The following is a 54,734-nucleotide window of genomic DNA, read 5'->3' on the forward strand; positions in this document are numbered from 1 at the left end:
CGGAGGTCTTGTCACCGAAGATATGCACAATTACTGCGGACTCGGGGCGACCGGAAGCGGATCGGCTCCCGACCGTTTTCCGACGGTACTGCTCGGCGTACGCGCGCACATCCAGCATTTGAATGCGTACGGAGATACCGACGAACTCGTCAATCCCGTCGTCGATAAACGCGCCAAATTCGTCTCTCCGCGCGGCAAAGCGCCGACGGTTTTCGAGCTTGCAGGGACGTGGGCGTCCGATAAAAAATACGGCGAAAAGCTCGACGCGCTCCTTTCTCGTATGGAGCGGAAGTAGGATATCGACCGTTTATATGCGCATCGAGCGGCGCGTCGGACGTATCGAGAACGGTATAACGGTATAGCCATAAATTTTTATTGATTTATGTACATATATGATGTACTATAAAGATGTGGAACGGAATACGGATTTTGTCTATCTTGATACTTTTGTATGGGATACGGCAAAGAATGAATACAATAAGGCTAACCACGAAAAATTATCTTTCGAAATGGCAAGTCGTGTATTCAATGATCCGTTACTTTATGAAGATTATGATTTTGTACATTCCAATGATGAGGATAGGGAAAAGTATATCGGACGAATAGAGGGGCTTTACATCACAAGTGTTATTGCAACAGAAAGAGGAGAACTGATAAGGCTTATATCTGCACGGCGGGCAACGCCGAAGGAGATCAAACTGTATGAAGAAAATGCAAAGAGAATACAAGGTTATTGATTTTCCCCCGCTGACAGCAGAGGAAAAAGCAACGCTTGAAGAAATGGCAAGCCGCCCTGCAAGTGAGATAAACTGCGATGACATTCCCGATAGTAAACCGACTGCAAACGGCGGCTTTTATTATATTCAATCTTTGAAAATGCCTAAGACGGACATTCACACAAAAATTGACAATGATAATCTTGCATGGCTAAAACAAGCGGGAAAAGGCTATCAGGCGAGACTGAATAATGTAATACGCTGGGCAAGGCTCAATAATTGCCCTATCTCTCAGATGTAGAAAACTACATGAAGATATTTCTAAAAACTCACCTTTAGCGATCCTTATCCGCAATGCCGAAGTCGATCGACGGAGTTGTAAGCGTTATCGACTTATTCGGTGTATATTATGTACAATGATTTCATTATCGGAGTTTTATTTTGTTTGATTATTTTTGCATTATGTGCGATAATACTTTTTTATGAAAGCGATAGAGCTTGAAAAAGCGTATAACCCGAAAGATTTTGAAGACCGCATATACAAAGCATGGGAAGAGGGCAATTGGTTTAAACCCGCGTCCGATCCCGCCTCTCCCGTTCATGCCGAATACGAAAAACGTATGGCGGGCAAGTCGCCCGACGAGATAAAAGCCGCGACGTTTTCAGTCGTCATTCCGCCTCCGAACGTAACGGGTGTTTTGCACGTCGGACACGGGCTGAACAATACGCTGCAGGACATCGTCGTGCGCTATCACCGTATGAAAGGCGACAACACGCTGTGGGTGACGGGCACCGATCACGCGGGTATCGCGACGCAGAACGTCGTCGAGCGCGCGCTGAAAAAAGAAGGCAAATCGCGGGGCGACATAGGCCGCGAAAAATTTCTCGAGCGCACGTGGGCGGTAAAAGACGACCACCATGCGACGATCGTCAAACAGCAGCGGAAGCTCGGCAACAGCACCGATTGGGATCGCGAGCGCTTTACGATGGACGAAGGACTTTCGCGCGCGGTGCGCGACGTGTTCGTAACGCTCTATGAACGCGGACTCATCTATCGCGGACATTATCTTGTCAACTGGTGTCCCCGCTGCGGTACCGCGCTTGCGGATGACGAAGTCGAACACACGGATACGGCCGGTGCGATGTATCACATCTATTACGAATACGCCGACGGTCCCGCGCCCGACGGTTCGACAAAAATCGAAATAGCGACGACGCGCCCCGAAACGCTGCTCGGAGATACGGCCGTCGCCGTAAATCCCTCCGACGAGCGCTATAAAGGTATCGTCGGAAAAAAATTAAAATTGCCGTGTACCGACCGCGTCATTCCGCTCATCGCCGATGCGTATGTCGATAAAGACTTCGGCACCGGTATGGTAAAGATCACGCCGGCGCACGATCCGAACGACTGGCTGGTCGGAAAGCGAAACGATCTCGACATTATCAATATATTGAATCCCGACGGCACGCTGAACGATAACTGCCCCGAACGCTACCGCGGGCTTTCCTGTGCAAAAGCGCGGACTCTGATCATCGAAGATTTGAAAGCGCAAAATTTATTCAAGGGTGAAGAAAAGATCACGCATGCGGTCGGACATTGCTATCGCTGCAATACCGTCGTCGAACCGTATTTAAGCGATCAGTGGTTTGTCAAAATGCAGCCGCTTGCACAAAAAGCGCTCGGTGCGTGGAAAAACGGCGATATCGAATTTTTCCCGCGTAAATGGGAAAACACGTATAAAGTATGGCTCGAAAATATCCGCGACTGGTGCATCAGCCGTCAGCTGTGGTGGGGGCACCGCATTCCGGTGTGGTACTGCAAAAAATGCGGGGAGACGATCGTTTCGCGCGAAGACGTGCACGTCTGTCCGAAGTGTTCGTCGACCGAACTCGAACAGGATCCCGACGTGCTCGACACGTGGTTTTCTTCATGGCTGTGGCCGTTCAGCACGCTCGGCTGGCCGGAGGAGACCGACGATTCGGCAAAGTTTTATCCGACGAGCGCGCTCGTCACCGCCTACGACATCATCTTCTTTTGGGTGAGCCGCATGATCATGGCGGGCATCGAATTTACGGGCAAAGCGCCGTTTCACGACATCTACATTCACGGACTCGTGCGCGACAGGCAGGGCAGAAAGATGAGCAAGTCGCTCGGCAACGGAATCGATCCGCTTGAGATCGTCGATATGTACGGAAGCGACGCGTTCAAATTTACGCTCGGCTTTATGTGCGCGCAGGGGCAGGACGTTTTAATCGACAGGGAATCGTTTAAGCTCGGAAGCCGTTTTGCGAACAAAGTGTGGAACGCGAGCCGCTATATACTCGGAAATCTCGAAGGGCGGAATCTCGTTCCGGTGCGCGACGAAGATTTAACCGAACTCGACCGGTGGATCTACACGGAGCTCGACAGGTGCGTGCGAGCGGAGCGCGAAGCGCTTGAAAGCTACCGCTACAACGATGCGGCTTCTTCGCTCTACGAATATTTTTGGAACGAATACTGCGACTGGTACGTGGAAGCGACAAAGCTTTCATTTAAAAACGGAAGCGATGCGGAAAAAGACAGAGCGGTTTCGGTTTTGCTCAACGTGCTCGAAGAAAATATCCGCCTCCTCCATCCCTTCCTCCCCTTTGTGACCGAAGAAATCTACGCAAAACTTCCGCTTGCCGAAATTGTTAAAAATAGAAAACTCGCAGGCGCGAATAAAATTCTTTCGACGAGCGACTATAACGGTATGCTCATCGCATCTCCTTTTCCCGAAGCAAGCGACGCGCGCGTCGATGAAAACGTAACGCGGCGTTTCAATGTGCTTCGCGAGCTCATAAAAGGCGTTCGCGCGCTCCGCGCTGAGTGCGGCATCGATCCCGCTTCGAAAATACGCCTTGCGCTTATGATCGAAAAGGGCAGCGCTGCGGAAGTCTGTGCTGAAAAATCCGATATCATCATGCTGCTTGCGGGAATCTCGCACATCGATTTTGTCGATGAAAAGCCCGCCTCTTCGATAGGTACCGTCGTACCGGGCGCCGAAGCCTTTTTGCTCATAGACGAAAGCATCGACAAAACGCAGCTCGCCTCTCGCTTTCAAAAAGAAAAAGCCGAAGCCGAAGCGATCGTCGCCCGTTCGGAAGCCAAGCTTTCGGGCAAATTCGCAGAGCACGCTGCGAAAGAACTCGTCGAAGCGGAAAAGGCGAAGCTCGAAGAAAACAGGCGCCGCATAGAAAAACTTGCGTCGTATATGCAAAGCTTGTAAGAGGCGGGGCCGATGAAACGATTGAAGTACAAAATGCATGTCGATCGCTCGGGTAGAATGGACAACAAATCCATGCTCCAGCTGAAAAACATCTATCTCGCGCCGTATATGCAGCTTGCGACGGTACTCATCGGCAAAGCCCGCCATGCCGGCGGCAATATGTTCCGCCATCAGCTCGACACGATGAGCATACTCATCGACTACGGCTATATCGACGCGGTGCTTTTGAAAGCGTCGTGCATTCACGACGTCATTGAAGACGTGCCCGGCTTCGATCCGAATTTAATAATCGACATAGACGAAGACGGGCGGAAAGTATACAAGCTCGTTCTCGAAGTGACGCGAAAAGAAGGAGAGCCGAAAAGCGATTACCTTCGTACCATCATCCAAAGCGGAAGCCAAAAAGCGAAAATATTAAAATGCGCCGACAGGATCAGCAATATGATAAGTCTCGGCTTCGTCACCGATCCCGCGTTTATCGAGCGGTACTGCGACGAAACCGAATTTTTTATTTTGCCGATCGCGCTCGAAGTCGACTACAATATGTATCAGGAACTCATCGGTCTCATTATCTCCCGCCGCCGCTACCTCGAAGAAAGCGGCTATATCGATCGAAAAAAAGACATGCGGCAGGGATAGCTTTTCCGGGGCTTCAACATGAAAAAGTATTTTTTCTCGATATTGTCAACAATTTGGAATTTTTTCGTTTCCCTCTTGCATCTTTTTTGCAAATACTGTATAACTACAGAACGCGTCGTTTTTGCGCGTAAAAGGGTTCTTTGAGAGTCGATCGGAGCGAGCTCCGGTATCCCCGTAAAGTCAACCGATTTCGGTTTTCAGGCGGATACGGCCCTGAGTGCGGATTCTGTTGCCGTCGGCAGCGGAAGTTTATAATAGAAGCATTTCGGGTTTTTGACCGGTCCTAACGGACTGAGGCTCGAAGATGCCAAACCAGTTGTCAAAGCGAGTTTGATGATGATCGGTGGTGTCGGCCAAGGATGTTCCGAAAATATGGAACATTTCGTATGAATACAAATTCTTGTCCGTCAAATTACGTTCATCATATCATTCTCAAAAATAACAATGTGTATGCGAATGCGGCGTTTTCTGTTGGAAATTGTCCCGTTCTGGCTTAAAGTGCAACACATACCATTATGCAATGTCGGACTAGGAAATCCGGCAAGGAGAAAATCATGGCAAAGGAAAAGTTCGTCAGAACTAAACCCCACATGAACGTTGGAACCATCGGTCACGTAGACCATGGTAAGACTACGCTGTCGGCTGCTATCACCCAATATTGTGCAAGAAAATTCGGTGACCACGCGCTCAAGTATGACGAAATCGACAATGCTCCTGAAGAAAAGGCCCGCGGTATCACAATCAATACCCGTCACCTTGAGTACCAGTCCGATAAGCGCCACTATGCGCACATCGACTGCCCGGGACACGCCGACTATATCAAAAACATGATCACCGGTGCGGCACAGATGGACGGTTCCATCCTCGTCGTTTCCGCTCCGGACGGCTGTATGCCTCAGACGAAAGAGCACTTGCTGCTTGCCCGTCAGGTCGGCGTTCCGAAGATCATCGTTTTCCTCAATAAATGCGATCAGTTCGATGCCGCTGAAGCTGCCGATATGACCGAAATGGCGGTCGAAGATGTCAAAGACACGATTGCAAAATACGGCTTTTCCGCCGATACGCCGATCATCAAAGGTTCGGCATTTAAAGCCTTGAATCAGCCCGAAGATCCCGAAAACACGAAGTGTATCGAAGAGCTGCTCACGGCTATGGATACGTGGTTCGACGATCCCGTTCGCGACGAAGACAAGCCCTTCCTCATGCCGCTCGAAGATATCTTTACGATCACCGGACGCGGTACGGTCGTTACGGGCCGTATCGAACGCGGCGTCGTCAATATGAACGACGAAGTTGAAATCGTCGGTATCCGCCCGACGCAAAAGTCGACAGTCACCGGTATCGAAATGTTCCAAAAGACCCTCGATCAGGGTATGGCCGGCGACAATGTCGGTATCCTCCTCCGCGGTATCGAAAAGAAAGACGTCGAGCGCGGTCAGGTCCTTGCAAAGCCGGGTTCCATCCACCCGCACACGAAATTCGAAGCGCAGATCTACGTCCTTACGGAAGCCGAAGGCGGCCGCAAAAAACCGTTCTTCTCCGGCTATCGCCCGCAGTTCTATTTCCGTACGACGGATATCACCGGAACGATCGAACTCGAAGCGAACGTTCAGATGGTAAAGCCGGGCGACAATGTCAAGATCATCGGCGAACTCATCCACCCGATCGCTATGGATGAAGGTCTGAAGCTTGCTATCCGCGAAGGCGGTCACACGATCGCATCGGGACAGGTTACGAAGATTATCGAGTAGTTTTCGAAACGGGCGGCGCTCTTTGCAGCGCCGTTCGCATCGATTGGAGGAATAATGGCAAGTGGTAAGATTCGCGTCACGCTCCATGCGTACGATGTGGAAGTGATCGATCAGAGTGCAAAAGCCATCGTGCAGACTGTTCAGAAAGCGGGTGCTCAAGTTTCGGGGCCGATTCCGCTTCCGACAAAGATCAATAAGATAACGGTGCTCCGTTCGCCGCACGTGAACAAAAAGTCGCGCGAACAGTTTGAGATGCGCACGCACAAACGTCTTATCGATATATTGAATCCGACTTCGGATGTGATGGATTCCCTTATGAAGTTGGAACTGCCTGCCGGTGTTGAAGTAAAAGTAAAGCAGTGATTTCCATTCGGAAATCCGCTGTGTACGGTACGCTCCCGAGGATCCGGGATGACGGCCTGGCCGAAGCGTCCGCGCTTTCAGGCGAACGTTTTTACGGCAAAGCTTGCACGGAATGCCGCGCAGGTTTTGCAAATTTTACAGGAGTATCAGAATGAAAGGTCTGATTGCAAAAAAAGTGGGGATGACGCAGGTATTCGATGAAAGCGGAAACCTTATTCCGGTAACCGTGATCCGCATCGATCCCAATACCGTCATCGCTACGAGAACAAAAGAGCGCAACGGCTACGATGCCGTCGTCCTCGGGATCGACGATGTAAAAGAATCGAGAGTGACGAAAGCGTATAAAAATCAATTTGCGGAAAACATCGCGCCGAAGCGGACATTGAAAGAATTCCGCGATTTCGAAAAAGAAGTGAAAGTCGGCGATCAAATCGGCATGGAATTGTTCGACGGTACGCGCTTTCTCGACGTTACGTCGACGTCAAAGGGTAAGGGCTTTCAGGGCGTTATGAAACGCTGGGGCTTTCACGGCGGACGCGCTTCGCACGGTTCGAAATTTCACCGCGAAGCCGGCGGCACCGGACAGTCGACGACTCCGGGTCATACGTTCAAAAATATTAAAATGCCCGGCCGCATGGGTTTTAAAAAGGTTACGATCCAAAATTTGCAGATCGTCAAAACCGATGCGGATCTGAAAGTGATTATGGTTCGCGGGGCCGTCCCCGGGAATAAAGACTGCACGCTGATCGTCAAGTCCGCGGTAAAAAAATAACGACGGAAGGTGACTCATTATGGAAAAGAAAGTCTTTTCGGTCGACGGTAAAGAGCTGCGTACGATTTCGCTTGACGACGCCGTATTCGGTCTTCCGGTAAATGAAGACGTCATTTACTATGCCGTCACGAATGAATTGGCAAACAGGCGCGTCGGAACCGCTTGCACAAAAGGTCGTTCCGAGGTACACGGCAGCAATGCGAAGCCGTATAAACAAAAGGGTACGGGACACGCCCGCCGAGGCGATAAAAAATCTCCGCTTCTCGCAGGCGGCGGTACGATTTTCGGACCGAAACCGCGCGACTTCGGCTATGCGATACCGAAAAAAGAAAAACGCCTGGCGATGAAATCGATTTTGAGTATGCAGGCGCAGAGCGACCGCTTTACCGTCGTCGAAGATTTTACGATCGACAGCGGCAAAACGAAAGACCTGGTAAAAATTCTCGACAACTTTACAAAAGGCGAGCGCACGGTGCTTATTCTGAAAGATGACGATGTGAAAATCAAACAGGCCGCACGCAATATCCCGTCGCTGCAGTTTTTGTCGTACAACCGCTTGAGCGCGCACGCGCTGTTTTACGGGCGGAAGATCATCGCCCTCGAAAGCGCGGTAAAAAATCTTTCTTCGTTCTACGCGGCGAAAGAAAAGGAGGCTGAATAATGGATATCACGGATATTCTTATCAGGCCGGTTATTTCGGAAAAGGCGAATATGCTGCGCGAGCAGGATAAATACGTTTTCATCGTTCACAAAGATGCGAGCAAAATACAGATCAAAGACGCCGTTCGAAAGCTCTTTAATGTAAAGGTTATCGGCTGCACGACGATGAATATTGGCGGAAAGATGCGGCGTACTCGGGGCATTCCCGGTATGACCGCTTCGTATAAAAAAGCGATCGTGCGCGTCGCCCCTGGTGAAAAGATCCAGGTGTTTGAAGGCGTGTGAGCTTTTTAAGGATTAAGGGGATTTACAATGGCTCTTAAGATATTTAAGCCGATAACGCCGGGTACGCGCGGACGCGTGGACTTGGTGCGAGATCACTTGACGGCAAAGAAACCCGAAAAAACACTTACGTCAGGTATGGTGTCTCATGCGGGCCGCGGAGGCGGCGGACGGATTTCCGTGCGCCATCAGGGCGGCGGACACAAACGGAAGTATCGAGACATCGATTTTAAACGCAATAAACACGGTATTCCCGGTACGGTAAAGACGATCGAATACGATCCGAATCGCAGCGCAAATATCGCGCTCGTGTATTATGCCGACGGCGATAAGCGTTATATCATTGCACCGAAAGGTTTGCAGGTCGGACAGAAGATCATGGCCGGCGAAAACGCCTCTCCGACGGTCGGCAATGCGCTGCCGCTCGGTCTCATTCCCGTCGGTTTTACGGTACACAACATCGAACTGCAGCTCGGACGCGGCGGACAGCTCGCGCGTTCGGCCGGTACGAGCGCGATGATCGCCGGCAATGAAGGCGAGTACGTCATCATCCGCTTGCCGTCGAGCGAAATGCGCAGGATCAACAGTAAGTGCTATGCGACGATCGGTGTTGTCGGAAACGAAGATCACATGAACGTGCGGCTCGGAAAAGCAGGCCGCAGACGCTGGATGGGCGTCCGTCCGACGGTTCGCGGTATGGCGATGAACCCGGTCGATCACCCGCTCGGCGGCGGTGAAGGCGCCGGAAAGGGACGCAATCCCGTTACTCCGTGGGGACAGCCGTGCAAAGGCTACAAAACCCGCAATAAGCGGAAGACGTCGAGCAAATTTATTATTTCGCGCCGTAAGAAGTAAGTGCGGAGGAGCTGACAGTGTCAAGATCGGTTAAAAAAGGCCCTTTCGTCGAAAAGAGCCTCTATAAAAAAGTGCAGGCGATGAACAAAGAATCGGACAGGAAGATGATAAAGACCTATTCCCGCTGTTCGACGATCATCCCTGAAATGGTCGGGAATACGATTTCCGTGTACAACGGCAAGTCGTGGATCCCCGTGTATATCACGGAAAACCTCGTCGGGCATAAGCTCGGAGAATTTTCTCCTACCCGCGTGTTCCGCGCACACGGCGGATCCGATAAGTCCGCTGCAAAGGCGGCCGCACCGAAGGCGGCTCCCGCAGCCGCTCCGGCCGCTAAATAAAGGTGGAAGTTATGGCTGAAAACAAAGGATATAGAGCTGTATCGAAATTTCTTTTCGCATCGCCGACGAAGGTTCGCCCCGTCGCCCATGTGATAAACCAAAAGCGCTGTTCCGAAGCTGCGGTCATTCTTGAAAATATGCCGCAAAAAGGCGCGCGCCTCATCGGCAAAACGCTTAAGTCTGCCGTGTCGAACGCGCTCAACGCGAACAGCAAGCTCGATGAAGATATGCTGTACGTCAAAGAGATCAAAATCGACGAAGGCCCGCGGCTCAAGCGGATTTGGTTCCGCGCCCGTGGCCGCGCAGATCAGCTTTTAAAGCGCATGTGTCATATTACTGTCGTCGTTGACGAAAAGGCGGGAAAATAAAGTGGGTCAGAAAGTTAATCCTATCGGTTTGCGCCTCGGCGTAAACAAAACATGGCAGTCTCGCTGGTATGCGGATCCCCGCGAATATGCGGGTCTCGTCCTCGAAGATTTGAAAATCCGCAAGATGATCGCAAATCTTCCCGAATGCAAAAATGCCGACATCGCGGAAGTCGAAATCATCCGCCATCCGCAGCGCGTGACGATCGTGATCCACACGGCGCGTCCGGGCGTCATCATCGGCGTCAAGGGCGCGACGATCGAAACGATCAGCGCACAGATCCAAAAGCAGCTTGAACCGAAAAAGGTGCAGATCAAAATCAAAGAGATCAAGCGTGCCGATTTGAACGCGACGCTCATCGCCGAAAACGTCGGCCGTCAGCTTGCAGGTCACGGTTCATATCGCAGGGCTTTAAAGCAGGCGATCAACAACGCGGTACGCGCCGGCGCTCAGGGTATCAAGATTCGTCTCGCCGGTCGTCTCGGAGGTGCGGACATGAAGCGTACCGAAGAGCACAAAGAAGGACGCGTGCCGCTTCACACGCTGAGAGCCGATATCGATTACGGTACGTATGAAGCGCAGACGACGTACGGCAAAATCGGCGTCAAAGTTTGGGTGTACAACGGTATGAATTACGGCGTCGAACAGAACGAAGACGCCGGCCAGCTTGTGCGCAAAGGCCGCCGCGAACGCGCTCCGGCGCAGTCCGAAAAACAGGCAAGGAGTTAAGGTATGCCGCTCAGTCCGAAAAGAGTATTGCACCGTAAAGTGCAGCGCGGTAGAGAAAAAGGAAACGCAACGCGCAACAATCACATAGATTTCGGCGACATAGCGCTCGTCGCGACCGAGCCGACGTGGCTCAAAGCGACGGTTATCGAAGCGTGCCGTGTCGCGATCAACCGCGAACTCAGCCGCAAAGGTAAAGTGTGGATCCGCGTATTCCCCGACAAGCCTATTTCAAAAAAGCCGGCTGAAGTCCGCATGGGTAAGGGAAAAGGGGCGCCCGAATTCTGGGCTGCGGTTATCAAGCCGGGTATGATTTTATTCGAAATCGGCGGTGTCGACGTAAAGCAGGCTCACCGCGCGCTCGAACTTGCGCAGAGTAAATTGCCTATTTTGACGAAAATCGCGTACAAGCCGGTTACGGCGTAACGGGAGGATAAGATGGCCGATAAAAATATCAAAGATAAAGAACTGTCTTATGAAGAACTCGTTGCAAAACGCGACAAGATGAAAAAAGAATACATGGATTTACGTTTTAAGATGGTAATCTCCCATGTAGATAATCCGCTTCAAAAACGTACGATGCGCCGCGAAATCGCCCGCTTAAATACGTTCATCCGGCAAAAGTGCCCCGCGGCGCAAAAATCTGCCGAAGCAAACAAATAGGAGCTGAACCGTGGAAGAGCAGACTGTTCAGGTAAAAAAGCCGAATCACCATTCGTTTGTCGGTCTCGTAACGAGCGATAAAATGGAAAAATCGATCGTCGTTTCCGTTACGACAAGGAAGATGGACAGGCTTTATAAAAAATACGTTAAACGGACAAAGAAGTATATGGCTCACGATGAAAAAAACGACGCTCATATCGGAGACACCGTGCGCATCGTGGAGTGCAGACCGCTCAGCCGGCACAAGCGCTGGCGGCTTGTCGAAATTATCGAACGTGCAAAATAACGCAGGAGCAACAGTATGATTCAAATGCAGTCCATGCTTACCGTTGCGGATAACTCCGGTGCAAAAATGGTTCAGTGTATTAAAGTGCTCGGCGGCACGCATCGTCGCTATGCCGGCATCGGCGACATCATCGTCGTAGCCGTCAAAGACGCGATCCCGACGTCGACGATCAAAAAGGGTGCGGTCGAAAAAGCCGTTATCGTGCGCCAGTCAAAAGAATACCGCCGTCCGGACGGGACCTATATCCGTTTCGACGACAACGCGTGCGTCATCGTCGACGACAATAAAAATCCGAAAGGTAAACGCGTGTTCGGACCGGTTGCCCGCGAACTGCGCGATATGGATTTTATGAAAATCGTTTCGCTTGCGCCGGAAGTATTGTAAGGAGCATTTCGTATGCAGAAGAAATTCAAAATTAAAAAGAACGACAACGTAGAAGTGCTTGCCGGCAAAGATAAGGGAAAACGCGGCTCGGTCGTGCGCATCATTCCGAAAAAAGACAAAGTGATCGTTTCCGGCGTCAATATCGTGAAAAAAGCGATGAAGCGGAGAAGCCAGCAGGATCAGGGCGGCATCGTTGAAGTCGAAGCGCCGCTGCACATTTCGAACGTCGGCGTCGTGTGCAAAAAATGCGGACGCCCGGTAAAGATCGGTTATAAAATTGACGGCGATAAAAAACTTCGTGTCTGCCGTAAATGTGGAGAAACACTGTAATGGACAATTACGTACCTCGGCTTAAGAAAGTCTACAAGGAAACTATCGCTCCCGCTCTCATAAAAGAGTTCGGCTATACGACGCCGATGCAGGTTCCCGCAATCAAAAAGATTGTCGTGAGCATGGGCGTGGGCGAAGCTCTCACCAACAAGAAACTCCTTGATGCCGCTGTCGAAGATCTGGCTCAGATTACGGGACAGCACGCGGTCAAGACAAAGGCTCGCAAAAGCATAGCCAATTTCAAACTTCGTGAGGGCAATGAAGTGGGCGCACGGGTAACGCTGCGCGGAACAATGATGTATGAATTTTTGGACCGCCTCGTCAACGTTGCGCTTCCGCGCGTAAAGGATTTCCGCGGCATCAAATCGACGGGATTTGACGGACACGGGAATTTTTCTCTCGGCATTACGGAACAGATTATTTTTCCGGAAATCGATTTCGATAAAATCGCGCGGATATCCGGCATGAATATCGCGATCGTAACGAGCGCAAAGACGGACAACGAAGCCCGCGCTTTGCTTGCCAAGTTCAATATGCCGTTCCGGAAATAAGTGAGGACCTATGGCTAAAAAATCGATGGTTATTAAAGCTGCCCGCAAGCAAAAATATCCGACACGGGAATACAACCGCTGTCAGATCTGCGGGCGTCCGCGTGGATATTTACGGAAATTTAAAATGTGCCGTTTGTGCTTCCGTAAATTGGCAAGTGAAGGCCTGCTTCCGGGCGTCACGAAATCGAGTTGGTAGCGGCAGGAGTGTAAAATGAGTGCATCAGATCCGGTTGCAGATATGCTCACCAAGGTTCGGAATGCGGTTGCTGTCCGCCACGAAAAAGTCGACGTTCCGACTTCGAAGCTGAAGCTGGAAATCGTCAAGATTTTGAAAACCGAAGGGTATATCAAAAACTTTAAAAAGGTTCAGGAAGACGGAAAAAATATCATCCGCATCTTTTTGAAATACGACGGTCAAAACAATTCGGTCATTCACGGGATGAAAAAGATTTCGACGCCCGGACGCCGCGTGTATTCGGGTTTTAAAGATTTGCCGCGCGTGTACAACGGCTACGGAACGCTCATCGTTTCGACGTCGGCGGGTGTGACGACCGGAAAAAAGGCGACCGAAAAGATGGTCGGCGGCGAATTGATCTGTACGGTATGGTAAGGGGAGAAAGCTATGTCAAAACTCGGTAAACTTCCCGTCGCTGTTCCGGCGGGCGTCACGGTAACGGTAAACCCCGATTCGATTTCCGTAAAGGGGCCGAAAGGCGAACTGCATCAGCACTACGGAAAAAACGTCAAAGTTTCGTTTGAAGACGGAAACATTCACGTTACTCCGAACAACGCTTCGAAGCAGGCGAATGCGGATCACGGTTTGTACCGCAGCCTTATCAAAGATATGGTGATCGGAGTAACGGCCGGTTTTTCGAAATCGCTCATCATCACGGGCGTCGGTTTTCGTGCCGAAGTCAAAGGCAAAGAACTGGTGATGAACCTCGGCTATTCGAACGATTTTATCGCGCTGATCCCCGACGGACTTACGGTTGCGGCCGATGCGAACGGCAAAGTTACGGTATCGGGTATCAGCAAACAACAAGTCGGTCAGTTTTGCGCGGAGATCCGCAGTTTGCGCAAGCCCGAACCCTATAAGGGCAAAGGTATCCGCTATGAAACCGAAGTCATCAGACGCAAAGTCGGCAAAACCGGCGTAAAATAAGGTGAAGTGTTATGATTAAAAAGATGGACGATAAAAACAGACGCCGTCTGCACAGAAAATTTCACATCCGCAAAACGGTATCGGGCACGGCTTCCCGCCCCCGCATGACGGTGACGCGGAGCAATAAAAATCTGTCGGTGCAGATCGTCGACGACGATGCAGGCAAAACGCTCGCATGTATTTCGACGCTCGAAAAGGAATTTGCGAATTTGAAACCGACCGTTGCCGATGCCGCAAAGCTCGGCGAAGCGCTCGGCGCGCGTTTGAAAGATAAACAGATTACGACTGTCGTGTTCGACCGCAACGGTTATCTCTATCACGGCGTCGTCAAAGCACTTGCCGACGGAGCCCGCAAAGCGGGGATCGTATTCTAAGGGAGTATGTATGGCAGAGCAGGAAAATAAAGAAGTAAAAGAAGTTAAAGCTGCACCCGATCCGAAGGATACGCCCCGCGCGGAAGCTTCCAGAGAAAACGCCCGCGAAGGCGGACGAGAGAGGCGGGGCAGGGGCAGAGACCGCGGCGAGCGCAGAAGCGAAGAAGACAAAGAATTCGTCGAAAAGCTCGTCATGCTGAACCGTACGGCAAAAGTCGTAAAGGGCGGCCGCCGCTTTTCGTTTGCGGCGCTCACGGTCGTCGGCGATAAAAAAGGACGCGTCGGCTACGGGTTCGGAAAAGCGAACGACGTGACCGAAGCCATCAAAAAGAGCATCGACCGCGCAAAGCGGAATCTCATCGTCGTGCCGGTAAAAAACGGAACGATCCCGCATGAGATGATCGGCAAATATAAAAGCTCCGAAGTGCTTATCAAACCGGCCTGTCCGGGTACCGGCATCATTGCCGGAGGAGCTGTACGTGCGATTATGGACGCGGCGGGTGCGACGGATATCATTTCAAAATCGCTCGGTGCGAGCGCTTCCGTCAATGTCGTGCGCGCGACGTTCAATGCGATCGAACACTTGTTCAATGCAAAGGCCGTCGCTGCCGGCAGGGGCAAAACGCTCGACGAGTTGTGGGGTTGATCTATGGCAGGTAAACTCAAGATTACGCTTAAAAAAAGCACGATCAGACAGAAGTCGGATGTAAAAGCGACCGTGCGTTCGCTCGGTCTGGGGAAACTCAATTCGTCGGTCGTGCACGACGATAACGCTTCGATTCGCGGGATGATTGCAAGATGTTCTCACCTTCTTGCAGTCGAGGAGGCGAAATAATGTCGGATTACAATCCCGTACTTCACGCGCCCGAAGGCGCAAATAAAAAACCCAAGCGCGTCGGCCGCGGTTCCTCATCGGGACTGGGAACGACGGCGGGAAAAGGCAATAAAGGTCAGCAATCGCGTTCGGGCGGCGGCAACCCCTACGTCGGATTCGAAGGCGGTCAGATGCCGCTTTTCCGCCGCGTCGCGCAGCGCGGATTTTCGAACGCGCGTTTTAAAGAAGACGTGCTCTATTTCAACGTTTCGGATCTCGAAGCGAAGTTCGCAGACGGAGAAAACGTCGACCGCGCTTCCCTCGTTGCGAAGGGACTCATTCCGTCGAAGCGCAATGCGAAGATCAAAATTCTCGGCGACGGCGACGTAACGAAAAAGCTTTCGGTAACGGTCGATAAGATTTCCGCGTCCGCAAAAGAGAAGATCGAAAAGGCGGGCGGGACAGTTCAGGCAGCCGTCGGACAAAACAGAAAAGAGCGGAATGCGGCGTACGCGAAAGCGCGAGATGCGAAAAAAGAGGCGGCGGCAAAACCTGCCGGCGACAAGAAAAAATAACGCGGAGTTTACGTCATGGCAGGTAATTCTATCGTGAATATGTTTAAAATCAAAGAGCTCCGCAGCCGTCTGCTCTTTACCCTGTTGATTTTGGCCGTTTTCCGTATGGGAAGCGTCCTGACGATACCGGGTATCGACGCGAACGTGCTCCTGTCCTACTTTGACGAGCTCGCACGCCAAAACAAAAACGCGTTTGCGAGTTATATGGACTTTTTCGTCGGCGGTGCTTTTTCGAATTTTTCTATTTTCATGCTCGGCGTTATGCCGTACATTTCGACGCAGATCATCATGCAGCTTGCGGTGATCATCTTTCCGTCGTTGAAGCGCGTCGCCGAAGAAGACGGCGGTCAGCGTAAAATCGCGATGTGGACGCGGGTCGGCACGATTTTCGTGTGTCTGCTCCAGTCCTATGCGGTGACGGTTTACGCGTCGAGCATTCCGAATTCAATCGTTATTGAAAACAGGATCGCGTTCCGTATGCTTGCGATGATAACCGTTACAACCGGCTCCATGGTGACGATTTGGCTCGGAGACCAAATTACGTCGCGCGGTATCGGCAACGGCATTTCGATGATGATCTTTGCGGGTATCGTTGCGCGTCTTCCGAGCGCGGTCGTGGAACTCGGCCGGAAAATCGTTGCAGGCGACGTACAGTTTGTGTTTGCGATCATCGTGCTTGTCATGTTTATCGGTATCATCGCGCTCGTCGTATACGAAGAATCGGGCGAACGGAAAATACCCGTACACTATGCCAAGCGCGTCGTCGGACGGAAAATGTACGGCGGACAAAACACGTATATCCCGTTTAAGATCAATCCGTCGAACGTCATCCCGCTCATCTTTGCGTCTTCGCTTTTGACGTTCCCGATCCAGCTTATTCAAATGTTCGGAAGCAATCGGAATTCCGCACGGTGGGTGGCGCGCCTCGCGTCGTTTCTCACGCCGAACGGAGTATGGTATAATATTCTTCTCGTCATCCTCATCGTCTTTTTTGCATACTTCTACACTCAGGTAACGCTGAACCCCACGGAAATTGCAAAAAACATCAGGGAAAACGGAGGCTCCATTCCCGGCGTGCGGACGGATAAAACGGAAGAATACCTGCAGCGGATATTGAATCGGCTCATATTGCCCGGCGCGATATTTTTGTGCGTTATCGCGATATTGCCGACCTTTATTCAAACGATTTTCAGGTTTCCGCAGTCCATCGCGATGTTGATGGGCGGAACGTCGTTGATTATTATGGTCGGTGTCGATTTGGATACGATGAGTCAGGTTGAAGCCCTTCTCAAAATGCACCATCACGACGGATTGACGACGAAGGGCAGAATCAGGTCGCGGAGCCTCTAGGCTTTGCGGATAGCGGAAACATTGCATGGGAGAACAGTATGAAAGTACGAACCAGCGTAAAACCGATCTGTGCAAATTGCAAGGTCATCAAACGGGGCGGCATCATCCGCATCATTTGCACGAACCCGAAGCATAAGCAGAGACAGGGCTAAGGAGAAACTGTATGGCTCGAATTGAGGGTGTGGACATCCCGAACAAACACATAAGCATTGCGTTGACGTATATTTACGGTATCGGCCGCCCCGCGGCGCGCGATATTTGCGAAAAAGCTAAAGTCGATCCGCAAAAATCGGCAAACGATCTTACGGAAGAAGAGCTTGCCCGCGTGCGCGAAGCGATCGACAAAAATTATAAAGTCGAAGGTCGCCTCCGCACGGAAATCGGTCTGAACTTAAAGCGCCTTATGGATATCGGCTGTTACCGCGGACTGCGCCACAGACGCGGTCTTCCGGTACGCGGACAGCGCACGCGCACGAATGCGCGCACGCGCAAAGGCAAAAAGAAGACGGTCGCCAACAAGAAAAAGGCGTAAGCGGTTTTGTGCATACCCGCTCCGGCCGTGCGTTTGCGGCGTAAAAGGTGCGGATGCGTTTTGCGGCAAAAGATACGGCGCCGTCCGATGCGGCGTTTTTGGGAGATACAATGGCTACGGTTAAAAAGCGAAAAGAAAAAAAGAGCGTATACGAAGGCAACGTATACATTCAAGCTACATTCAATAATACGATCGTTACGATTACCGACTTGCAGGGCAATACGATTGCATGGGCGTCTTCCGGCGGGCTCGGCTTCCGCGGAGCGAAAAAATCGACTCCGTTTGCCGCGCAGACGGTTGCGGAATCCGCCATTCAAAAAGCCGCGAGCTACGGCTTGCGCGAAGTCCACGTGTACGTTAAGGGACCGGGAATGGGACGCGAAAATGCGATCCGGTCAATCGGCAGCATGGGACTGAAAGTAAAATCGATTTCCGACGTTACGCCGATTCCCCATAACGGATGCCGCCCGCGTAAAACACGCAGCATGTAAGGAGTTCAGATGGCTCGCAAAAATCTGCTTAAAGGTTTTAAAAAACCGAAAGGCATTACTTACACCCCGCTCGAAACGAATCCGAATTACGGAAAGTTTACGGCGTACCCGTTTGAAACGGGATTCGGGACGACGATCGGCAATACGCTCCGGCGCGTCCTGCTCTCTTCGATTCAGGGCTATGCGGTCACTTCCGTCAGGATTACGTCGTACGATGCCGAAGGTGTTCCGCATGTCATTTCAAGCGAATTCGAAGCGATTCCGAATATCGCGGAAGACACGTTGGAAGTTATCAACAGCTTAAAACAGATGCGTTTGCGATTGCCCGGCGATACGGAGCAAGAGACGATTTTGTATGAGTTCAAAGGACCCGGCACGGTCAAAAGCGACGACTTTGCCAAAGAGGGCGAACTTGAAATCATGACGAAAGACGCGCTCATCTTTACGATGACGGACGGCGCGCGAGTCGATATCGAGATCCAAGTCGATTTGGGCAGAGGCTATGTTCCTGCCGAAGTAAACGAACATTATATCGAAATCGTCGGTACGATCCCGATGGATGCGATCTTTACGCCGATCGTCAAAGTAAAATATGCGATCGAACCGTGCCGCGTCGGACAGAGAAACGATTACGACAAGCTCGTGCTCGAAATCTGGACGGACGGAACGATTTCTCCCGAAGACGCGCTCGCCGAAGCGGCTAAAATCGCCGAAGAGCATTTCAGAATTTTTATCAACTTTGACGATACTGCGCTTTCCGGAGGGGATGACGGCGATGAGGGCGATAAGCGGATCCGCGAAATCCTCAACACTCCCGTCGACGAGCTTGAGCTTTCGGTGCGTTCGTCGAACTGCTTGAAAAATGCGAATATCCGCACGATCGGCGAGCTGACGAAAAAGACGGAAGACGATATTACGAAGACGCGCAACTTCGGCAAAAAGAGTCTCACGGAAATTGTAGAAAAGCTTCAGGAATGGGGTTTGTCGCTCGGCATGACCGATTACAGTCATCTGAAGAATTTGAATATCACAAAGAAGGAAGAAACAGATGAATCATAAGATGGGATTTAATCCGCTTTCACGAACGCCTGCACACCGCAGAGCTATGTCGCGGAATATGGTAACGTCTCTTTTTCGATTCGAACGCATTACGACGACGCAGTCGAAAGCGAAAGAAGTGCGCAGATCTGCGGAAAAACTGATCACGCGCGCAAAAGAGGATTCCGTGCACAATCGCCGAGAGGCGGCAAAGTTTATTTCCGATGAAAAAATCTTGAATAAGCTTTTTACGGAGATCGGACCGCGCATGAAAGAACGCGCCGGCGGTTATACGCGTATTTTAAAACTCGGTTTCCGCTGCGGCGATGCCGCCGATGTCGTCATACTCGAACTCGTCGATTATAAACTCGATACGTCGAGCGAAGAGGAAAAAGCCGAAAAAAAAGCGGCGAAGTCGGCGGAGAAAAAGAACGCGGGCGAAAAAAAGAGCACGGAAAAGAAATCGGACGGCACAAAAAAATCGGCAAAAACCGATAAAGCCGACTCGAAAAAATAATATCGATAAAAACGGGGACTGTCTTAAAAGCCGCTTACTTTTCGGACAGTGCCTTAAAGCGTTTATGAAAACCGACGTTTTCCGTAAACGTTATGGGAGATGATACGAAACGCCGTCTAAAATATCGCCGTTGTTTCGTATTTCGAGTTTGCGTTGCAAACTCGACTATTCGATATGTGCGCCGCTCGAAACTTCGCGCATACGCGCTCGTTGCGAGGCGCGCGCACGACTAAAAACTTTTTCGGATGTTGAAACATCCTGCAAAAGTTTTTATGGGAGTATGTATGTCTAAAAATCATCGAGGAACGGGTTTGCGCTCTTTGCCGTCGCGCGGCAGAGACGAGTGCCCCGTCTGTCATAAAACCGGTATCAAAGTTCTGTACGAAGTTGAAATCGACGGACAAAAAGTGAAAGTGTGCAAATTCTGCAATGCGGCGATGAAAAACAAAGCGCGCAGAGAAGCTCCGGCAAAAGAGCCGGTTGCAGCCGCTCCTGCAGCGGAAGCTGCTCCTGCAGAAACGCCTGCGGAAAGTTGAAAGTAAAAGCACCGCACAGATGGCGCGGTGCTTTTAACTTCGAGTTTTCAAAAGAAAACTCGCGGATGTACGTGTGCGCTTTGCCCGAAACTCCGCTCCGCCGCGCCCGCTACGAGTGCATAGCACGCTTAGGATATTCTTTTTACAAAATGACCGCTCCGAGGGGGCGGTTTTTTTTGTGCGTCGTATTCGGCTGTGGTTCGTAAAAGGACAAAGTCTGAATGAAAACGGCAAGAGCGTTCTGCCGAAAAAGCGCATAAAAAAGGCTGTCCTTTGTGATGTTCGGTATCACGCCGGGACAGCCTTTTTCTATAATCGATTATAACTTCGGAGAGAGGCGCTTACTTCCACTCGACGTCGAAAGAGAGTTCCATGTCGCCCCAACCGACTTTACTGGGTAGCCAAGAATCCCATACAACATCGGATATATATGCGGAAAGGTCTATTTTCATGGTAGATTTTTTCCCGCGTTTCAGTTCATCCATAGTTACTGATGTTACTTTCCATTCTCCGTCTTTATCCTTATAGGATTGAATTGAATTTCCCGTTAACTTCCACGAATCGTTTGCCGTATCGTACGTGAGTGTAAACAGCGGTTTTTCGTGTTTTATAATAACATCGTCCGAATTTCCTGCCAAAGGATCGACTTCCCAAATGTCGACGCTTACGATAATCGAATGGCTGCCTTCCTCCGGTTTTGCTATTTCGTGTACATAAGCCCCCGGTAGTTTTTGATGGCTTCCTGTATCTATAGATAATTTTCCGCCTTTATTTGATGAAAAAGGAGGATCCCATTCTTCATTATTGTATCGGGCTTTAAGCTCATATTTGAATTCGGCTTGGTTATAACCGCCGCCGATCGGATAATCACCGCCGACATCCCTTAATGAAATATTTTTAAGCACAATATTGGATATGTTAATCGCAGGTTTTCTTGCGTCACCCACAAAACCAATATACGGAGACTTTCCGGTAAAAGTCGGATCATAGTTGCCGCTTGCCTGGTTTCCTTTATATGTATCGTTTAAATAAAAAGAGCCGTCTTCCTTTACATAGCCGATCGGATCGTATTGATAAAAGCGGTATGTTTTTCCTCCCGGTCCGGCGGAGTGGGTATCTACTGCAGCCCATTTTGTCGGTACTTGATTGCCGAGTACGCTTTTAAATTCAATAGGTTTTGCAAACGCAAATACCAATTTTGTATACGTGTCGACGGCAACAAGATAATTATCCAAACCGACAACTCCGCCGCCTTTGCCCGTAAAACGGTAAAATATAAAGCGTTTCATAAGCGTTTCTTTTTGACCGGTCGGTTTGCCGTTTTCCCCGTATACGTCGTATGTTTCGGACGTATACAGATTGAACGGATTTTTGCCGCAATAGCGGTAATATGTCATGGTACTTATAGAATTGCTGCCGGCCGAAGCGCTTTCGTTGCCGCCGTATTTTTCACGTTCGGGGTTTTTGTTTTCGGGGGCGCTTTCCCATGTTACGGTACCGCCGTATTTCGGTTCAGGCACATTGCTTCCCGAAAAATTACTGCTGAATTTCCAGTCGTCGAATTTTGCTGTGGGAAACAGCGCAAACGGAAAACCGTCTGCGGTGTTTAACTTTCCGGCTAATTGATCATGAACGGTAGAATCGTTTTTCGGTTCGGCAAGTTTACCGTCGGGCAGGATAACCGAAAACATACTGATTGTCCCCGGCTCGAGAGGCTCCGGCTCCGAAGGAATAGGTGTATCGCCGTTTCCCGGATCTTCCTGTTCGTTTCCGTCTTTTGCAGCTCGGTTTTGCTGTTGTATATAGTAGCTTGACGAAAACGGCGAGGGGCAGGATGTAAGCATCAAACAGGCAAGTACGAGTGCTCCACACAGTTTATGTATATTTGCGGATTTCATAATCTTCCTCCGAAAAGCTTATAGTTTAAATGCAAAGCCCAAATTCACGCCGAAATCTAGCGAATTGAGCCAATAATCCGGAAAGGGCTGCGTGATATCGCCTCCGTTGGCGGCTGCAATGTCGGCGAGCTTTTTCGGCGCCGTTAAATATTTCGGCTGATAAAGATTGAATCGCGTATACCAGCCGAGTATGATATCGGTCGTTTTGATGAGCGAAATATTGTATTCGACCGTGCCTTTCATGGAAAACATAAACGGGTTCATTTTTTTCATCATATCTTCAGTGACGATGATCTGCCCGACTTCAGTGGGGACGGCAATGGGATCCGTCGAATATACCAAATAGTCCGGACTCATGTCGGCTATCATGCGGCCGCCGAGTCCTGCTCCGAGCGCGAGACGATTTTTGAAAAAGTACGCTTTGGCGCTTAATCCGAAATCGATGACGGGCGTGAAATCGACGACCATAAAAGTATCTAATGCGGTTCCTGAAACATCTGCCGACACTTTTTGCGACGTGTTGCCCTGTCCTACGCCGATATATGCAAAGACGCCGAGTGCGCTGAACGGATGCCCCTGCCGCAGTCCGAAAAAGCGATTCGAATCGAAAATATAGCCGCCTTCGAGTTCGCCGCTTATGAGAAGCCCGCTCAGCATACCGGTCATCTTTACGGCGTCTTTATTGAATTGTTTTAAGCTGTCATCGGAAATGCTCGGAAGCGACAAAGTACCGCCGAAATCGGCTCGCAGATACAGGTGCGGCCCGCCTTCAAGCGCCGTAAGCGGGAAAACTGCGAAACCGAGTAAGAGCAGATATAGCAGTTTGCTATTTTTCATAATTAGATATGATACATTATAATGGAAATATCTGCAAGATTGTTTCAGACGTGTCTTTCAGACGCGTTCAAAGACGCTTATCGGTACCGTTTTTTTTATGTGAGAAAATGTGAGGCGTGTTCGTACATTCCCGATTGCAAATTTCCGCGCTTACCGAATAACGCCGAACACGCCGAAGCTTACGAGCGCCATGATGAGTCCCGCTATGAGTACACCGAGCGTAACGGCGAGTACGGTTTCTTTAAAATCCATATCGAGGACGCTCGCAGCGAGCGTACCCGTCCATGCGCCGGTGCCGGGAAGCGGTATGCCGACGAAGAGCATGAGCGCGACAAAAAGTCCCCGACCCGCTTTTGCCTCAAGCTTTTTACCCGCCTTTTCTCCTTTTATAAGAAAAAACGTACAGATATTTCCGATGATTTTTTTGTCCGCACCCCACTCGAGAAATTTCCTCGCAAAGAGATAGATGACAGGCACGGGGAGCATATTGCCTGCGATACAGACGATGTAGGACTGCAAAAGCGGCAAGGGCGGCGTAAATGCCTGCGAAACGGGGATCGCGCCGCGCAGTTCGATGAGCGGTACCATTGCAATAAAAAAAATCCACAGGTAATGCGAAACCATAGGCGTAAGTATAGCGTATTTTGTCGGTCGATTAAAGCGGCGGCCGTCGCTTTAAGAATTTTTCCGCACAGAGTTTTGCGATTTCATCCCGCGTGAAAAAAAGGAGGGCGACGCCGACGGCGGCGAAGAGGAGCGCGGAAACGGCGACGACGCTTCCGTCGGAAATGATGCGGCCGTGTCCTGCAAAAAAAGATACGAGGCGCGGACGCACGATATAGACGGGAAGAGCGGCGGCGAGTGAGAAAATTATTATTTTCAATTCATACAGTACCGACGATTTAATAATCTTTTTGGTGTCGACGGAACGCAGGCGCGGAAGAGCGGCGCATAAAAAAACGGTATTCGCAAAGCTTGCGATCGAAAGGGCGAGCGCGATGCCCGCTCCTTTCATGCGTCCGACGAAAAGAGAAGCGAGCGCGATATTGACGGCGAAGTTGAAAATGCCTGCAAGCGTCGGAAGTACGGTATTTTTTTGTGCGTAAAACGACGGAGACAAAACGCGGTTTTGCGCGATAAAGACGAGACCTATCATGTGAAAGCGGAACACAGAAAGCGTCATCGCTACCGATTCGTCGGTAAAGTTTTTCGTTTTATAGACGAGCGAAATGATTTCCTTTCCGCAGATAAGCGAATAAAACGTAACCGGAAGCGCTATCAGCGTGATGATTTTTAGGGCGCGGATGAGCAGCGCCGTAAAATCGTCCCAGCGTTTTTTTTGCGCAAGCGCCGACATGTCCGGCAAAATAACCGAACCGATCGACACGGCGAATATGCCTAAAATCAATTCCTGCAGCCGAAGCGAATATTGCAGACTCGCGTATATGCCGATGCCCGCGCGTTTTGCGAGCGTACTCGATACGACGTCGTTTATCTGGTATGCGGCCATACCGACGACGGTTGGAAGCACGAGGAGCATGACGCGTCTCGTACCGGGATTCGTAAACGCGCTTTTAAGCGACGCGAACGAAACGCGCCACTTCGTTCGCAGTACGAAGGGCAGCTGAAAGAGCATTTGCGAAAAGCCGCCTGCGATGACGCCTGCCGCCATAGCGCGCGCGGGGTTCGCCGTATATGGGGCTAGCATGTACGTGAGCGCGATGACGACGGCGTTGAACAAAACGGGAGCGAAGCCCGAGGGAGTGAAAACGCCGACGCCGTTTAAGATTCCCTGAAAGAGGGCGGCGACCGAAACGACGGCGAGATAGGGAAACATGATACGCGTGAGAAGCACCGCTTCCGGCATTGTCGCCGCATCCGTGCTGCCGTAAAATACTTTAATGATCGCGGGCGTAAAGACGATACCCAAAGCGGTGACGGCTCCCGTCAAAAAAGTGACGAGGGTGAGCGTCGATGAGATGAAATCCTGCGTCTTTGTTTTGTCGGCATCCGACGAAATGTCTTCGACGTATGCGCGGAAGGTCGGAATGAAGGCGACGGAAACGCTGTTTTCCGCGAAGAGCCTTCGAAAGAGATTCGGCAGTTGAAATGCGATACCGAATGCGTCCGCTATCGCTCCGGTTCCGAGAAAAGCCGCCTTTGTCATTTCGCGCACGAGGCCGAGTATGCGCGATAAAAGCGTGACGACCGAAAGGCGGATGCCGGAGCGTACCAGTGAATGCGATTTTGTTTCCGTCATTCGCTAAGCATAGCGCAAGAAGCGCCGCTTGTGCAACGTGCCGCCGATTGTCCCGGTAACGCTTTCAGTACACGGACGGCGATTTTTTCACTATATTTATTATATACTTACGATCGATATAAAATCGAAAGCGAAGCTGTAAGGAGCAGAACTATGAGTGTCGTCAACGCGAGAAAAATAGGCGTTATCGGATGCGGATTTGTCGGCGCATCGTCGGCGTTCGCATTGATGGAAAGCGGTCTGTATTCGGAAATGGTTTTAATCGATGCGGATCAAAATAAAGCCGAAGGCGAAGCGCTCGATATAAGCCACGGGCTTCCCTTTGCCGGTCCGATGAAGATATATGCGGGCTCATACGACGACATACGAGATGCGTCGATCGTCGTCGTGACGGCGGGCGCGGGGCAAAAGCCGGGAGAGACGCGGCTCGATCTTGTAAAAAAGAACGTTGCGATTTTCAAATCGATTATTCCGGAAATCGCAAAGCGGGATTTTCAGGGCGTACTGCTCATCGTTGCAAATCCCGTCGACATTTTAACGTATACGGCGGTAAAGCTTTCGGGGTTGCCGGAAAACCGCGTGTTCGGTTCGGGTACCGTTCTCGATACGGCGCGGCTGAAATATCTTTTGGGCGAACACTTGAGCGTCGACAGCAGAAGCGTCCACGCCTTTATCATCGGCGAACACGGGGACAGCGAAATCGCCGCGTGGAGCTGTGCGAACGTTTCGGGCATCAAGCTCAACCGCTTTTGCGATATGCGCGGTTTTCACGAACACGAAGATTCCATGCGCAGGATTGCCGAAGAAGTTAAAAACAGCGCGTACGAAATCATCGAAAAAAAGAAAGCGACGTATTACGGGGTAGCGATGGCGGTCAGGCGCATTTGTCAGGCGATCAGCCGCGACGAAAAATCGATTTTGCCGGTATCGACGATACAGCACGGCACTTTCGGGATCGAAGGTGTTGCACTGAGCATGCCCGCTGTCGTCGGAAAGGACGGAGTGGAAACGCAGGTGCCGCTCGAACTCGACGACAAAGAAAGGGAAGCGCTTTTGCATTCGGCGGAGACGCTCAAAAAAGTTATCGACGAATCGGTGTGTCTGTGATTAAAAGGCGAATTACATTTTCGATTTTACGCATTCGATAAAGCGCATGATGTTTTCGACCGTGAGTGCAAGATCGCTTTTTGCGCGGGGCTTTGCGCGGGTGTAATCGACTGCGACGCGGTTTATGCTGAAGACTGCCGATACGCCCGTGTCGTACGCCGCTTCGATGTCGTCTCCGATATCGCCGACGACCGCGATGAGCGGTACTCCCGCTTTTTTCGTGCGGCGCGCGATGCCGATGACGACTTTTCCGCGCAGGCTCTGCGTGTCGATTTTTCCTTCGCCCGAAAAAACGCAGTCCGCGTCTTTGACGAGTTCGTCGAACTTCACCGTATCGAGCACCGTTTCGATGCCCATCTGCAGCTTTGAACCGAAAAAGACGTTCATGCCGTAGCCCATGCCGCCGGCAGCTCCCGCGCCGGGCATGAGAGAAGCGTCTTTGTGCAGATCCCGTTCGACGATTCGGGCGAGGCGGCGGAGTCCCGAATCGAGCCTTTTTACCGCTTTTTCGTCGGCGCCCTTTTGCGGACCGAAAACGTATGCCGCGCCCGTCTCTCCGTAGAGCGGATTGTCGATGTCGCACATCGTAACGATTTCGATGCCCTTGAGCGAGGGATGCAAACCGGACGAGTCGATATGTTCGATGTCGCAGAGCGTGCCGCCCGTCGGGATGAATTCTTTTCCCGTTTTATCGATAAACTTTACGCCGCATGCCGCAGCCGCTCCGCAGCCTCCGTCGTTCGTCGCGCTTCCTCCGAGCCCCATGATGAGTTTCGTGCAGCCGTCTTCGATCGCGCGAAGAATGAGAGCACCCACTCCGAACGTCGTCGTCTTTTCGGGATCGCGCCTGTCTTCGACGAGGGGAAGCCCCGCGCAGGCAGCCATTTCTATGACGCCCGTTTTTCCGTCGGAAAGTTTTCCGTAAAATGCGTCCATTTTATTAAAGTAGGGATCGTCGGCGGATACGGTGATTTTTTTTCCGCCGACTGCGGTGAGAAAGGCGTCTACGCTGCCTTCTCCTCCGTCTGCAACGGGAATGCGTATGATGTCCGTTTCGGGATAAAATTTTTTTATCGCTTTTTCCATGATGCCGCATATCTCTGCGGAACTCATCGTGCCTTTAAATGAATCGGGGATCAGTACGATTTTTTTCATTGCAGTAACTCCTGTTGCGGACGCGATCTGTCGGCGCGAATGCGATGCCGCCCTCGCACCGCCGCGCACACATCCGCATGCGATACCCTTCGCGCGCTTTTGCATACAGTGCCCTATGAGTATCGCCGCATACGATGCCGTACGCCACGGCGGACATCATTTTTTCGGAAACGCTTTTTCGAACTCGTTTAATAATTGTGCCGTTTGAATCGCACCGTCTATGTCGGTAAGCTTTCCTCTCGTGCGGTAAAAATCGATAAGCGGTTCGGTCTGCTCGCGGTATACGTCCATGCGGTGCAAAATCGATTCCTGCTTGTCGTCGTCCCGCTGATAGAGCTCACCGCCGCAGTTGTCGCAGACGCCTTCCTTTTTCGGCGGCAGCGTGAGTACGTTGAAATTCGTTCCGCATTTTTTGCAGACGCGCCGCGTCGAAAGGCGCTTGATGACTTCTTCATCTTTGATAACGAAATTGACGACCGTTACGTTGTCGCAGATTTTCGTAAACGCTTCGGCTTGTGCGAGGGTGCGCGGAAAGCCGTCGAGGATAAAACCGCCTTTCGTATCGTCCGCTTCGAGCCGCTCTTTTACCAGCGCGCACGTGATGTCGTCGCTCACCAAGCCGCCCGAGTCGATGATGCTTTTGACTTTTTTCCCGAGTTCCGTTTGATTTTTTATCGCCGCGCGGAAAATATCGCCCGTCGAAATGTGGGGGATTTTGTACTCCTGTGCGACTTTGACGGCGAGAGAGCCTTTGCCCGCTCCCGGAGGCCCTAAAAAGATGAAATTCATACTTACCTCTGTATTTGTTTATACGTTTTATAACAATGTATTTTACCCGCTCGCGGAAAATACGTCTAGGGCATGGGCGGGAATTGCCGGCAGTATGCAACAATCGCGCGCGTCTCCCATAAAAAACGGCTCGATTGTTTTTTATCTTTAATAAGGGAAAAAAGAAAAAATAAAACTTGACAAGTCGGAAATTCGGTTTTACAATATATTTGTAAATACAAATGTTATTCGTATATACGAATAAGAGGTTACGGAATGCATGCTCCCACTTATCGGGTTGTCAATGTCTTAAACACCATTGCATCAAGCGATGGCAATTTTACAATGGCTGATTTAGCGCGCAAGACTCAGATTCCGGTTGGAACATTGTTTCCGATTGTGAAAACTCTCGTAGATGAACAGTTTATTACTTGCGACAATGCGACCGGCAAGTACAGGATAGGAATACGCTTATACTTAAATGGTATTTCATTTTTGAGATCAGGGGATTCATATATTGCTGTTCGCGAGCAGCTTCAAAAATTAACGGACGAAACCGGCGAAGCTTCACACTTCTGTAAACTTAGCGGCGGCAATGTTTTATATCTTATAAAAATAGATTCTCCTCAGCCGATCCGTATGTTCTCTGCAATTGGAAAACAGCTCGGTGCGTATGGAACCGGAGTGGGCAAGGCTCTTTTATGTGAACACTCTCTTCAGCAGCTGAGGGTTCTGTACGGTGACGGGCTTAAAGCGATGACACCTTATACGATTACCGATTTTAAAAAATTATATCAGCAGTTGTTGGAGATTAGAAAAACGGGTTTTGCATTTGAATGTGAAGAATCCAATGAGGGGATCAGATGTATTGCGAAGCCTGTGTTTAAAAACGGTCGTGTATGCGCAGCGGTCAGCGTTGGTATCCCGGTATTCAGGTATACGGAAAAGAAAGCGGAAAATATAAAAATGCTTTTAAGTGAAACCGTAAAAAAAATCGAAAAGATTGTTGTGAGTTTGGATTATGTGTAATCGATTTCGATCACATTAAGAAAAGGGGGTAATTATGAAAATTACGAAATTGAACCTTTATATTGTGCCTCCGAGATGGCTGTTCTTGGAGGTTGAAACGGATGAAGGTATCTGCGGATGGGGAGAGCCTGTAATTGAAGGGCGTGCCGATATTGTAAAAGCTGCTGTTGAAGATTTCAGCCGTTATCTTATCGGCAAGGATCCCTCTAAAATTGAAGATTTATGGCAGACAATGTATCGTACGGGTTTTTACCGCGGCGGCCCCGAAGTGATGAGCGCCATTGCAGGTATTGACCAGGCCTTATGGGATATAAAAGGGAAAAGTCTCGGAGTTCCGGTTTATGAACTTCTCGGCGGCTTATGCCGCGACAAATTGCGTGTGTACAGCTGGGTCGGCGGAGACCGTCCCGATGATTTGGAAAAAGGTGTAAGGGCGTTGTGGGACAGCGGCTGCACAGCCGTAAAGATGAACGCGACAGAAGAAATGCATTACATTGACAGCTTCGAAAAAGTGGAAGCCGTCTGCAAGCGCGTTGAAGCCATTCGCAATACGATGGGAAGTAAAATGGATATAGCCGTTGATTTTCACGGTCGTGTTCATAAATCCATGGCTAAAGTTTTGGCGCATGAACTTGAACCGTATCATCTTATGTTCATTGAAGAACCCGTCCTTCCGCAGAATAATGAAGCTCTTCGCGAAATTGCAAATCATACTTCTACGCCTATTGCGACAGGTGAACGTATGTTCAGCCGTTGGGACTTCAAGAATTTGTTTGAAGACGGTTATGCGGATATAATCCAGCCCGACCTGTCTCATGCGGGCGGGATCAGTGAGGTTAAAAAAATCGCCTCAATGGCTGAAGCTTATGATATTTCTGTTGCGCCGCACTGTCCCCTTGGGCCTATTGCTCTTGCAGCTTGTGTTCAGCTCGATGCCTGTACTCCGAATGTATGCATTCAGGAACAAAGCCTAGGCATACATTATAACAAAGGAGCCGATTTGCTTGATTATCTTAAAGATCCTGAAGTATTCAAGTTCAATGACGGCTATATTTCGATACCTGCGGCACCGGGACTCGGTATTGAAGTAAATAAAGAAAAAGTATTGGAAGCGGCTGAAATCGGTCATCATTGGAAAAATCCGATATGGCGTAACTATGACGGAACCATCGCGGAATGGTAATAGAAAGGAGGAAATTATGAAAGGTAATGTAATGAGAAATGCAGGATCGGTAATCTGTTGCTGCATGATGGTGTTTGCTTTTTCTTGCTCAAAAAAAGAAAAAGATATGAAACTCACTTCATCGGCTCCGATCAATTTTAAAATCGGTCATGATGGTGCGGAAGGAGTTCCGTGTTCTCTTGCCCTTGCCAGGTTTAAGGAGCTGGTCGAGAAAAAAACTGACGGTGCGATACAAATCAGTGTGTATAATAACGGAACACTGGGGAGCGCTAACGATTATATTGTGAACTGTCAGCTTGGCACACTTGACATGGGAAGTGTTAACCAGAGCGTTCTCTCAAGTTTTGTGCCCGATCTTGCTGCAATGGATATTCCGTATCTCCTTAAAGACTATGCGCAGGCGGATGCATGCTATACAGGTAAAGTCGGTCAGTATTATATGGACGAAACAAGCAGTCTTACTGATCTTGAAGTGCTTGCTATTTGGGAAGTCGGGTATCGTGTATTGACTAATGACAAGCATCCCGTAAATAAGATGGCTGACATTAAAGGTTTGAGAATCCGTACCATGGATAATAAAATTCATCAGGATTTCTGGAAATCTCTCGGTGCCGATCCCGTACCGATGAGTTGGGGTGAAGCTTACACTGCATTACAGCAAGGTGCAATAGACGGCTGTGAAAATGCAATAAGTATGATACTTGGAAACAATGTTGCGGAAGTTAATAAACATCTGGCGATTACTAACCATGTATACAGCTCACAATTCCTCATTATCGGAAAGAAATCATGGGAAAAGCTTTCTGATGAGCAAAAGAAAATAATGCGTGAATGTGCACTTGAAGCAGGGCAGTATGAGCGTGAAGTTCAACGTAAACAGGCTGGCGATGCTGTTGAAAAACTGAAGGAAAAGGGGATGAAAGTAACATATCCTGAAATCAGTGAATTTACGGATTATGCCAAGACGTTCAAGAAAAAATATGAAAGCCAGTACAAGAATGTGCTTGATTTGGTTGAAGAAACGGCAAGATAAGGCTGTGTAAACATTTATGGCAGCCGGCCTAATGATCAGTCGGTCGGCTGCCAGGAGAAATGTATGAATAAAATAAAAGAAGCGTATTCAAATTTCCAAAATATTATGCACTCTTTATCGGGTATCGCTTTATCGGTTTTTATGGTAATCATCATCATCGAAGTATTTACTCGATACGTTGTATTTCATTCCCTCCCTTGGTCTGAGGAACTTTCCCGATATGTCTTTATTTTTATGCTGATGATGAGTTTGAATTTGTGTATTTCAAGCAAAATGCTGATAAAAATAGACGCAATCGATACGCTTGTAAAGGGATTTCCCGGGAAAATACTTATTGCTGTCCGCGAGTTTATCGGTTTGTTTGTTTGTACGGGAATTGCAATCTTCTGTACGAATTTGTTTCGTGTCGGTATGATTCAAAAGAGTCCTGCAATTAGGCTTCCGATGATTATTATGTATTCAATAGTTTTTTTAGGTTTTTGCTTATCTTCAATATCAGCGTTTTTTTGTTTTATCGAATCGGTGATTGACCTGTTGCATAAAAATGAAAAAATTGAATCAGGGAGAAAATGATGGGTATCGCGGCATCATGTCTTATTATTGTTTTGGTTGTCTGTTTGTTGGCTGGTGTGCCGATAATTTGGTCTCTTGGACTTGCATCAATGATTTCCATTATATTAAATCCTGATTTGAGTCTTGTTGTCGTTGCGCAGCGTCTGTTTGCGGGTGCCGACTCGTTTTCTTTGCTTGCCGTTCCCGCTTTTATGTTGGCAGGAGACATCATGGCAAAAGGAGGGCTTTCCAAGAGGCTTGTAAACTTGGCAGACAGTCTTGTCGGTTGGATTAGCGGAGGAATTTCTATTGTTTCTATTGTTGCCTGTACGTTCTTTGCGGCCATCTCCGGTTCGTCGGTTGCGACGACAGCTGCAATCGGCGGCCTGATGTACCCTGAAATGGTAAAAAGAGGATATCCTGAAGACTATTCGGCAGCATTGCAGGCAATTGGAGGAACACTTGGAATAGTTATCCCTCCGAGTGTTGTGTTTGTTATTTACGGAAATGTAACCGGGGTATCGATATCGAAACTTCTCATGTCCGGTGTTCTTTCAGGGCTGTTCTGCTGTCTGATGCTTTGTGTGCTTGCATTTGTTATTGCCAAGAAAAAGAAATTTCCAAAAGAACATTCATTTTCAGGGAAAAAAGTATTAAAAGCTCTGAAGGACTCCGTTTTTGCGCTTCTTATGCCGCTGATTATTCTCGGTGGAATTTATGCCGGAATTTTTACTCCGACGGAAGCTGCGGCTGTTGCCGTTCTATATGGTACGATAATATGCGTTTTCGTTTATCGTGAAATAACTACGAAAGAACTTTGGCGGATTATGCGTGGAACTGTAAAATCCGCATGTAATATCATGATGCTTGTTGCAATGGCACAAGTATTTGCTTATCTCATTACTTATTATGACATAACAAACAGGATCGCGTATGCAGTTCTTGGTGTTTGCCATACCAAGATTGTCTTTCTGCTTATGATTAATCTGTTGCTTATTATTGCAGGTATGTTTCTTGATAACGGTTCCATCATTTTGATCTTGGGACCCATTCTTGCTCCTTTGGCGGTTCAATATGGAATTGATCCTGTTCATTTCGGCTTAATCGTTGTATTTCTCCTTGCAATGGGTCAATGTACTCCTCCGTTTGGTACATGTATGTTTGTTTCATGCGGTGTTGCCAACAGACCTGTTGGTGGGGTTGCAAGACAGTTGATGCCTTTTATTTTGGTTGAAATATTATGCGGTTTGATTTTTTCATTTGTCCCGGCTTTTTCAACGTTAATCCCAAACATGCTGTGATCGGTAACGGATGATTTTTTTATTATAAGAGCTTGTCGTATGAATAAACGACAGAAAAAAGGAGGCATGGTTTTTTATGGATACATTATCTATGATTCATCAGAATAAAATTGTCGCTATTGCAAGAAAGGTTGCTGTTTCAGATATTGTTGATACTGTCCGCTCTCTGTTTGACGGCGGGATCCGTTGTATTGAAATTACATTTGACCAAGCCTCGCGAACCTGTATGACAGATACATGTGAATCGATAGAGGCTGTAAAAAAAGCGTTCGGAGATGTTATGTGTATAGGAGCTGGTACCGTTTTAAACGTGGAACAGGTAAAAGGAGCCGCTTCTTCCGGTGCCGACTTTATTCTTGCACCGAACACCGATGTTGCTGTTATTGCGGAAGTAAAACGACTTGGATTGATTGCAGTACCTGGGGCTTTTTCACCGACTGAAATTATGACGGCATGGAATGCAGGCGCGGATATCGTAAAGATTTTTCCGGTAGATGCTTTGGGCGTATCTTACATAAAAAGTATCCGAGGTCCAATCAGTCATATTCCGCTTATGGCTGTCGGTGGCGTTACTGTAGACAATATAAAAATATTCCTTGATAATAGCTTTTGCAGCTGCGGTATCGGTTCTAATATTGTACGAAATGATTTGATTGCGGCGGGAAAGTTTAATGAACTTACCGAACTGGCAAAAACTTTTATGCAAGCGATTTGATACTATAAAATCCGAGTAGTAAGAAGAGAATTCTATTTTGAAAAATAATATGTATGAAGTCTATTTTGATTCGGGCACTACAAATACGAGAATGTACGTGCTTAATACGTCAGGTGAACTTATATTCACTTCAAAAAAATCCGTCGGCTCAAAAGATACGGTACTTACAAACGACAGACAGTTCTTGGTCAGAGAACTCTACGCGCTTTATAATTCTATGCTCGAACATCTTCATTTAAAGGACTCCGATATAAGTTCGATTTGGATGTCAGGCATGGTAACAAGTAAAAACGGTATTATTGAAGTTCCGTATATTTCTGTACCTATTACGCTTAAATTTCTTGCCGATGAAGTTTTTACCTATTTTGAACCTAATTTTTTCAGACGGGATATACTTTTTATTCCGGGAATAAAAAGTGTACCGAAAGAGTTGCAGATAGAAATTTCCAATGTAGATCAAGTAAATAATATGCGTGGGGAAGAGACGGAAATAATGGGTATCCTTAGCTGTGGAATTGCGACGAAAGGTTCCTGTGTAATCGTACTTCCCGGCTCTCATACGCAGGTTGCGATTTTGCAGGATGGTATTATAGTAAATATCATTTCAACGGTTACAGGCGAATTATACAAAGCCATTCAGAAAGAGACCATACTCAGTGAAAATCTTACGGATGTTGGTTCTGCCGTTGATAAAGAGATGGTGGCGCTGGGATACAAAAATTTGGTCCGACATGGCTTTAACAGGGCCATTTATATAGTGCGCTCTCTACTTCTTTTTACGGAAGCTACCGACTTTCAAAGATCAAGCTATCTTGAAGGGGTTTTGAACGGCGGTGTGATCCAAGCCGTTAAGGCCGTATTAGGTGAAAAGAGCAATGTAAATTTTTTCATAAGCGGATCGGAAACTCAATATCAAATATTTTCTGCCATAACTGAAAAATATTGTCCTGATTTTACTGTACGGAAAATTTCTGTCGAAAATGATTTTCCGTTTTCACTGTTGGGATTTAAAGCGATTAAAAGCGAATACTCTGTCGGAACAAAATAAAATTGCGCGTAAAGCGAGGTTCCGGCAGCGTGCCGACCGAAAGCATACCTTTATTTTGAAATACTTTCGACATTCAGGCTATATACGCTCCGCGTGATTTCCGTGTCCCCGCACGTTCCCGTTCGCACCATTCCGTTCGCTTGCTCCTTCTTCCTCTTTTCTATATACTCGCGTTATGCAGCTGAATAAAATACGGAATATCGGGATCATGGCGCACATCGACGCGGGCAAAACGACGACGACGGAGCGCATCCTCTATTATACGAAAAAAATTCACAAAATCGGCGAAATCGATGACGGTCAGGCAACGATGGATTTTTTGCCGCAGGAACAGGCGCGCGGCATTACGATTGCGAGTGCGGCGACGACGACCGAGTGGAAAGGCTTTCAAATCAATATCATCGATACGCCGGGGCATGTCGATTTTACCGCCGAAGTCGAGCGCTCTCTGCGCGTGCTCGACGGTGCGGTCGCCGTCATCTGCGCGGTCGACGGCGTGCAGCCGCAGACGGAAACGGTGTGGCGACAGGCGGACACGTTTAAAGTGCCGCGCCTGTGTTTTATGAATAAAATGGATCGCGTCGGCGCCGACTTTTTCGGTTCGATGGAAGACGTGCACGAAAAGTTCGGAGTCGAATGCGTCGCTCTCCAGATCCCGATCGGCGAAGGAAGCGATTTTGAAGGCGTCATCGATCTTTTGACGATGCAGGAGATCCGCTGGAACGAAGACGATGACGGAGAAACTTTTTCATTTTCCGATATCGCTCCGGAACGCAAAGAAAAAGCGGACGAATGGCGGGCGAAGCTCGTCGATCAGGTCGCATCGGCCGACGATTTTCTTGCGGAATTATATCTCGAAGGAAAAGAGATAACGACGGAACAGCTGAAAGATGCGATACGCAAAGAGACGATAGCGCGTGCAATCGTTCCGTTTGTGATGGGAAGCGCCCGCCGCAATCAGGGCGTGCAGCCGCTCATCGATGCACTTATCGATTATCTTCCGGCACCCGATGAAGTGCCGCCCGCCGTCGGTTTGCACATAAAGCGCGACAAAGAAGAAAAGATCGAAGTGCCGTGTCAGGAAAACGGAGCCGCCGTCGGTTTGGTGTTTAAAATCCAGCACGATCCGAATATGGGGCTCCTGTGTTTTGTGCGCATGTATTCGGGAAAAATTGCGAGCGGCACGCAAGTGTATAACGTCAACAAAAAAAAGCGCGAGAGAGTCAACAGAATTTTCAGGATCAACGCGGACAAAGAAGAGCCGATCGACAGTATCGCTGCAGGCGATATCGCAGCGTTTATCGGATTGAAACTCGCGCAGACGGGCGACACGCTCGGCAGCGAGGGCATGCCGGTGCTCCTTGAAAAACCGCAGTTTCCCGAACCGGTCATATCGGTTTCTCTCGAACCCGAATCGCTCGCCGAGCGCGACAGGATGAACGATACGCTTGCGATCCTTTCGCGGGAAGATCCGACGTTTACGTATCACGAAGACGCGGAAACGGGTCAACTGATAATCAGCGGCATGGGTGAGCTGCATCTCGACGTACTCGTCACGCGCATGCAGGACGATTTTAAAGTGAAGTGCCGCGTGGGCTCTCCGCAAGTGACTTATCGCGAAGCGGTGACCGCAAGCGCGGACGCGAGCGAAAGCTACAGCAAAGTGCTCGGCGGAAAAGAAAATACGGCGGGCATAACGGTTCACGTCGAGCCGCGTCCTCAAGGTGAGGGGAACTCGTACGCGTGTACCGTAAAGAAGGGCGATATCCCCGACGAAATTTTCGAAGCGATGAAAAGCGCGTTCGAAAGCTCTCTCCAATCGGGAATCAAATTCGGTTATCCCTGTACCGATACCGCCGTCACCGTAACCGATGTCGATTACAGCGAATTGACGTCGACGACGTTCGCATTTGAAGCGTGCGCCGCCGCGGTTTTCGACAAAGCCTGTTCGGTCGCAAAACCGGAATTGCTCGAACCCGTTATGGACGTCGATATTTCCTGTCCGAAAGAATTCGTCGGAGACGCGATGAACCAGATGACGAGCCGCGGCGGTATTATACTCGGACAGGATTCGAAGCAGACGGGCGAAATCGTTCACGCGCAGGCACCGATGGCGAAGATGTTCGGCTTTTCGACGAGCCTCCGTTCGGCGACGCAGGGCAGGGCGTCTTTTTCGATGGAGTTCAGTCATTTTCAAGTAAAACCCGGCGGATTGAACGCGTTTTAAATTGCACGTTTGATGCGGATATATAATGGAACTCCTCTAAAAATTGAATTTTTTTTCGAATCTTTCAATAATTATTAAATAATAAAATCCTTGCGTTCTTTTGGAATCGGCCTTACAATTAACCTCGTAATAATCGGTAAAGGAGATGGTTTTATGAGTTTAATGGATTATTTTGCAATTCATGTTGTTCCGAAAGTGTACAGAGGAAAAGGAGCTTTCCATCCTGCGGAAACCGGAAAATTGACGGAAAACGTAAGCTGCGTAAGAGAATACGATGTCAATATCTTTTTTATCCGCAAGGGTAACACTCTGATCGCAATAGATTCCGGGTACAAAAATCATCATGCTCTTTTGCCGGGGTGCAAAAAAATCGGAATCGATCCTAAAACGGTTCAGGCGCTGTTTCTTACGCATGCGGACCCGGATCATGCAGGCGGCTTGGATATTCGCTGTGAAAATTGTTTTATTAACGCTGAAATTTATCTGGGCGAAATTGAAGAAAATTATTTGACAAATACCGTATATCGTAAAAAAATCGGCCCGTTCGGATTAAAAAATTCCGTAAAAATAAAAGACAATTATCACCTGCTTAAAGACGGCCAATCCGTTTCCGTCGATGATTTGACGATACAGCCGTTTTTAGTTCCCGGCCATACGCTCGGGCACTTGATGTATTTAATCGACAACGAACTGCTTTTTACGGGAGATTCCATTGCACTGAATCAAGACGGCGGATGGTGTTTTTTTGATCTGTTCAACTGCAACAGTGAAATGAATATCGAATCCTTGAAAGCATTAAAGGAAAAACTGGATTTAAATAGAATTAAGTATGTATTTACTTCCCATAACGGATTTACGGATAAAGTGAAGTCTGTCTTTGCGCATGTCGATGTTATTCCGAAATGGAATGAAAAAGGATTTATATTTGATAAAACTGCCCCTTATGATTGTTTTGCCGATCACGGTAGTGGCGGACGCCTTAAACTGCCGAATAGAGACCGGACAGGCCGTCATTGACTTAAAAGCCGGCTATCCGTTAAGTGCGGAGAGGCTGTAAGAAAAAAATCGACTGTACTCCCGATCAGCCCTGCCGTTCGCCTTGTCGCTTTACGGCAAATAGTATAACATGGCGGCGTATTCAACGTTCTATTATCAATCATTAGGAGTAATCGCAATGAAATTGTACCAAAAAATTACATGTGCGCTTTTGATCGTATGCGCCGCCGTTTTTACGGCGTGCGGCGGATCGGGAAAATTAAAAGACGGAACGTACACCGAGTCTTCCGTCGGGCACAACGGAACGCTTACGCTGGAAACCGTTATCAAAGACGGAAAGATAGCCGACATCAAAACCGTCGAAAGCTCGGAGACGAAGGGGCTCGGACAGGCGGCCGTTGATCTATTGTGCCGCGCTATCGTAGAAAACAACAGCATTCAAGTCGATACGCTTACCGGCGCGACGATATCGTCGAACTGCGTCAAGCGGATCATGCAGGAAACGGTAAAAAAAGCCGGCGCGTCGGATAAGACGATCGCTTCGATGGCGGCTGTCGCAGTGCGTCCGGCTGCGGAAAAAACTTCCTACGAATACGACATCGTGGTTATCGGCGCGGGCGGAGCCGGTTTGACGGCGGCTATTACGGCGAAGCAGGGCGGCGCTTCCGTCGCCGTGCTTGAAAAAAACGGCTTTGCGGGCGGTAATACGATGGTATCGGGCGGCGGTTTGAACGTCGCAGGTTCCGATTTGCAGCAAAAAAACGGCATAACCGATTCCGTCGAAAAATTTACCGAAGATACGCTGAAAGGCGGCGACTATAAAAACGATCCCGTACTCGTCGGCATTATGGCGCGCAATTCCGTTGCGGCGTACAATTGGCTGCGCGACGATATCGGCGTGCCGTTTATGCAGGAGCGCGTGCAGCAGTTCGGCGGACATTCGGTTCCCCGCGCGTGCGTACCCGTCGGAAACAGCGGTTATACTATAACCGAAGCGCTCGTAAAAAAATGCGAAACGCTCGGAATCGATATCTTTTACGAAACGAAGGCGGTAAAATTACTGAAAGAAAACGATGTCGTTACGGGCGTTGAAGCTGAAAACGGCGGTAAAACCGTTTCGTTTGTCGCAAAAAAAGGCGTCGTGCTGGCGACCGGCGGATTCGGGGCGAATGTAGCGATGCGCGTCGAATACAATCCCGCATACGGAAGCGAATACAAAACGACGTGCATACAAGCAGCACAGGGCGACGGCATCGTTATGGCGCAGGCTGTCGGAGCAAAGCTCGTCGATATGGGTTATATTCAAGTTTATCCTACCTGCAATCCCAAAACGGGGATCATCTCTTACGTCGCCAATTCCCGCTTCGACGGCGCCGTTTTAGTCAATAAAGAGGGACACCGCTTTGTAAACGAAGGCGGCAGGCGCGACGTTATTTCACAGGCGATTCTCGCACAGACGGATAAATGCGCGTATTTGGTGTGGGGAAGCGAAATCGAATCGGCGGGAAAGATGACGCAGATACACGCCAAAGAATTCGAACAGCTGAAAGCGACGAATCTGCTCGTTCAAGCGGACACGCTGGAAGATGCGGCAAAAGCCGCCGGGATCGACGCTGCCGCTCTCGCTGCCGAAATTGCGGAATTCAATTCCTTTGTCGACGGCAAAAAAGATCCGAAGTTCCAAAAAACCGGCGCGTTCAGAAAGATCGCCGAAGGACCGTTTTATATAGAAACGGTGACGCCTTCAACTCACCACACGATGGGCGGCGTCGCGATCGACGCGCAAACCCGTGTGCAGAGCGTCTCGGGCGGAGCGATTAAGCGCCTCTTTGCCGCAGGCGAAGTTGTCGGCGGCATTCACGGTACGAATCGTTTGGGCGGCAACGCCATCACCGATATCATCGTTTTCGGACGCATTGCGGGAAGCGAAGCGCTGAAAGATTGATCGCCGTTTCCGAAGGGGGAGGCTTCCCCCTTCGGATTAAGAATGTTTAAAAAACTTTTTTTTAGTGTTTCAAAGAATCATTCAAAAAAATCGTTGAATTCGAAGAGTGTCAATAATGAAAAAATACGGATACATTTATGAAAAGGCACATGCGCTTGCAAATAAAAAATATAATTGACAGGAGGCGATAAAAATGAGCGCATATCGATTTTTTAAGAAAATAAAAGAAATATCCGATCCCGTTTCTTATGCGTATCGCTTCGCTGATTATATGCAACCGCTTGACGGTATGCTTACTATAAATAAAAAAGCAGCGGTTGCCGAAATAAAAAAGATAGCGACGGGTGACAGAGTTCCTACGCAGACTGCCGCTCTTGCAGCTTATATACTTTGCCGAGAAAATTTCCCTGAAAAGCGTACTTACGCAACTCATTGATTTTTAGGTACACGATAGCACAAATGATTCTATTTAGGCGGGTAAGGACAAATTCTGCAAGTTTTACCTATGAATTTTCCGGCGATGTATACGGCAAAGGTATATTAGAGATCGATCGTAATACGGGCAAAGTAACACTCATTGATTTTGTCGGTGATAAAAAAACAGCCGAAAAACTCGTCTTTATTGCACAAAAAAAATTACAAACGCAAAAATATCCGGAAAAATGCACATACGCCTATTATTAATGTGAGGGTGCGGACAGTCAATTAAAACGCCCTCTTTTCGGGGCGTTGCGGGGTGTCCCCGCTTGAGGGGGCAGCGCACAACGAAGTGTGCGCGAGGGGGAGACTTCCCCCCCTCAGATTTAAAAATCGTTTCCAAAAAATCGTTTGACAGCGCGTATTTTTTGCCGTATACTTATTTTTATAATATAACCCCAAGGGAGGCCTTTTATGGCAAAAGTTGAACTGAAGGGTGTCGGCAAAGTATACGAAGGCACGACGCGTGCCGTTACCGACGCCAATATCACGGTCGAAGACAAAGAGTTTTGCGTTTTCGTCGGCCCGTCCGGCTGCGGAAAATCGACGACGCTCCGCATGGTTGCGGGTCTTGAAGACATCACCGAAGGCAAGCTGTACATCGACGGCGTGGAGATGAACGATGTGCCGCCGAAGGATCGCGATATCGCTATGGTGTTCCAAAACTATGCGCTGTACCCGCACATGACGGTGTACGACAATATGGCTTTCGGTTTGAAGATCCGCAAAATGGACAAAGCGGAAATCGACCGCCGCGTAAAAGATGCGGCGAAGCAGCTCGACTTGACGCAGTATTTGAACCGTAAGCCGAAAGCGCTTTCCGGCGGTCAGCGCCAGCGCGTCGCAGTCGGCCGCGCGATCGTCCGCAATCCGAAAGTATTCCTCTTCGACGAACCTCTGTCGAACCTCGACGCGAAGCTCCGCGTTACGATGCGCTCCGAACTCGCCTCTCTGCATCAGAGGTTGCAGGCGACGATGATCTACGTTACGCACGATCAGATCGAAGCTATGACGCTCGGTACGAAGATCGTCGTTATGAAAGACGGATTTATTCAGCAGATCGGCGCGCCGCTCTATCTGTATAATTCTCCGATCAATAAATTCGTTGCGGGATTTATCGGCACGCCGCCGATGAATTTTATGACGGTCAAAGTCGCCGAAAAAGGCGGCAAGATCGTATGCGACGAAGGTTCGTTCGAAGTCGTTCCGACGGACGCACAGGCGAAAGAGCTTAAAGCTTTCGTCGGCAAAGAAGTGTCGTTCGGCATCCGCCCCGAGGACGTCGCGTTTTCGGAAAAGCCTGCCGCGGCGAACAATATGCAGATGAAGCTTACGAACAAAGAACCGCTCGGCTCGGAAACGCACCTCTATGTCGTTACGAATAAGGGACAAAACCTTATCGTCAAAACGTCGGCAAATGCCGACTTCCGTCTCGGCGATACGCTCAACTTCGTTCCGAATATGGAAAAGGCGAAGTTCTTCTCCAAAGAGGAAGGCGAGCCGAATATCTGCGACAAAGTCGAAAAGAAATGGTAAGCTGATTTGCTGCCGATAAAACCGCCGTAGCGATGCGGCGGTTTTTTATTCGGGTCGTTCAAAAACTTCAGTTTTTTGGCGGCTTCCTTGATTTTTTATTGCATATTGATTTTCCATATCGCAGCATGATCGAAATTATTTTTTCGGGCATACAGAGCCTCTGAAACGGTACGATATTTTCTGCCCTCGGCTATGCGTTGAATCTTGCCAAAAATGCTTTCGTACGCGCTTCTTTCGGACTGTCGATGACGTCTTTCGGTGTGCCCTGTTCGACGATGACACCTCCGTCCATAAATATGATATGACTGCTCGTGTCGCGCGCGAATGCCATTTCGTGAGTGACGACGACCATCGTCATCTTTTCCGCAGCAAGCGTTTTAATAACCGAAAGTATTTCACCGGTCAATTCCGGATCGAGGGCGCTTGTCGGTTCGTCGAACAACAGCACTTCCGGATTGAGCGCGAGTGCGCGCGCGATGCCGACTCGCTGCTGCTGTCCGCCCGAAAGTTCGTACGGATAATTCGATATTTTATCGGCGAGTCCCATGCGCGAAAGAAGATCGACGGCAAGAGAATTCGCTTCTTCCGCACTTTTTCCGAGAACGCGGCGGGGAGCGTCTGCGACGTTCTGCAAAACCGAATAGTGCGGAAATAAATTGAAATTCTGAAAGACAAGTCCCGTTTTCAACGCTATCGATCGGAGGGCGGCTTTATCCGCATAGACGCCGTCTTTGACGAGATTTTGCCCGCATATTGAAATGGAGCCGCCGCTTACCGTTTCAAGCTGCGTAATGCAGCGGAGGATTGTCGATTTCCCGCTCCCGGACGGTCCTATGATGCCGAGCACTTCGCCTTTGTGTACGGAAAGCGAAATATTTTTAATAATTTTCGTCGTTCCGAACGACTTCGAAAGATTTTCTATTTTAATAATTTCTTCGCTTTGCAGCATCATTAATAATCCCTCTGTATGTAGGTGTCTTTCGGGCGCACGGTGATGACGACGCGCCTGTTTTGACGCCGGCCTTCTTCGGTATCGTTCGACGCGGCGGGAAGCATGCCGCCGTAACCCCGGTAGCTGAAAAGAGAAGCGGGTATGCCGTCTGCGATGAGCGCATGCATGATCGTTTTCGTGCGCTCGATCGAAAGATTCATCTGACCTTCCGGTTTTCCGACATCGGCCGTATGCCCTTCGACGAGTATCGTATAACCGTCATTGTTTTTAATAATTTCTTTAAGAGATGATGCGATGCGTTCTATGCGCGGTTTTTCCGACGGCAAAAGCTCTGTCGAATCGGGTATGAACTTTACATTTGCGATCGATATGACGATACCTCTCAGTCCGTCGTCGACCTTCGTGTCGGGAACACCGCCGTTTGAACCGTTTTGATTTTTTTCGGCATCGCCGCCTCCGGTGATTTCGCGGCGGAGCGTATCGTAGGCTGCGTAGTACGAATCGTCTTTGAGAGGCGCGCTCACATCGTGCACAAGCTCTCCTTTGTCGAGGATGATGACGACTTTGCCCTCTTTTAAAAGCGCGCGGTTTTGCTCTACGGTGAGAATGCGAAGCGCATCATCGGTACGGATGACGGGATCGGTACGGTTTTTTCCGTACACTTTATACGCTTTGATATACAGCGGATCGTAGCCGATACGTTCGTGATATGCGCGTACGTCGTCCGCCTCTCCGTAAAGCACGATGCCGCTCGAGCGTGCTGCGTCGTAGGATACCATATCGCGTCCGTAAATCAAATCCATGTTTTCATCCCAAATACGCGGGAAAAAACACGGAGATGCGGCGCTTCGGACGTATTCGCCGTGGACGGGAAGTTTACCTCTCGCGTCTATAACGATACCCGAATACGCGCGGGATGCGACCGATTCGATCGGAACGGCAGGTACGTACGGCGTGCGCTGACGGAGCAGTATGCCGCTTATCGAAGGGACGGAAATCGTATCGGTGAGGGAGAGCGTGAGCGTTCTGCCTTTAAAAACAGGGCTTGTCATTTTTCCGCCGTAGACGATGTCGGTGATTTCTTTCATCGTAAGCGTACCGTCGAGTATCAAATCTCCGAGCTGCTTTGCGTTGTCGACGTACAGCGATAAAAGCGGATCTTTAATCAATGCGGGAAGTTTTACGTACATCGATTCCGATGCGGCGTTTTTGCCCGACGGCAGCGATATGCCGGCTTTTACCGTATCGAACGAAACTGATGAAACGAACTCTTGCTTTGTCCAATCGATACGGCTCACCGACGTCATCGCCCCGCTTTGCGAGGCAGCGCTCATTATCGAAACGAAACAGATACAGGCGGATAGTATAAATCTTTTTTGCATACGCACTCCCATAAAAACTTTTGCAGGATGTTTCGACATCCGAAAAAGTTTTTAGCCGTGCGCGTGCGCGCACACGTTCAATAGTCGAGTTTGCAAAATAAAGCGTATCGTATTCATGCGATTTTTATCGAAACGCCACATACACACGTCTTCTGTAAACATCCGCGCAAACTCGAGATAAAAAGCGACGGCGATATTTCAGACGGCGTTTTTTATCGTACCTCTTTAGAAATATCGGCTTATTTTACGGGTATGTAGAGGATTTTTCCGATCCGCAAAACCGCGTTCGATTTTACGTTGTTCGCATCGCACAGGGCGTCGACCGTTGTGCCGAAACGCTTGGCGATACCCCACAGCGAATCGCCCTCATGTACCGTATAGCGCGTTTGAAAACGGTAGGGTTCGATCGCGGCGATTGCGTCTTGAGCCGAGCGCGCCATACCTTCGGGTACGCGGATACGCCACGAAGATGAAGGCGGCGTGATGCCGCGGAAGAGCGCCGAATTGAGGGATGAAAGCGTGTCTTCGTCGATCTTCAATTCGTGTGCAAGTCGCTTGACCGAAATCGCGCCCTTCGTTTCGGCGTAATCGAAACGGCCGGCACGGGGATTGACGGGTTCGCCCTTTTCGTCTTTTGCCGACGGGAGGGCAACCACGTAGTATGCGGCGTTTTCCGCTGCGTCCGCGACGGCGAGAAGCTTCGGCACGTACTGCGCCGTTTGATCGCGCAGCTGCTTGTGTTCCGCCAAATACCAAAAATCTTTGCCGGGATTTTTTGCAAGCGCTCTCGCCATAGCGCCCGAACCGCAGTTGTACGCGGCGATCGCGAGAAGCCAATCGTGAAACATATTGAAATTTTCCTCGAGCTTTGCGAGCGCCGCATCGGTCGATTTCCACGGGTCGAGCCGCTCGTCGACAAAATCGTTTCTGACGAGGAAGGGCTTTGTGCTGTTCGCCATAAACTGCCAGAGGCCTACCGCACCGCTCCTCGATCTCGCGTTTGTCGTATAGCCCGATTCGACGACGGGAAGATATTCGAGCACCGAGGGCATGCCGCGCTCTTTGAGCTTCTCGCGGACATAGAGCCGGTACTGTTCACCGTTTTCGAGGACTGCGGAAAGCCATTTGACCGACTTTTCCGAAAGATAATAATCGCGGTATTTTTGTACGGACGGTCTGTGCGCTCCGGGAATGTCGAGCTCCTTATATGCGACCGAAAGCGGCATTTCATCCCGTGCGATCGGTTTGACTTCAACATCTTCGGCCGTTATGCCGTTTGAGGAGTCCGCGCTTTCCGAACGTTCGGCATCGTTTGAAGGGGGATTTCGGCTCTTGTCCGCACCGTTTGAAAAGCGATTTTGTTTGTCGTTTTCATTCGCCGCATCGAGTGTTTGTACGAGAGGAAGAGAAGCGAGTTCGTCTTCGAGCGATGCGGGATCGGAAACCGTTCGATTTGCCGAAGCGTCGATCGATACTCGCTCTTCAGCTGCGGCACCTGCGGCATCCGGAAAACGTTTTACCGACTTGTCGATCGATGAGCGATCTTCGCAGGCGGCGCGGGCGACAAATACAAAAACGCACGCCGCGCACAAAAGGGACGAGCGGAATGTCCGCGTCATAAGAGCCGTTCGCCCATGTAGATGCCCGCCCATTCCCAGTTGCCGTTTATGTCGGGATCGATCGGAAAATCGACTTTGCGGAAATACAAGTACCACACGGGTGAATAGGGATCCCATCCCCTCGTACGCAAATACGCTTCATTCGGCGTTGTCCCCCGTTCAAGCGTGTCGCTGAACGTAATGCGCTGTCCGCGCATATAGACGCGCAGGGAAAATTCTTTTTGCGAGTTCGGATTGTTTTCGTCCTGCGTCCACGACATATAAAAGAAGTTGATCTTTGAGCAATACTTGTCGAGCGCTCTCCAATCGTAGCGCGTGATCGCGCTTTTGACCGCATCGACGAGGGCGTCCAGGCTTTCAAAAGTCCAGTCTTTCGAAGAATTATTAAAATCGACCAGGCGGCGCGCGTCGGCGTATGCATTCGGTTCTCCCGCGATTTGAATCGTCGGAGCGTCGCTCTGTTCGAGAAACTGTACAAAAGAACGCAGTGCCGCTTCCCACTCGCTGTCTTTTTCGTATTCAAGGGCACGGCGGTAATACAGTTCCGTTACGCTGACGTCGGACGGAAATCGATTTATCATTTCATTGAAATACGCGATGCGCGTAGAGGACGTTTTGCTGATGCGGATGAGATTTTTAAGACACAAAAAGTGAACGGAACGCCCCTTTACGAGTAAGTCGGGATAATGGCGCAGGATGCGATCGAAATAATATTCCGCAAAGGGTTCCGCTCCTATCGAAAGGTATGCGTAACCGGTCATCAAAAGCCAATACGAATTGTATGCGTCGTCAGGATGCTTTTGCACCCAATCGGTTAAAAACAAAATGACGGATTGATATTCGTTTTGCGAAAGCATATTGTTTGCGATTTGATTGACGATCGCGTATCGGCTGCCCTCTGCAAGATCGGTTTTTTTGAGGAGGGAAGTAAGCTGTGCTTGTTCTCTCCGCTTAGGCTCCGCTGTGGCCACGGACGAAGGAAATGCAAAAATGCACGCGAGCAGAAGGACGATTCCCGCCGCATACGAAACCTTTTTCAGCATATTTTTTTTCGGCATACGGTACTGTAGCACGAGCGGGACTTATTGGCAAGACGCCGTATAAAGTGTATTCTATAAGATACCATGAAAAGACACAGTATGCGCTTTTACAATATGATCCTCGCTCTGGGGATATTTTTGATTACCGCGGGATTTATCATGTTTATTCTGTCGCCGGGCGGGACGGACAGCTTGTTTATGACCGCATGGCCCGTCGTCGGCATGGTCTTGGGAGCCGTGTTTTTATACTTTACGCTGTCGTTTACACATAATTCGTTTCACTTTTTCCTCGGTATATTCTGCGCTCTTTCGGGAATATTTTTCGGACTCGTTACAAGCGGTGTCGTCCCGAAAACGCTGCACGAATGGTGGCCCGCTTCGGTCGTCTTCGCTTCTCTTGCGCTTTTGGCATCGGGTTTTTACAAAGCGCATAAACTGCGCATCGCCTATACCTTTCCGGCGGTGACGCTGCTTTTGCTCGGCATCGTATTTTTGCTCTTTTCATTCCGCGCGATTCCCGTTTCGTTTAAAAGTTTCGCCCTCATGTTCGTCCCTTTTTTTATTATTATTTCCGGCGTTTTTATGGTCGTCCTTTTTCTGCTGCAGCGGAAATACAATCAGTTTTACGTCGAAGAGGACATTGAAGAATCGGAAGAGCTCGAAGTTGATGACGACGTTTTTTTTGACAAGGGATTATAATCGGTGCGTATTCGTTTTCCGAACGGAATAAAATTAATAATTATCGTTACGGTGATATGCGCGCTTTGTGCCTCTCCTCTGTGTGCCGCGCCGAAGAAGAAGTCTTCCCGTGCCGGAAATGCAGTGCCGGAAAACGCGGGTACAGGCGATACGGGGAGGGCGACCGCGATCGATGTACCCAAGCGGACGCGCCGCACCTACTTTTCCCGTATCGCCCCCGATGTGATGGCCGCCTCCGAAAACGCATCTCCCGATTCCATACGGACTGCCGTATCTCTTTTGCGAAAATCGGGAGCGGATTACACCGAGCCGGAAAAAGTACTTTTGAACGTGCTTTCGGGCATCATGAAAACGGTGTGGCTTTCCGAACGCGCCGATTGGGAAACGCCGCCCGTAAGCGAGGCGACTCCCTATCTCGGAGCGATCGATTCGGCGAAAAACGGTATCTACGATTTAAGCACCGGCAACGTCGATTTTTTTACGCTCGTCCTTCCGTCTCTCGTCGTCGTTAAAGCGGACGACGTTTCTTCTTATGCGGCTGTTGCGGAGCAGGCTCTCACGGCTGCCCTCACGCTTCGTCCCGACTCCGCTCTCGCTCATTATCTCATCGGCGTGCTCTACGTAAAGACGATGCGGTCGGAAAAAGCGCTCGATCATTTTTCGAACGCGGCAAAATCCGCGCTTTCGTGCAAAGAGATCGCATACGCCGAAGCGGATTGCTTAAAGCGACTGGGGAGGATGCAGGAAGCGCAGACGGCAGCGCTCTCGCTTTTGCATCGCTATCCTGCGGACATCGCGGTATTGAAGCTCTGCGCCGAAACTTCGTTCGCGCTTAAGGATTTTTCCGCAGCCGAAGAATACGTCGGCCGCGTGCTCCAACAGGAACCGAACGATTTGGATTACGTTTTGTTCCGCGCGCGCATTTTAGCCGGCAAAGGCGATTACATCCGTGCGGCTTCTCTCCTCGACGTATACGCGCGTCAGGATACGTCTTCGCGCGCCTACCTTTTGCTCCGCGCCCGCCTTCAGTACGAATGGAGCAAAAACTTCACCGCCGCATCCGAAACGATAGAACGCGCGCTTTCGCTGTACCCGAACGATTTGGACGTGTTGCTCTTCGCCGCACGCCTGGCTTCTTCGACGGCCGCTCCGCTTGCAGGGGTGACCGCAGAAGAATTTGCAAAGCGCGCGCTTGCAATCGATCCTGCAAATACGGAAGCGAAACGCTATGAGATCGACGGCATGATGCGCAGCGGAAAATGGAAGGGCGCATACGATTCGAGCAGATCGCTCATCGCTTCAAGCGGGGCGCTTCGAAGCGACATATTCGTGCACATCCGTATCTGTCTCGAACTCGGGAGGAATGATGAAGCGTGGAATCTCATCTCGCCGCTGTACGCCGAAAATCCCGACGACGACGACATATTGCAATCCTACGTTGTCGTGCTGAGCAAAACCGGCCGGAGTGCGCAGGCGCTTTCGCTTATCAATTCCCGTTTGCCGGCATCCTCTTCCCGAATGAAAAGTTTTTTTTATTACCGAAGGAGTTTTTTAGACGTTTCGCAGGAAGATTCCCTTGCCGATTTGCGTTCGAGCCTCATCGCAAACCCGCGAAACGCGGACGCGCTTTTCAGACTTTATGAAATTTATTACGGGCGGCGCGATTACCGCAAAGCCCAGTATTATCTCAAACAGGTCGTCGCCTTAGACCCGAACAACGCCGAAATGCGGAAACTTAACGAGGAGCTGTCGAAATTAATAAAATGATACGTTTTTATAAAAAAATCTGCGGAACGCTTGCCGCCGTCAAATTGGCAATTAACAATTTTTTTGCGGTAAAGATCACCGTTTTAAAATCGAAAGTCAAAAACTTTTTTGAGACGATCGAAAAAAATATTTTTCGCAATAAAAAAATGCGGGCGATTCTTTTTGTTTTCGCATCGTTCTTTTTTATCGTGCTTATCGTTCGGGCGTTCCGTCCCGCAAGACTTTTCGTCCGCGTGTCCGACGCGCTGTATGAGTCGTATAAAGCGGAATTTGAAACGGCGCAAAGCGAAAAACCTTCGTTCCGTTTTATAAAAGAAAGCGAGAATATACGCCCCTCGTTTTTCGGTGCCGTTCCCGTTACGCTAGGGCGCATTTCGGAAAGGACAGAAGTGCCGATCGCAAAAGAAGAGCGGGGCGAAAACGAAGTTTATTATCTTTTATCCGAAACGGAACTGCTCCCTTCGGTAAAAGCGGATTTTGCAAGCGACGGAACAGCGGCTTCGCCGCTCCTTTCTCCCGATGCGAGCGTTTCGTTTTCCGAGTCGGCTTCAATGCCCGAAGGCAATCGCGCGCTTCCAGTTGACGGCGTCTATGCCGGAAGCGAGGGCTATGCACTTTCCGTAAAGCGCTATGCCGTGTGCGTCTCATACGATAAAAGATATGCGGAAAAATTCACCGCACTCTGCGAAGCCGTCTTTGCGCCGAAAAGCGCATCCGCATGTAAAACGATTTTCGTTGCAAGCGTCGGCGATATTATGGTTGCGCGCGGCGTACAGGACATTTTGATCGGTCGTCCGGACGGCCTCGAAACGGTATTCGGAAATACGCTTTCGGTTTTGCAAAAAAACGATATTACGATCGGAAACCTCGAAGGCGTCGTAACGGCTTCAAAAAACAATGCGGTAAAAACCTATACGTTCCGCTTCGACGAAAGAGTGCTGCCGCACTTAAAAGACGCGGGATTCGATTATCTCATGCAGGCGAATAATCACGCTTACGATTTCGGAGAAGAAGGTTTTAAGGACACGCTCGCCGCTTTTGAAAAGTACGGCATACCGACAAGCGGCGCGGGACGCAATGCGGACGAGGCTAAAAAGTTTTATCATAAAACCGTCGGAGACACAACATTCGCGATCATTTCGTGCGGCGCCTTTCCCGTCGAACGTTCGGGGTTTAACGGCAAAACGACTGCAACTGCGACCGACACGCGGGCGGGCATTTTGTGGCAGAGCGACGAGCTTTTGGAGAGCGTCAAAAAAGAAAAAGCTGCAGGCGCTTTCGTCATCGTAAACGTGCACGGCGGAGAAGAGTACCGCTTTACGCCGACACAAAGTCAACGCCGCTTTTACGAAGCTTTGTGCAGCGCGGGTGCCGACGTCGTATTCGGAAGCCACCCGCACGTCCTCCAGCCCATCGAATGGTACGGCAAAAGCCTCATCGTCTACAGCCTCGGAAATTTTTTGTTCAACGGTATGGAAGGGATGCCGGGCGCGACCGAAAGCGAAATCGTGAGACTCGGCATCGTAGATAAACGCATTGCTTACTGCGAAATCTACAAAGCCGAACTTAAAGGAAAAACGGTTACGCTCAAGCGGCGCGCAGATGCGATAAAGTGAAAATTAATAAAAGTCTGAATGCCGAGTTCGAACGTATTTTAAAATAAAGGTATGCTTTCGGCGAAAATGATCGTCGTGCAATCGCCGAAAGCGTTTTGCGATTATCAAATACGCGCCGCGTTTTTCGGCTTTATCGCTTTATGAGCAATTCGGCGTACGCTTTGAGGTTCGCGTCCATTTTATCTTCGAGCACTGCGTTCGCAAGTTTTTTGCCGAGCTGTACGCCTTCCTGATCGAAACTGTTGATATTCCATAAAAACCCTTGGAACATCACTTTATTTTCGTAGTGCGAAAGGAGCGCACCGAGCGCTTCGGGCGTGAGTTTTTCGCCGTAGATGATGCTCGACGGCCGCTCTCCTGCAAAATATTTATTCGGATCATCGTCGTCTTTGCCGCATGCAAACGCGATGATCTGTGCGGCTACGTTCGCACCGAGTTTTTTTTGGCTCGTCGAACCTTTGACGACGATGTCTTTGCCGGCTTGGCTTTCTTTGAATGCGATAAACTGGAGCGGCACGATATTCGTTCCCTGATGCAAAAGCTGATAAAACGAATGCTGTCCGTTCGTTCCCGGTTCTCCGAATATGACGGGACCCGTCACATAATTGATTTTTTTACCGAAGCGGTTGACGCTTTTGCCGTTCGATTCCATATCGAGCTGCTGTAAGTGAGCGGGAAAGCGCACGAGCGCCTGCGAATAAGGGAGCACCGCCGTCATCGGATAGCCCTGCACGTTACGCTCATACACTCCGATGAGCGCGTCCATGAGAGCTGCGTTTTTTGTGATATCGGTTTCCGTTGCAAGCTTGTCTTCAGCCGCCATACCTTTAAGAATCTTTTCGAATACGTCAGCGCCGAATGCGAGGCTCAGCACCGCTCCTCCGACGGCGCTCGACGACGAATAGCGTCCGCCGATATAATCATCCATAAAAAATGCCGCAAGAAAATCCTTGCTCTTTGCGAGCGGGCTCGTTTCGCTCGTTACGGCGATCATGTGTTTTGCAGGATCGCAGCCGGCTTTTTTAATAAAATCGGCGACGAACATTTGATTCGTAAGCGTTTCAAGGGTCGTACCGCTTTTCGAAACGAGGATAAAAATCGTACGGGAAGGATCGAGAGACGCGATCACGGCAGCTCCGTCGTCCGGATCGACATTCGAAATAAAATGCGCTTTCATTTTGAACTTACTGTTCGCCTTCGCCCAATTTTCAAGGGCAAGGTAGAGCGCTCTCGGCCCCAAATCGCTTCCGCCGATGCCGATTTGGCACACTGCCGTATAAGGCTCGCCTTTTTCATTTACGAGTTTTCCCGAATGCACTCGCTCGGAAAAGTCCGCGATCGCCTTTTGCTGTGCGGTATAAAAATCGCGCTTGTTTACGTTTCCGTCGAATACGTCTTTGCCGAGCCTGCCCCTCGTCAAATGATGGAGCACCATGCGCCCCTCTCCCGTGTTGACGACTTCTCCGTTGTAGAGCGCGGAAAATTTTTCGATGAGCGATGCTTCTTTGACAAGCGATTTGAAAATCGAAAGGATTTGCCGGTTCACTTCTTTTGCCGCGTAGTTATATGCGAGACCCGAACTCATCGGGATCGAAAAGTCCGCGATGCGCTTTGCACCCGCCGCTCCTTTCAAAGCGTTTTTGACGGAAACGGCTCCTTTCAGCGAAAGAAGTTTTTTGTAGCTTTCCAGTTTGTTGAGATTGCACCATTCGACAGTTTTCATAAGATACCTCGGAATCGATACGATAAATTGTGAAGCGTTTGCAAAACGGCTGTGCGCCGGCGCTTATACGTATTACTTTAACAAAAATACGAAAAAAAAGATAGTCAAGTGCAGAGTCGATGATTGCGTCCGAAGCAAAGGGAGCGCCTTGTATGAACGCAGAAGCGGATCAGGGATATCGCCTTCGTGTGATTTTTTCAGGTAATTCAGAGCGAAAAGAATTGTGCAAAAACCGTATATTTATGCAATATTGCAGATATCTAAAATTAATAATTTTTGTTGTAAATTTGTAAAAAAGTGCGGTAAATCGGTCTGTTTTGAGAGGGGCGGGGCGATTTTTGGCGAATGATATGGTTGTATAAATATGCGATGTTATAATATATTTATGCGGGTATGTGCGGTGCTTTCGTGTGCAAGGCGTATGTTGTAAAATTTCTTCTAGGGGGATATGAAGATTTTTTCGCTGTGCAATTTTAAGGAACGATCAAAGATTACAATAGCAGCGATTATTTATTTTCTCGGGGAAAAAAGTTTGAGTTGAGGAATAGCCGTTTGCATCAGTTTAAAATGTTTATCGTTTGTCCAAACCTCGCAATCATATTTTATTGCAAGAAACGCAATCATAGCATCTTGAAACGGAACAACAAGTCCATGCTTCTTAAGTGTTATAAACTGTTTTGCAAGTGCAACCCAATCATTTTCTGCAAAATTCAAATAATAAAAATCTGCAAGGGACATTTGTATTTGTGCAAAATCATCAGCCGATTGACTCCCGCGTAAAAGCTCCGTTTTGATGACACCGCAAATTGCAATATCATTTTCTGAAAATATTTTTTCAGCAGCGACCGCAGGCTTATTCCAAAAATCTATGATAATATTTGTATCTGCCAAAATCATATTAAACTTGCCTCGCGTAATTCTGTAACAGAATTTTTATCAAGGTGAATTTTCCCGGCTAATGCAAAAAAGGCTTGTTTGTTTTTTGGTTTTATTTGCTCGGCATGATTTTCCATGAAATCACCTTGCTCCGCTTCAAGCAGTTTGATAAAAGCCGAAACCGGCGCTAATAGCGATTCGGGCAGCATTTTTACTTGTTCAATAACTGTTTCGTAAGACATTGGGAGACCTCCTATTTGTTATATGTAATTGTTTTTATATCAAAAAATATAATTTCCTTTTTCGGAAACCATTTTTTTGCTTTTTTCATATTGTCATCAATATCAGTTTCAAAGGATGATATGTAAACTTTATGAATTTTGCTTTTTTGTATTTGTGTAAAAATATGTGCATCATTATCAGATAGAGCACTTCCTAAAATAACTAAAGTTCCTTCCAGACTTTCCAGTTTGTTTAAGCCGTTAGTAAAATATGTTTCTCCTTTTATTTCTGCTTGTTTATTCTTATCACTAAATATGCATAAAATATTTTCTCGTCCATTTTCAACAATTTCTTCTATACGTTGGTATAAAGCCTTTTCACTTTGTTGTGTTATTTTATAAATCGACTTACCTTTCTTGTAAATATGAAAGGCTCCATGTAAGAAATAC

The 54,734-nt window shown here is 49.2% G+C and carries 63 protein-coding genes (1 of these 63 only partly in view); 49 read left to right on the plus strand and 14 right to left on the minus strand.

The genetic code is table 11. The features are described from left to right. The 34 genes from JSQ97_RS03105 to JSQ97_RS03270 all read left to right on the plus strand — a co-directional run. Positions 1–295, plus strand: partial view of a glucosaminidase domain-containing protein gene (locus tag JSQ97_RS03105; RefSeq protein ID WP_205074710.1) — the 3' portion only. Its footprint begins 353 nt before the window's first position; the window shows 295 of its 648 coding nt (coding positions 354–648); its start codon lies off the left edge, out of view; the stop codon is at positions 293–295. A 115-nt stretch (positions 296–410) separates the two neighbouring features. Further along, positions 411–737 (plus strand): BrnT family toxin, encoded by a 327-nt coding sequence (locus tag JSQ97_RS03110; protein WP_370590022.1) that lies wholly within the window; start codon positions 411–413, stop codon positions 735–737. Next, a complete protein-coding gene (locus JSQ97_RS03115) occupies positions 703–1,017 on the plus strand; it encodes a BrnA antitoxin family protein (RefSeq protein ID WP_239446894.1) in 315 nt (104 codons plus the stop codon). Before JSQ97_RS03110 ends, JSQ97_RS03115 begins: the two co-directional genes overlap by 35 nt. A 181-nt stretch (positions 1,018–1,198) precedes the next feature. Continuing rightward, positions 1,199–3,964 carry a valine--tRNA ligase gene (locus JSQ97_RS03120; protein WP_205074711.1) on the plus strand — a complete coding sequence of 922 codons (2,766 nt, stop codon included), beginning with the start codon at positions 1,199–1,201 and terminating at the stop codon, positions 3,962–3,964. Between the two features lie 33 nt (positions 3,965–3,997). Further along, positions 3,998–4,603 carry a hypothetical protein gene (locus JSQ97_RS03125; protein ID WP_187384909.1) on the plus strand — a complete coding sequence of 202 codons (606 nt, stop codon included), beginning with the start codon at positions 3,998–4,000 and terminating at the stop codon, positions 4,601–4,603. 554 nt (positions 4,604–5,157) lie between these two features. After that, positions 5,158–6,354, plus strand: a complete 1,197-nt coding sequence (gene tuf, locus JSQ97_RS03130; RefSeq protein ID WP_187384836.1) for an elongation factor Tu — start codon at positions 5,158–5,160, stop codon at positions 6,352–6,354. A gap of 54 nt (positions 6,355–6,408) precedes the next feature. After that, on the plus strand, positions 6,409–6,717 hold the full coding sequence (gene rpsJ / locus JSQ97_RS03135) for a 30S ribosomal protein S10 (RefSeq protein ID WP_021331258.1): 309 nt from the start codon (positions 6,409–6,411) through the stop codon (positions 6,715–6,717). A 151-nt stretch (positions 6,718–6,868) separates the two neighbouring features. Then, entirely contained in the window at positions 6,869–7,489 is a 621-nt protein-coding gene (rplC, locus tag JSQ97_RS03140) for a 50S ribosomal protein L3 (RefSeq protein ID WP_205074712.1), read from the plus strand. A gap of 19 nt (positions 7,490–7,508) precedes the next feature. Further along, complete coding sequence (gene rplD / locus JSQ97_RS03145; protein WP_205074713.1) at positions 7,509–8,150, plus strand: 50S ribosomal protein L4; 642 nt, start codon at positions 7,509–7,511, stop codon at positions 8,148–8,150. Then, the gene (locus JSQ97_RS03150) at positions 8,150–8,434 is read left to right on the plus strand and encodes a 50S ribosomal protein L23 (protein WP_187384833.1); all 285 of its coding nucleotides are present in this window, start codon (positions 8,150–8,152) and stop codon (positions 8,432–8,434) included. The genes rplD and JSQ97_RS03150 overlap by 1 nt, the downstream gene beginning before the upstream one ends. 27 nt (positions 8,435–8,461) lie before the next feature. Next, positions 8,462–9,286, plus strand: a complete 825-nt coding sequence (gene rplB / locus JSQ97_RS03155) for a 50S ribosomal protein L2 (protein WP_205074714.1) — start codon at positions 8,462–8,464, stop codon at positions 9,284–9,286. A 17-nt stretch (positions 9,287–9,303) separates the two neighbouring features. Continuing rightward, positions 9,304–9,627: a 30S ribosomal protein S19 gene (gene rpsS / locus JSQ97_RS03160; protein WP_205074715.1), complete on the plus strand. Its 324-nt coding sequence runs from the start codon at positions 9,304–9,306 to the stop codon at positions 9,625–9,627. A gap of 11 nt (positions 9,628–9,638) precedes the next feature. Then, positions 9,639–9,995, plus strand: a complete 357-nt coding sequence (gene rplV, locus JSQ97_RS03165; protein WP_205074716.1) for a 50S ribosomal protein L22 — start codon at positions 9,639–9,641, stop codon at positions 9,993–9,995. Position 9,996: 1 nt separating this feature from the next. Then, the gene (gene rpsC / locus JSQ97_RS03170; protein WP_205074717.1) at positions 9,997–10,722 is read left to right on the plus strand and encodes a 30S ribosomal protein S3; all 726 of its coding nucleotides are present in this window, start codon (positions 9,997–9,999) and stop codon (positions 10,720–10,722) included. Between the two features lie 3 nt (positions 10,723–10,725). Further along, on the plus strand, positions 10,726–11,145 hold the full coding sequence (rplP, locus tag JSQ97_RS03175; protein WP_187384828.1) for a 50S ribosomal protein L16: 420 nt from the start codon (positions 10,726–10,728) through the stop codon (positions 11,143–11,145). Between the two features lie 12 nt (positions 11,146–11,157). Then, entirely contained in the window at positions 11,158–11,382 is a 225-nt protein-coding gene (rpmC, locus tag JSQ97_RS03180; protein ID WP_205074718.1) for a 50S ribosomal protein L29, read from the plus strand. A gap of 10 nt (positions 11,383–11,392) precedes the next feature. Beyond that, positions 11,393–11,668: a 30S ribosomal protein S17 gene (gene rpsQ / locus JSQ97_RS03185; RefSeq protein ID WP_021331239.1), complete on the plus strand. Its 276-nt coding sequence runs from the start codon at positions 11,393–11,395 to the stop codon at positions 11,666–11,668. 15 nt (positions 11,669–11,683) lie between these two features. Next, the gene (gene rplN / locus JSQ97_RS03190; protein ID WP_016520678.1) at positions 11,684–12,052 is read left to right on the plus strand and encodes a 50S ribosomal protein L14; all 369 of its coding nucleotides are present in this window, start codon (positions 11,684–11,686) and stop codon (positions 12,050–12,052) included. A gap of 12 nt (positions 12,053–12,064) precedes the next feature. Then, positions 12,065–12,382: a 50S ribosomal protein L24 gene (rplX, locus tag JSQ97_RS03195; protein ID WP_205074719.1), complete on the plus strand. Its 318-nt coding sequence runs from the start codon at positions 12,065–12,067 to the stop codon at positions 12,380–12,382. Further along, positions 12,382–12,933: a 50S ribosomal protein L5 gene (rplE, locus tag JSQ97_RS03200; protein WP_180486850.1), complete on the plus strand. Its 552-nt coding sequence runs from the start codon at positions 12,382–12,384 to the stop codon at positions 12,931–12,933. The genes rplX and rplE overlap by 1 nt, the downstream gene beginning before the upstream one ends. A 10-nt stretch (positions 12,934–12,943) precedes the next feature. After that, positions 12,944–13,129, plus strand: a complete 186-nt coding sequence (locus tag JSQ97_RS03205; RefSeq protein WP_021331277.1) for a type Z 30S ribosomal protein S14 — start codon at positions 12,944–12,946, stop codon at positions 13,127–13,129. A gap of 15 nt (positions 13,130–13,144) precedes the next feature. Beyond that, positions 13,145–13,543, plus strand: coding sequence for a 30S ribosomal protein S8 (gene rpsH / locus JSQ97_RS03210; RefSeq protein WP_021331241.1), 399 nt, complete (start codon positions 13,145–13,147; stop codon positions 13,541–13,543). 12 nt (positions 13,544–13,555) lie between these two features. After that, entirely contained in the window at positions 13,556–14,095 is a 540-nt protein-coding gene (gene rplF, locus JSQ97_RS03215; RefSeq protein ID WP_187384825.1) for a 50S ribosomal protein L6, read from the plus strand. An 11-nt stretch (positions 14,096–14,106) separates the two neighbouring features. Next, positions 14,107–14,469: a 50S ribosomal protein L18 gene (gene rplR / locus JSQ97_RS03220; protein ID WP_187384824.1), complete on the plus strand. Its 363-nt coding sequence runs from the start codon at positions 14,107–14,109 to the stop codon at positions 14,467–14,469. Positions 14,470–14,479: 10 nt separating this feature from the next. Continuing rightward, positions 14,480–15,115, plus strand: a complete 636-nt coding sequence (gene rpsE, locus JSQ97_RS03225) for a 30S ribosomal protein S5 (RefSeq protein WP_205074720.1) — start codon at positions 14,480–14,482, stop codon at positions 15,113–15,115. 3 nt (positions 15,116–15,118) lie between these two features. Further along, positions 15,119–15,304, plus strand: a complete 186-nt coding sequence (gene rpmD / locus JSQ97_RS03230) for a 50S ribosomal protein L30 (RefSeq protein ID WP_180486846.1) — start codon at positions 15,119–15,121, stop codon at positions 15,302–15,304. Beyond that, complete coding sequence (gene rplO / locus JSQ97_RS03235; RefSeq protein ID WP_205074721.1) at positions 15,304–15,858, plus strand: 50S ribosomal protein L15; 555 nt, start codon at positions 15,304–15,306, stop codon at positions 15,856–15,858. Before rpmD ends, rplO begins: the two co-directional genes overlap by 1 nt. A 15-nt stretch (positions 15,859–15,873) precedes the next feature. Next, positions 15,874–17,208 (plus strand): preprotein translocase subunit SecY, encoded by a 1,335-nt coding sequence (gene secY, locus JSQ97_RS03240; RefSeq protein WP_205074722.1) that lies wholly within the window; start codon positions 15,874–15,876, stop codon positions 17,206–17,208. A 38-nt stretch (positions 17,209–17,246) separates the two neighbouring features. Continuing rightward, the gene (gene rpmJ / locus JSQ97_RS03245; RefSeq protein WP_021331253.1) at positions 17,247–17,360 is read left to right on the plus strand and encodes a 50S ribosomal protein L36; all 114 of its coding nucleotides are present in this window, start codon (positions 17,247–17,249) and stop codon (positions 17,358–17,360) included. Between the two features lie 11 nt (positions 17,361–17,371). Beyond that, on the plus strand, positions 17,372–17,740 hold the full coding sequence (gene rpsM, locus JSQ97_RS03250; RefSeq protein ID WP_205074723.1) for a 30S ribosomal protein S13: 369 nt from the start codon (positions 17,372–17,374) through the stop codon (positions 17,738–17,740). A 110-nt stretch (positions 17,741–17,850) separates the two neighbouring features. Beyond that, a complete protein-coding gene (gene rpsK / locus JSQ97_RS03255; RefSeq protein WP_205074724.1) occupies positions 17,851–18,231 on the plus strand; it encodes a 30S ribosomal protein S11 in 381 nt (126 codons plus the stop codon). Between the two features lie 9 nt (positions 18,232–18,240). Then, positions 18,241–19,290, plus strand: coding sequence for a DNA-directed RNA polymerase subunit alpha (locus JSQ97_RS03260; protein ID WP_205074725.1), 1,050 nt, complete (start codon positions 18,241–18,243; stop codon positions 19,288–19,290). Next, positions 19,280–19,786 carry a 50S ribosomal protein L17 gene (gene rplQ, locus JSQ97_RS03265; protein WP_187384818.1) on the plus strand — a complete coding sequence of 169 codons (507 nt, stop codon included), beginning with the start codon at positions 19,280–19,282 and terminating at the stop codon, positions 19,784–19,786. The genes JSQ97_RS03260 and rplQ overlap by 11 nt, the downstream gene beginning before the upstream one ends. 284 nt (positions 19,787–20,070) lie before the next feature. Then, positions 20,071–20,322 (plus strand): hypothetical protein, encoded by a 252-nt coding sequence (locus JSQ97_RS03270; RefSeq protein ID WP_187384817.1) that lies wholly within the window; start codon positions 20,071–20,073, stop codon positions 20,320–20,322. Positions 20,323–20,663: 341 nt separating this feature from the next. Here the strand turns inward: JSQ97_RS03270 and JSQ97_RS03275 are convergent, their stop codons facing one another. The 4 genes from JSQ97_RS03275 to murJ all read right to left on the minus strand — a co-directional run bounded on the left by JSQ97_RS03275 (position 20,664) and on the right by murJ (position 25,317). Beyond that, entirely contained in the window at positions 20,664–22,220 is a 1,557-nt protein-coding gene (locus tag JSQ97_RS03275; RefSeq protein WP_205074726.1) for a hypothetical protein, read from the minus strand. Positions 22,221–22,238: 18 nt separating this feature from the next. After that, entirely contained in the window at positions 22,239–23,057 is an 819-nt protein-coding gene (locus tag JSQ97_RS03280) for a hypothetical protein (RefSeq protein WP_205074727.1), read from the minus strand. Between the two features lie 150 nt (positions 23,058–23,207). Further along, positions 23,208–23,681, minus strand: coding sequence for a COG2426 family protein (locus tag JSQ97_RS03285; protein ID WP_205074728.1), 474 nt, complete (start codon positions 23,679–23,681; stop codon positions 23,208–23,210). Between the two features lie 31 nt (positions 23,682–23,712). Further along, positions 23,713–25,317: a murein biosynthesis integral membrane protein MurJ gene (gene murJ, locus JSQ97_RS03290; RefSeq protein WP_205074729.1), complete on the minus strand. Its 1,605-nt coding sequence runs from the start codon at positions 25,315–25,317 to the stop codon at positions 23,713–23,715. A 153-nt stretch (positions 25,318–25,470) separates the two neighbouring features. Here murJ and JSQ97_RS03295 point away from each other — a divergent pair, with 153 nt between their 5' ends. After that, a complete protein-coding gene (locus tag JSQ97_RS03295) occupies positions 25,471–26,424 on the plus strand; it encodes an L-lactate dehydrogenase (RefSeq protein ID WP_205074730.1) in 954 nt (317 codons plus the stop codon). A 12-nt stretch (positions 26,425–26,436) separates the two neighbouring features. Here JSQ97_RS03295 and JSQ97_RS03300 read toward each other — a convergent pair whose 3' ends face one another. Continuing rightward, positions 26,437–27,579, minus strand: a complete 1,143-nt coding sequence (locus JSQ97_RS03300; protein WP_205074731.1) for a glycerate kinase family protein — start codon at positions 27,577–27,579, stop codon at positions 26,437–26,439. A gap of 156 nt (positions 27,580–27,735) precedes the next feature. Next, complete coding sequence (locus tag JSQ97_RS03305) at positions 27,736–28,368, minus strand: adenylate kinase (RefSeq protein WP_205074732.1); 633 nt, start codon at positions 28,366–28,368, stop codon at positions 27,736–27,738. A gap of 255 nt (positions 28,369–28,623) precedes the next feature. Here JSQ97_RS03305 and JSQ97_RS03310 point away from each other — a divergent pair, with 255 nt between their 5' ends. The 11 genes from JSQ97_RS03310 (at position 28,624) to JSQ97_RS03360 (ending at position 42,389) form a co-directional block, all read left to right on the plus strand. After that, positions 28,624–29,376 (plus strand): IclR family transcriptional regulator, encoded by a 753-nt coding sequence (locus JSQ97_RS03310; protein ID WP_205074733.1) that lies wholly within the window; start codon positions 28,624–28,626, stop codon positions 29,374–29,376. A 34-nt stretch (positions 29,377–29,410) separates the two neighbouring features. After that, positions 29,411–30,559, plus strand: coding sequence for a galactonate dehydratase (dgoD, locus tag JSQ97_RS03315; RefSeq protein WP_205074734.1), 1,149 nt, complete (start codon positions 29,411–29,413; stop codon positions 30,557–30,559). A 16-nt stretch (positions 30,560–30,575) separates the two neighbouring features. Continuing rightward, positions 30,576–31,592 carry a TRAP transporter substrate-binding protein DctP gene (gene dctP / locus JSQ97_RS03320; RefSeq protein ID WP_205074735.1) on the plus strand — a complete coding sequence of 339 codons (1,017 nt, stop codon included), beginning with the start codon at positions 30,576–30,578 and terminating at the stop codon, positions 31,590–31,592. 63 nt (positions 31,593–31,655) lie between these two features. After that, complete coding sequence (locus JSQ97_RS03325; protein WP_205074736.1) at positions 31,656–32,165, plus strand: TRAP transporter small permease; 510 nt, start codon at positions 31,656–31,658, stop codon at positions 32,163–32,165. Then, entirely contained in the window at positions 32,165–33,445 is a 1,281-nt protein-coding gene (locus tag JSQ97_RS03330; protein WP_205074737.1) for a TRAP transporter large permease, read from the plus strand. Before JSQ97_RS03325 ends, JSQ97_RS03330 begins: the two co-directional genes overlap by 1 nt. 76 nt (positions 33,446–33,521) lie before the next feature. Continuing rightward, the gene (locus JSQ97_RS03335) at positions 33,522–34,160 is read left to right on the plus strand and encodes a bifunctional 4-hydroxy-2-oxoglutarate aldolase/2-dehydro-3-deoxy-phosphogluconate aldolase (RefSeq protein WP_205074738.1); all 639 of its coding nucleotides are present in this window, start codon (positions 33,522–33,524) and stop codon (positions 34,158–34,160) included. Positions 34,161–34,197: 37 nt separating this feature from the next. Beyond that, positions 34,198–35,208 carry a 2-dehydro-3-deoxygalactonokinase gene (locus tag JSQ97_RS03340; RefSeq protein WP_205074739.1) on the plus strand — a complete coding sequence of 337 codons (1,011 nt, stop codon included), beginning with the start codon at positions 34,198–34,200 and terminating at the stop codon, positions 35,206–35,208. Between the two features lie 175 nt (positions 35,209–35,383). Continuing rightward, positions 35,384–37,435 carry an elongation factor G gene (gene fusA, locus JSQ97_RS03345; RefSeq protein ID WP_205074740.1) on the plus strand — a complete coding sequence of 684 codons (2,052 nt, stop codon included), beginning with the start codon at positions 35,384–35,386 and terminating at the stop codon, positions 37,433–37,435. 162 nt (positions 37,436–37,597) lie between these two features. Next, positions 37,598–38,452 (plus strand): MBL fold metallo-hydrolase, encoded by an 855-nt coding sequence (locus tag JSQ97_RS03350; RefSeq protein ID WP_239446900.1) that lies wholly within the window; start codon positions 37,598–37,600, stop codon positions 38,450–38,452. A gap of 157 nt (positions 38,453–38,609) precedes the next feature. Next, positions 38,610–40,376: a flavocytochrome c gene (locus JSQ97_RS03355; RefSeq protein WP_205074741.1), complete on the plus strand. Its 1,767-nt coding sequence runs from the start codon at positions 38,610–38,612 to the stop codon at positions 40,374–40,376. Between the two features lie 891 nt (positions 40,377–41,267). Continuing rightward, entirely contained in the window at positions 41,268–42,389 is a 1,122-nt protein-coding gene (locus tag JSQ97_RS03360) for an ABC transporter ATP-binding protein (protein ID WP_205074742.1), read from the plus strand. Positions 42,390–42,579: 190 nt separating this feature from the next. Here the strand turns inward: JSQ97_RS03360 and JSQ97_RS03365 are convergent, their stop codons facing one another. From JSQ97_RS03365 to JSQ97_RS03380, 4 genes are all read right to left on the minus strand, one after another. Then, entirely contained in the window at positions 42,580–43,338 is a 759-nt protein-coding gene (locus JSQ97_RS03365) for an amino acid ABC transporter ATP-binding protein (protein ID WP_239446906.1), read from the minus strand. Positions 43,339–43,340: 2 nt separating this feature from the next. After that, positions 43,341–44,723 carry an OmpA family protein gene (locus tag JSQ97_RS03370; protein WP_205074743.1) on the minus strand — a complete coding sequence of 461 codons (1,383 nt, stop codon included), beginning with the start codon at positions 44,721–44,723 and terminating at the stop codon, positions 43,341–43,343. A gap of 239 nt (positions 44,724–44,962) precedes the next feature. Then, positions 44,963–46,342 (minus strand): lytic transglycosylase domain-containing protein, encoded by a 1,380-nt coding sequence (locus tag JSQ97_RS03375; protein WP_205074744.1) that lies wholly within the window; start codon positions 46,340–46,342, stop codon positions 44,963–44,965. After that, positions 46,339–47,400 (minus strand): tetratricopeptide repeat protein, encoded by a 1,062-nt coding sequence (locus tag JSQ97_RS03380; RefSeq protein WP_239446901.1) that lies wholly within the window; start codon positions 47,398–47,400, stop codon positions 46,339–46,341. The genes JSQ97_RS03375 and JSQ97_RS03380 overlap by 4 nt, the downstream gene beginning before the upstream one ends. A gap of 66 nt (positions 47,401–47,466) precedes the next feature. Here JSQ97_RS03380 and JSQ97_RS03385 point away from each other — a divergent pair, with 66 nt between their 5' ends. The 3 genes from JSQ97_RS03385 to JSQ97_RS03395 are packed head-to-tail and all read left to right on the plus strand — an operon-like array spanning position 47,467 to position 51,464. Beyond that, positions 47,467–48,081 carry a hypothetical protein gene (locus tag JSQ97_RS03385; RefSeq protein ID WP_205074745.1) on the plus strand — a complete coding sequence of 205 codons (615 nt, stop codon included), beginning with the start codon at positions 47,467–47,469 and terminating at the stop codon, positions 48,079–48,081. Between the two features lie 3 nt (positions 48,082–48,084). Continuing rightward, complete coding sequence (locus JSQ97_RS03390; RefSeq protein WP_205074746.1) at positions 48,085–49,848, plus strand: tetratricopeptide repeat protein; 1,764 nt, start codon at positions 48,085–48,087, stop codon at positions 49,846–49,848. Then, positions 49,845–51,464 carry a CapA family protein gene (locus JSQ97_RS03395; protein WP_205074747.1) on the plus strand — a complete coding sequence of 540 codons (1,620 nt, stop codon included), beginning with the start codon at positions 49,845–49,847 and terminating at the stop codon, positions 51,462–51,464. The genes JSQ97_RS03390 and JSQ97_RS03395 overlap by 4 nt, the downstream gene beginning before the upstream one ends. A 130-nt stretch (positions 51,465–51,594) precedes the next feature. Here the strand turns inward: JSQ97_RS03395 and JSQ97_RS03400 are convergent, their stop codons facing one another. The 4 genes from JSQ97_RS03400 to JSQ97_RS03415 all read right to left on the minus strand — a co-directional run. Then, positions 51,595–53,187, minus strand: coding sequence for a glucose-6-phosphate isomerase (locus JSQ97_RS03400; protein ID WP_205074748.1), 1,593 nt, complete (start codon positions 53,185–53,187; stop codon positions 51,595–51,597). 510 nt (positions 53,188–53,697) lie between these two features. After that, a complete protein-coding gene (locus JSQ97_RS03405; RefSeq protein ID WP_205074749.1) occupies positions 53,698–54,084 on the minus strand; it encodes a PIN domain-containing protein in 387 nt (128 codons plus the stop codon). Further along, the gene (locus JSQ97_RS03410; protein WP_205074750.1) at positions 54,081–54,305 is read right to left on the minus strand and encodes a hypothetical protein; all 225 of its coding nucleotides are present in this window, start codon (positions 54,303–54,305) and stop codon (positions 54,081–54,083) included. The genes JSQ97_RS03405 and JSQ97_RS03410 overlap by 4 nt, the downstream gene beginning before the upstream one ends. A gap of 11 nt (positions 54,306–54,316) precedes the next feature. Next, positions 54,317–54,734: DUF4917 family protein (locus tag JSQ97_RS03415; RefSeq protein ID WP_205074751.1), on the minus strand; the 418-nt coding region annotated here is incomplete at its 5' end.

Source organism: Treponema sp. Marseille-Q4523, from assembly GCF_016901105.1.
Classification (GTDB): Bacteria; Spirochaetota; Spirochaetia; order Treponematales; family Treponemataceae; genus Treponema_D.

Bases quoted from the DNA above. Each gene is read 5' to 3' on its own strand.
- tuf (WP_187384836.1), top strand. From the start codon at position 5,158: ATGGCAAAGGAAAAGTTCGTCAGAACTAAACCCCACATGAACGTTGGA.
- JSQ97_RS03150 (WP_187384833.1), top strand. From the start codon at position 8,150: ATGGATATCACGGATATTCTTATCAGGCCGGTTATTTCGGAAAAGGCG.
- JSQ97_RS03395 (WP_205074747.1), top strand. From the start codon at position 49,845: ATGATACGTTTTTATAAAAAAATCTGCGGAACGCTTGCCGCCGTCAAA.
- JSQ97_RS03355 (WP_205074741.1), top strand. From the start codon at position 38,610: ATGAAATTGTACCAAAAAATTACATGTGCGCTTTTGATCGTATGCGCC.
- JSQ97_RS03310 (WP_205074733.1), top strand. From the start codon at position 28,624: ATGCATGCTCCCACTTATCGGGTTGTCAATGTCTTAAACACCATTGCA.
- JSQ97_RS03350 (WP_239446900.1), top strand. From the start codon at position 37,598: ATGGATTATTTTGCAATTCATGTTGTTCCGAAAGTGTACAGAGGAAAA.
- rplX (WP_205074719.1), top strand. From the start codon at position 12,065: ATGCAGAAGAAATTCAAAATTAAAAAGAACGACAACGTAGAAGTGCTT.
- JSQ97_RS03385 (WP_205074745.1), top strand. From the start codon at position 47,467: ATGAAAAGACACAGTATGCGCTTTTACAATATGATCCTCGCTCTGGGG.
- rpsE (WP_205074720.1), top strand. From the start codon at position 14,480: ATGGCAGAGCAGGAAAATAAAGAAGTAAAAGAAGTTAAAGCTGCACCC.
- JSQ97_RS03375 (WP_205074744.1), bottom strand. From the start codon at position 46,342: ATGACGCGGACATTCCGCTCGTCCCTTTTGTGCGCGGCGTGCGTTTTT.
- JSQ97_RS03405 (WP_205074749.1), bottom strand. From the start codon at position 54,084: ATGATTTTGGCAGATACAAATATTATCATAGATTTTTGGAATAAGCCT.
- dgoD (WP_205074734.1), top strand. From the start codon at position 29,411: ATGAAAATTACGAAATTGAACCTTTATATTGTGCCTCCGAGATGGCTG.
- secY (WP_205074722.1), top strand. From the start codon at position 15,874: ATGGCAGGTAATTCTATCGTGAATATGTTTAAAATCAAAGAGCTCCGC.
- rpsH (WP_021331241.1), top strand. From the start codon at position 13,145: ATGAGTGCATCAGATCCGGTTGCAGATATGCTCACCAAGGTTCGGAAT.
- rplC (WP_205074712.1), top strand. From the start codon at position 6,869: ATGAAAGGTCTGATTGCAAAAAAAGTGGGGATGACGCAGGTATTCGAT.
- JSQ97_RS03380 (WP_239446901.1), bottom strand. From the start codon at position 47,400: ATGCCGAAAAAAAATATGCTGAAAAAGGTTTCGTATGCGGCGGGAATC.
- rplB (WP_205074714.1), top strand. From the start codon at position 8,462: ATGGCTCTTAAGATATTTAAGCCGATAACGCCGGGTACGCGCGGACGC.
- rpsM (WP_205074723.1), top strand. From the start codon at position 17,372: ATGGCTCGAATTGAGGGTGTGGACATCCCGAACAAACACATAAGCATT.
- rplP (WP_187384828.1), top strand. From the start codon at position 10,726: ATGCCGCTCAGTCCGAAAAGAGTATTGCACCGTAAAGTGCAGCGCGGT.
- fusA (WP_205074740.1), top strand. From the start codon at position 35,384: ATGCAGCTGAATAAAATACGGAATATCGGGATCATGGCGCACATCGAC.
- rplO (WP_205074721.1), top strand. From the start codon at position 15,304: ATGTCGGATTACAATCCCGTACTTCACGCGCCCGAAGGCGCAAATAAA.
- rplD (WP_205074713.1), top strand. From the start codon at position 7,509: ATGGAAAAGAAAGTCTTTTCGGTCGACGGTAAAGAGCTGCGTACGATT.
- JSQ97_RS03305 (WP_205074732.1), bottom strand. From the start codon at position 28,368: ATGAATTTCATCTTTTTAGGGCCTCCGGGAGCGGGCAAAGGCTCTCTC.
- murJ (WP_205074729.1), bottom strand. From the start codon at position 25,317: ATGACGGAAACAAAATCGCATTCACTGGTACGCTCCGGCATCCGCCTT.
- rpmC (WP_205074718.1), top strand. From the start codon at position 11,158: ATGGCCGATAAAAATATCAAAGATAAAGAACTGTCTTATGAAGAACTC.
- rplV (WP_205074716.1), top strand. From the start codon at position 9,639: ATGGCTGAAAACAAAGGATATAGAGCTGTATCGAAATTTCTTTTCGCA.
- JSQ97_RS03370 (WP_205074743.1), bottom strand. From the start codon at position 44,723: ATGCAAAAAAGATTTATACTATCCGCCTGTATCTGTTTCGTTTCGATA.
- rpmD (WP_180486846.1), top strand. From the start codon at position 15,119: ATGGCAGGTAAACTCAAGATTACGCTTAAAAAAAGCACGATCAGACAG.
- JSQ97_RS03410 (WP_205074750.1), bottom strand. From the start codon at position 54,305: ATGTCTTACGAAACAGTTATTGAACAAGTAAAAATGCTGCCCGAATCG.
- JSQ97_RS03260 (WP_205074725.1), top strand. From the start codon at position 18,241: ATGGCTCGCAAAAATCTGCTTAAAGGTTTTAAAAAACCGAAAGGCATT.
- JSQ97_RS03275 (WP_205074726.1), bottom strand. From the start codon at position 22,220: ATGAAATCCGCAAATATACATAAACTGTGTGGAGCACTCGTACTTGCC.
- JSQ97_RS03115 (WP_239446894.1), top strand. From the start codon at position 703: ATGAAGAAAATGCAAAGAGAATACAAGGTTATTGATTTTCCCCCGCTG.
- JSQ97_RS03280 (WP_205074727.1), bottom strand. From the start codon at position 23,057: ATGAAAAATAGCAAACTGCTATATCTGCTCTTACTCGGTTTCGCAGTT.
- rplN (WP_016520678.1), top strand. From the start codon at position 11,684: ATGATTCAAATGCAGTCCATGCTTACCGTTGCGGATAACTCCGGTGCA.
- JSQ97_RS03125 (WP_187384909.1), top strand. From the start codon at position 3,998: ATGCATGTCGATCGCTCGGGTAGAATGGACAACAAATCCATGCTCCAG.
- JSQ97_RS03360 (WP_205074742.1), top strand. From the start codon at position 41,268: ATGGCAAAAGTTGAACTGAAGGGTGTCGGCAAAGTATACGAAGGCACG.
- JSQ97_RS03335 (WP_205074738.1), top strand. From the start codon at position 33,522: ATGGATACATTATCTATGATTCATCAGAATAAAATTGTCGCTATTGCA.
- JSQ97_RS03270 (WP_187384817.1), top strand. From the start codon at position 20,071: ATGTCTAAAAATCATCGAGGAACGGGTTTGCGCTCTTTGCCGTCGCGC.
- JSQ97_RS03330 (WP_205074737.1), top strand. From the start codon at position 32,165: ATGGGTATCGCGGCATCATGTCTTATTATTGTTTTGGTTGTCTGTTTG.
- dctP (WP_205074735.1), top strand. From the start codon at position 30,576: ATGAAAGGTAATGTAATGAGAAATGCAGGATCGGTAATCTGTTGCTGC.
- rplF (WP_187384825.1), top strand. From the start codon at position 13,556: ATGTCAAAACTCGGTAAACTTCCCGTCGCTGTTCCGGCGGGCGTCACG.
- rpsJ (WP_021331258.1), top strand. From the start codon at position 6,409: ATGGCAAGTGGTAAGATTCGCGTCACGCTCCATGCGTACGATGTGGAA.
- rplE (WP_180486850.1), top strand. From the start codon at position 12,382: ATGGACAATTACGTACCTCGGCTTAAGAAAGTCTACAAGGAAACTATC.
- JSQ97_RS03400 (WP_205074748.1), bottom strand. From the start codon at position 53,187: ATGAAAACTGTCGAATGGTGCAATCTCAACAAACTGGAAAGCTACAAA.
- rpsK (WP_205074724.1), top strand. From the start codon at position 17,851: ATGGCTACGGTTAAAAAGCGAAAAGAAAAAAAGAGCGTATACGAAGGC.
- JSQ97_RS03205 (WP_021331277.1), top strand. From the start codon at position 12,944: ATGGCTAAAAAATCGATGGTTATTAAAGCTGCCCGCAAGCAAAAATAT.
- JSQ97_RS03300 (WP_205074731.1), bottom strand. From the start codon at position 27,579: ATGAAAAAAATCGTACTGATCCCCGATTCATTTAAAGGCACGATGAGT.
- rpmJ (WP_021331253.1), top strand. From the start codon at position 17,247: ATGAAAGTACGAACCAGCGTAAAACCGATCTGTGCAAATTGCAAGGTC.
- rplQ (WP_187384818.1), top strand. From the start codon at position 19,280: ATGAATCATAAGATGGGATTTAATCCGCTTTCACGAACGCCTGCACAC.
- JSQ97_RS03365 (WP_239446906.1), bottom strand. From the start codon at position 43,338: ATGCTGCAAAGCGAAGAAATTATTAAAATAGAAAATCTTTCGAAGTCG.
- JSQ97_RS03285 (WP_205074728.1), bottom strand. From the start codon at position 23,681: ATGGTTTCGCATTACCTGTGGATTTTTTTTATTGCAATGGTACCGCTC.
- JSQ97_RS03325 (WP_205074736.1), top strand. From the start codon at position 31,656: ATGAATAAAATAAAAGAAGCGTATTCAAATTTCCAAAATATTATGCAC.
- JSQ97_RS03120 (WP_205074711.1), top strand. From the start codon at position 1,199: ATGAAAGCGATAGAGCTTGAAAAAGCGTATAACCCGAAAGATTTTGAA.
- rplR (WP_187384824.1), top strand. From the start codon at position 14,107: ATGATTAAAAAGATGGACGATAAAAACAGACGCCGTCTGCACAGAAAA.
- JSQ97_RS03295 (WP_205074730.1), top strand. From the start codon at position 25,471: ATGAGTGTCGTCAACGCGAGAAAAATAGGCGTTATCGGATGCGGATTT.